The following is a 57,671-nucleotide window of genomic DNA, read 5'->3' as shown; positions in this document are numbered from 1 at the left end:
TAGATAAATACACTTCAGCTAACACAGTTTGGGCTGCTCCTTTTGAAGCTCGCCCAAGTGCAGGAACAGCATTGGCTAACGGCAAGTTGTCTGCGGCAAACTTCAAATCAGTTACAATCTGGTTGTACACATCGGTTTCAGATGAGCGTAAGGTTGTGTAAGCATCAGTAGCAGAAATTACTTTAGTTACTAGTGGAACGCCGCCCCATAACTGTACCATGTTATAGTAATACAAACCGCGCAAAAACATCATTTCACCTTTCACCCGGTTGGTGTAAGCCGCATCAAGACCAGCAACCTGTATTTGATCAATGATGTTATTAATTGTGAACATAGCCTTATAATAGTCCTGCCAGTACTGATAAATCAAAGTATTACTTGCACTGATGGTATAATCTCTGATGGCCCATTTATCAGCCTGTGCACCGGCTACCGCATACAGTGTAGCATTATCTGACATAATTTCGGTGTAAGAAGCAGCTTCTTCCGGCGCATAAATAGTGTAGAGTGTAGCGTAAGCGGAGTTAATAGCCACATCAAAATCTGCTCTGGTTTTATAAAAATTATTTGCATTAGCATTTGAAATAGGTGCCAAGTCAAGAAATGACTTCTTGCAGCTACATACCATAATACAGATAACTGTAATGGTGATAATTCTTTGTATACTTTTCATTTTGTCAATCTTGAACGTGTTAAAAATCAACTTTTGCTCCGAAGGTAATAATGCGTGGCAACGGGTAAGATCCGTAATCAACGCCGAAAAAGGCTCCTGACGGATTGCCGGTAGATGCTGGCGTGGTTGGCGGATAAGTGGTATTTTCCGGATCGAAATTCCTGTACTTGCTCCATAAGTGTACGTTTTCAGCATTTACGTAAACCCGTATATTCTTGGCTGGCGTGTGCTTAACCCAACGCTGCGGAACGGTGTAGCCAAAGCGGATATTTTTCAATCTTACCCAGGTAGCACTTTCTACCCAGTAGCTGGAAAAGCTTTGTTCAATAGCTGTTGGGTTGATGGAGGGCTTGAAATGAATACCATCACCAGGGTTACTCTCCGAACGCCAGTAGTTGGCAACATCTGCATAAGCATTCCGTCCGCCGTTCCATATACCTAAGTACCGGGTAAGCTGGTTAGTAATCTGTCCGCCAAATGATCCCTGAACCAGAAAGCCCAAATCAAAGCCTTTGTAAGTGAAAGTATTTGTAATACCCGATGCAAAATTAGCTTGTGCATTGCCCAAACGGGTTTGGTCGTTCGCATCAATTTTTCCATCACCGTTTACATCACGTACAATAGGTTCGCCCGGTACTGTACCGGCAATATGCGGCGTAGCATTAATCTGTGCCTGATTGTTGTACACCCCATCAAACACATAGCCGTAAAAGTTAGATATTGGTTGACCGACTTCTGTTTTTACCTGAACTGCATAATCGGTAAATAGCAGAGGTGCATTGCCTGGCCCAAGTTGTAAAACCTTGTTACGATTGAAGGAAAGATTAAAGTCGGTGGTCCATTTGAATTGCCCTACCATATTTTTACTCGATAAGTTGAACTCAAACCCTCTGTTCCGGACTTTACCAACGTTCGATAGCTGTGTTGAAAAACCAGTTATATCAGGAATAGGAACATTTAACAACAGGTTTTTTGTGATTGAGTTGTAAAACTCTGCTGTTACATTTAATCTGTTTTTTAGCAATCCTATATCAAGACCTATATTGAACTGGTTAGTTTTTTCCCACTGCAGGTTGGGGTTTGAAATATTAGCTACGTTAAGCCCGCTGGCTAATGTATTGCCTGCTACATAATTAGTTTTATTCAATAAACTCACCGGCCCATAGTTGGGTATTTGGTTGTTACCTGCAACGCCATAGCTGGTGCGTAATTTCAAATTGCTGATTACAGGCAGGTTTTTCATGAAATCCTCTTCAGAAATTAACCAGCCGGCTGATGCAGATGGGAAATAACCATATTTAGAATCCTCTCCAAACCGAGAGCTTCCGTCACGCCTGATAGTTCCTGTTAAGAAGTATTTGTTTTTATAGTTATAGTTTATTCTGGCTAAATACGATACCAATGCCCATTCTGATGCAAATGATGTAGCAGAAGTTACCGTTCCGGCATTTAAAGTATGTACCAAATCATTAGGGAAATTTGATGCGGATGTTGTACTTGACTCATCGCGCTGATGCTGGGTCGTGAAACCCAACAGCGCGTTGATTGTATGCGCACCCCATTGCTTATCGTAAGTTAAAGTATTTTCACTTAGCCAGTTCAGCGAGTAATTAGACCGGATATTAGCGGTTGCCGGCAAAACGGCCGAATAGCCATATCCCTGATTGGCATTGGCATAAGAATCAAAAGAATTATTGTACAGATTACCGCTAATAGAGGTTCGTGCTTTTAAGCCGTCAATAATTTTATATTCAAGAAATCCGGTAGCCAGCGTGTTAAAAGATTTATTATGCTCAGATATTTGCCGGGTTAACGAATACGGATGCCATTCGATTAAATCACTATAAGGCAGAAAACGATACCATACGGAGTTTGGATCACGAAAGCCCAAGCTACCTGTTTCGGTATAAACAGGAAAAATGGGATCACTCTGTACGCCTAAACTTACCACATCACTTTTACCGGCTATCCCATCAGTACGGTCGAAAATGCCGGTAAAAGCGATATTACTACCAATAGTAAAATGGTCTGATATTTTGTGCCGGATATTGCTCCGTAAAGAAAGACGCTTATAATAGTTTGCATCCAGCACCGCGTTCTGGTTCAGGAAACCGCCCGAAAATAAAAATTGTGTTTTTTCGGTACCTCCTGATACAGAAAGCTGAGCGTTTTGCAACGGAGCTACCCTGAACATTACACTTTGCCAATCGGTACCGCTACCAAACTGCCCTGGGTTGTTCAGAAAATCTTCAGGAATTTTGAAGGCTGATGAGCGTACGCTGTTCGGATCTGATGCGGAACGACCACTGCCCGATGCAGCCCAGGCATTATTATGCGCATCTATATAGTATTGTACAAACTGCTGTGCATCCATCATTTTTATTCGGCGCCTTACATCCTGTGTACCGTATTCAATGGTAGCATTTACATTAGTTTGCCCAGGTTTACCTATTTTGGTTGTAACAATAACCACCCCATTGGCGCCTCGCGAGCCATAAATTGCTGTTGAGGAGGCATCTTTCAGCACATCTACTGATTCAATATCCTGCGGATTGATGTTGTTGAGGTTGAAATTTTCCAAAGCCACCCCATCAACTACATAAAGTGGGTTGGTACCGGCAGTAATAGAGCTCACACCCCGAATGCGAATGGAAGGCGATTGCCCCGGCGCTCCTTGCGATTGCGTGATGCTTACGCCCGGAAGTTCTCCGGCCAATGATTGCAGCACGTTGGTGTTGGTTCTGTCTTTAAAGTTGTCGTATTTCACAGAAGCAATAGAGCCGGTTACAGCCCTTTTACTTTGTGTACCATAACCTACTACCACAATATCGTTCAACTGCTTACCGCCAACATTCATTTTTAAAGTAATATTGATGGTTTGAGCTTCAGCGGTACCGGAAACATCAACTGTTTGGCTAATGTAACCTATAAAAGAGAAAGTTAACCGAGCTCCAGTTTGTACGTTAAGCTGATAATCACCGTTTACATCGGTAACCGTACCCGAATTTGTACCTTCCACTCTAACAGAAACACCCGGCAACGGCTCCCCTGTATCGCTGGTAACTTTACCTTTTACCCTTGAATCGGCCAGAGTTGTTGTACCCGGCGTTATAACTACCAAGCCATTGTCAAGTACACGACTTTGCAGTGCAGTACCTTTTAAAATTTCTTTCAACACATCGGTTAGCAGCATCTCTTTTGCATGCAGCGTCACCATTGTATTTCCGGAAAGGTTTTCTTCACTGTATAACAGCCTAACCTTGTTCTTTTTTTCCAAAAGGTTGAAGACCTGTTTAAGAACCATCTTATCAACATCGAGCGTTACACGTACATTCTGCGAGTAAGATGCCGCTGATACACGAATACAAAAGAGCAAAGTAAGGGAAAAAACACATTTCAACATCAAGAGAAACTTTCGGTATTTAGAAATACACAAACAATTACTATGAAGTATATTTTTTTTCATAGCTTTAAAGGTTTAAATTTTAAACAATCTGTTAATTAGGGGCATATGCCCCGGCCAAGAAGTTTGCAGATTTTTCGGCGGGAGATGCTGGTACCATCTCCCGCTTACTTTTGCAGGTTTAGTTAATAGTTATCTCGTCATACTTTAATTCATATTTAAAAGGTTTTATCAATTGCATGGCTTTCAATGCCTGATCTATTGTTTCGCTCTGGAAAATACCAGTGAAATGGTATTTATTTACAGTTGCGTTTTGAACGTTGATCGTAACATTATACCAGCGTTCTAACCGGGGTTTAAGCTGCGCGAAAGATTCATTTTTGAATACCAGTTTATTATCCATCCATGAGGTTTCTTCAATGTATTGTTTACTTCTTATTTCAATAGGCTTTATACTTTGAATAGCCAGTCTCATGGTTTTACTACCGTGTACATGAGCACTTGATTCGGGCGAGTTATCCGCAAGGGTAAGTTTCTCGTTTGGTTTCAATAATATTTTTTGCTGCTGAGAGCCGGATGTGGTTAACTCTATCGATCCTCTGATAAGTGCAGCTTCACTAACCGCATCATCAGGGTAGGCTTTAATATTAAAAGCAGTTCCTAACACCTGAACTGAAAATTTTTTGGTGGTGATTACAAAGGGTCGGTGCTTGTTTTTAGTAACATCAAAGTAAGCTTCACCTACCAGTTGCACCCGCCTTACGGCATCCGTATTTAGCTGATTACTGAAATTAATTTTACTGTTACAGTTCAACCATACTCGTGTACCATCGGGCAAAACCACCTTTTTATGTATGCCTTTATCTGCAAAAATTTCGGTGGTACCGCTGGCTGTACTGTTGCTTTGATAAATATAGATTACACTTACAACTATAATAGCCAGCATGAGCAAAGCCGACACCAGCATTTTCTGCCTGCTCCAGCCAGCATGCTTTGTGGGATCGGATTGCATAATCTCCGGATGTTTCAGCGTATGCAACAAATAAGCTGCATCTGTATCATCTTTTGCTGACTTGTTCATCCAAAGCTGCCTGATAAGCTCTTCATAATACAGCCCATCAGGATACTGCTTAAGTAAATTTTCTAATTCACTTAATTCAGTTATAGTTGCTTCACCAGCCATTTTACGGGCAAGCAATTCTAATATCCTGTTTTCAGACATGTAATATTAAAAGTAGAGCCGGTAAGCTCAGGTTATAATTGGGTTCTTATATTACAGGACAACTAGTAATAGAATACTCCCTATAAGAAAAATGAAAATTTTCAAGAAAGTTTAACGAGTAAGATTATACTCTCGCTTCACAACGGCACCAATCCTTTTAATAGCAGTTACTAATTGTGCATCAACGGTTTTCACAGATATATCCAACAGTTCGGCTACTTCTTTGTAGCTTAATCCATCTTCTTTAATAAACCGGAAAATCAGTTTGCATTTGGGCGGTAGCGCATTCACTACCTGTTCAATATTTCGCTTTAACTCCTCTGTAATTAAAATCTGCTCTGGGGTAAGGTCATGGAAAGAGATGTTGACATCCATTTCATCTACATAGTTTATAAAACTTCTGGCATCTCTCTTTAGTAAATTGAGTGCTTTGTTTTTAGCAATTACATAAGCATAAACTTTAATGTTAGCTATACCAGGCAGTTGCGCACGATTGCACCATAAAGTAAACATGGTATCGCACGCTACTTCTTCAGCCAATTCATTTGATTTAAGAATAGAAGCAGCAAAACACTTTAATCTGTTATAAAGCAGATCAAACAAGCGCCGATACGCTTGTTCATCATTGTGCAAAGCAATACAACTCACAATTGAATTTAAATCAGATTCTGGCTGGTGCATAGCCGGTTATAATTGGTAATGCAATGTAAACAAGTTTTTTAATTAACAAAACATTCCCATGTTTTAAGCTTTGCTGTTTGCAGCTTATATATTATATCAAGTACAGCAGTAAACCTCACGAGTATTGCACTATCTTATGTATAGTTATACTAATAATATTGAAAATGAACTAGCGTGTAAGCCACTTTAAGATTCTGAGACCCTGTACAGTTATTACTATATTTACTATTAAAAACTGAAGCCAATTACAGTAAAATACAAGATAAGGAGTACACTATCTCACACAATCAATGGTAATATCGTACAATATCATGAAAAACCATTATTATAAATACTCAATGTTAACCTATAGCTTTGAAAAATACAGCTTGTTTACTTTCGAGCTATTACCAATTATAATACGATTTTAATATAAAATGAAAGAACAGATTAGTTTGGGCGTCATTATTGGCAACCGCGATTTTTTTCCTGACCGCCTGGTTGCTGAAGCACGTGCCGACATATTAGCTTTGTTTGAAGAGTTAAACCTGCGTCCTATTATGCTGGACGAGTATGAAACCAAACTGGGCGGTGTAGAAACCTTCCAGGAGGCACAACGCTGCGCTGAACTTTTCCGCAGGCACCACGATGAGATTATGGGCGTGCTGGTTGTATTACCTAATTTCGGTGACGAACGTGGCATAGCTGAAACTTTAAAAATGGCAGGTTTGAACGTACCTGTACTACTACAAGCTTATCCTGATGATTTAGATAAACTGGATGTTGCCCGCAGACGCGATGCATGGTGCGGTAAGATATCGGCCTGTAATAACCTATATCAGTTTGGTATAAAATATACGATTACGCAGCAACATGTAATTCACCCGTTAAATACTGCGTTTAAACAAGAACTGCTGGATTTTGCAGCCGTATGCCGTGTAGTAAAGGGTTTACGTAAACTGCGTATAGGTGCTGTAGGTGCTCGCCCTGGCAGCTTTAATACAGTTCGTTATAGTGAAAAGCTATTGCAACGTAGCGGCATATCCGTAGTTACAGTTGATTTATCGGCCATTTTAGGTACGGCTAACAAGCTTACCAAAGATGACCAGGTTGTAAAAAACCGTTTAGATGCGATATTAGCCTATACGCCCAAAGGTCGTACGCCAGATGAAGCATTGATACAAATTGCCAAACTGGATGTAGCCCTGCATAACTTTATGGAAGAAAATGCGCTTGATGCTACGGCTATTCAGTGCTGGACTTCGTTACAGCAAAATTATGGATGTAATGTGTGTACCAGCATGAGCATCATGAGCGAAAACATGCTGCCTAGCGCCTGCGAGGTAGATGTAACCGGCACCTTAAGCATGTACGCCATGCAACTGGCGTCCGGTTCGCCAAGCGCGTTGGTTGACTGGAACAACAACTACGCTGATGATGACAACAAATGCGTACTATTTCACTGTGGCAATTGGGCTAAATCGTTCCTGCCTGATATCCAGATCAGCACTGCTCCTATTCTGGGTACTACTGTGGGTGAAGAAAACACCTTTGGCGCACTGGATGGCCGTACACCAGCCTCACCGCTCACGTTTGGCCGTATCAGCACCGATGATTGTAAAGGCATTATTAAAGCTTACATTGGTGAAGGCGAATTGACCGATGACCCGTTGAACACCTTCGGCAATCGTGCAGTAGCTAAAATCAACAACATGCAGGGATTGATGCAGTATGTATGCCGCAATGGTTTTGAACACCATGTAGTCATGAATGCCTCAAAAACGGCAAACATCCTGAAAGAAGCATTAGAAAACTATATGGGTTGGGAAGTACACCAACATTTGAGCTAAGTATTAAAAAACTCTCGCTATGAACGAAAAAGAATTAGCGCAAAAGTCGGTTGAATACCGCAAAAAAATATTAAAATATATTGTAGGAGCCAAAGCCGGCCATACTGGCGGTAGCCTTTCTTGTGTTGATGTATTGAATGTACTATATAATAATGTATTGAATGTTAGTCCGGAAACGTTTGGTTCACCCGACCGTGACCGGTATATTCAAAGCAAAGGACACTGTGTAGAAGCTTTGTTTGTAGTACTGGCTGATCAGGGCTTTTTCCCAGAATCGGATTTAGAAACGCTTTGTAAATACAAATCACACTACATTGGCCATCCCACCCGCAAGGTGAAAGGTGTAGAACAGAACACCGGCGCTTTAGGTCATGGTCTGCCGATAGCTGTGGGTACCGCCATAGCTGCTAAAATGGATAAGAAAGATTTTCGCGTATTTACCCTATTGGGTGATGGTGAGTTACCCGAAGGTTCCAATTGGGAAGCAGCGTTAACAGCCGCACATTACAAATTGGATAACTTGGTGGCTATTCTGGATAAAAATGAGCTACAAATTACCGGCCCCACCAACACCGTTTGCAATACCGACCCTGTAGATGAAAAATTTGAAAGCTTTGGCTGGGCGGTACACCATGTAAACGGGCATGACTTTAAGCAATTAAACGAAACCTTTGCCAGCCTGCCTTTTACAGCAGGCAAACCCAATCTGGTAATTGCGCATACTATAAAAGGTAAGGGTATCAGCTTTATGGAAAACCAAGGTAAATGGCACCATGGTGTACCTAATCCAGAACAATACGCACAAGCCATTGAAGAATTAGATAACGCTTTAACTTTAGTATAAACTATGGGAGCAGTAATTGAGAGTACCGTAGCTACCGGCAAACCCAATCAAGATGTTTTCGCAGGTATATTACAAGAACTAGCTACTGAAGATCGTGATATTGTAGCGGTAACCAGCGATTCACGCGGATCAGGTAAATTAGTTACATTCGGTCAGCAGTTACCAGAACAAATTGTTGAAATTGGTATTGCTGAGCAAAACCTGGTAGGTGTGGCTGCTGGCCTAGCCTCGGCTGGTAAAAAAGCTTATGCTGTATCACCAGCATGCTTTTTAACGGCTCGTGCCCTAGAGCAAATTAAAAACGATGTAGCCTACTCAGATAATCATGTGCGGCTAATAGGCATTAGCGCTGGTGTAAGTTATGGTGCATTGGGTACTACACACCACAGCTTACACGATTTTGCCGTATTGCGGGCTATCAATAATATTACCATTGTGGTACCTGCTGATAATTTTGAGACTGAACAAGCCGTGAAATTATCAGCGCAACTGGATCAACCGATATACCTGCGTTTCGGCAAAAAACCGATGCCGTTGTTGAATCCTGATGAAACCAGCTTTGAATTTGGCAAAGGCCGTGTAATAAAAAAGGGGGCTGACATTGCCATAATTGCTAATGGTGAAACGGTGTACCCTGCCCTGCTAGCTGCACAAAAGTTGGAAAAAGAACATGGTCTACAAGCTACCGTAGTGAGCATGCACACAGTTAAACCTTTGGATACCGAATTGCTGGCTGAATTAGCGGAGAGTACCCAAGCTATGTTAACGGTAGAAGAGCACATGGTGAACGGCGGCTTAGGTGAAGCCTGCGCCTCGTACCTGCTTCAACAGAGCTACCATAAACCATTTAAAATTATGGGTATTCCGGACGAATATACTGTAACCGGCTCTCAGATGGAAATTCTGAACCATTACGGCATATCAGAAAACGGCATTACCGAAGCAGCATTGAAACTGCTGAAAAAATAAGCTACTCACGTTATTGCGATAAGTAATTAACGAATTGCAATAACGTACTTGAATCCGGCAGTATTATACTGCTGAAATCCTAAATTAAGCGCCCAAAGCTTAATTACCAATAACCAATTATAACGCACGAATACCAAAATGAGAAGATTGCAAGTATTCTTGTTTTTTTTACTAGCCTTGGCAAGCTGTAAGCGTCATATTGACGCCGGCCAGCCGAAGAAGATAGCCGTTGTTGTATCTACGTTGAACAACCCCTGGTTTGTATTTTTGGCGCAAACGGCCGCAGCAAAAGCACAAAGCTTGGGTTATGAAACCAAGATATTCGATTCGCAGAATAATACGGCACTGGAAACCGACAACTTTGAAAATGCTATTGCCTCAGGCTATAAAGCAATTCTATTCAATCCAACAGATGCCAATGGGTCTGTAGTTAACGTCAATAAAGCCAAAGCTGCTGGTGTGCCGGTATTTTGCATGGATCGAGAGGTGAACACCGTGAATGGTGCTACCTCACAAATACTATCTGATAGTTACTCAGGCTGTGTAGATTTAGGCAAGTACTTTGTACAAACCATGCACAAAAAAGGTAAGTACGTAGAACTGCTAGGCCTGGTAGCTGACAACAACACCTGGAACCGTAGTAAAGGCTTTCACAGTGTGGTGGATAACTACCCCGGTTTGAAAATGGTAGCCCAGCAAAGTGCCGACTTTGACCGTAACAAGGCCATGGATGTATTAGAATCTATCCTGCAAGCGCATCCTGATATTGATGCTGTATTTTGCGGTAATGATGCAATGGCTATGGGCGCTTATCAAGCTTTAGCAGCTGCAGGTAAGGCCGATAAAGTAAAGGTATTAGGTTTCGACGGAGCTGAAGATGCTGTTCAGTCTATTAAAGATGGAAAACTGCTGGCTACAGAAATGCAATTTCCGAAAGTAATGGCTCAAACCGCAGCAACGTATGCCGACCAGTACTTTAAAGGCAAACGCGATTTTCCAAAAAAGATTCCGGTAGGTGTTGAGCTGGTTACCCGCAACGATGCAAACGATTATATCGCTTATGGTAAAAAAGATTAACTCATGAAAAAAGCAGTTAAATATATTGTCTGGCTGGTTATTATTGCTTTTGTAGTTTATAACTCGGTTTACTTCCGCAAACTAAGTGAAGTAAAAGCTGCAGGTAAAAGTTTTGATGCAGCCAGCTATGCTCATAATTACCTGAACAAAGTCTTACCATCAGCCATGACCAAAGCCACAGCCGTAGACAATTTGTTTATGCAGTTACATTCGGCACCTGCACAGGCTTTTCAACAACACTCGCACGCATTAGCTATTGGCAGCACCCGCTTTTTCCTGGTAAAAGGTACAGGTCAAATTAATAACATTGATGAAAACAGCATTGGCATAGTTACCGATACCGGTAAACTCGCCTTGAAAATAGCCACCGAATACGTGTATGGTAATGCGGTGCGCGATGCATCAGGGCTAGTGGATATTAATGCATTTACCAATACAGCCGACCTCAACAATGTATCGGCTGAGATAAATAAAAGCATCCGGCAGCAGGTGATCCCTTCTTTTAAGGCGCAAGCAAAAAAAGGAGATCATGTGCAGTTTACTGGAGCTCTGGAGCTTAACCAAGCTCACCTCAACTTAGATGATGCTGAAATTATACCGGTTACTATAAAACGAATTCCTTAAATACGTACGGCAATGATGTTAGTAGCAGAAAACATTACTAAAAGATTTTCGGGTGTAACAGCGCTGGAGAACGTAAATCTGGAATTACATCCGGGTAAGGTAAATGCTTTGCTGGGCGAGAACGGTGCGGGAAAATCTACATTGATGAAGATTTTATCAGGTGTGTACCCCGATTATGAAGGCCGTATTTTATTGAATGGTGAACATGTCATGTTCGCTAACCCTCGCGAAGCCCAGCATGCCGGTATTGCTATTATTCATCAGGAGTTGAATTTAGTACCGCACCTGAGTATCACGGAAAATATTTTCTTAGGCCGCGAGCTAACTACTAATTGGGGTACATTGAACCGTAAAGCCATGCGCCAGCGTACACAGGAACTGCTCGACCGGCTCAAACTGCGGGTTAGCCCCGACACACTAATTGCTGATTTGAAAGTAGGACAACAGCAGGTGGTAGAAATTGCCAAAGCACTACTGACGGATTGTGCCGTAATTATTATGGATGAACCCACATCGGCCATCACCGAAAGTGAGGTAGCTGTACTGTTTAATATTATTGAAGCATTGCGAAAAGAAAATAAAGCCATTGCCTACATCTCACACAAACTGGACGAACTATTCAAAATAGCCGATCGCTACATTGTGTTGCGCGATGGCCGCACCATCGAATCGGGTGATATGCAGGGTATAACGAACGATCAGCTCATTCATAAAATGGTAGGTCGTGAAATTAAAATAATTAAAAAAGAAGGTTATCAGTCAGGTGCTACTCCACTCCTTTCGGCCCGCAATATCAACTTAAAGCATCCTGAGAATGCACAGCGTATGTTACTCAGTAATATATCATTCAATTTATACAAGGGTGAAATACTAGGTATATTTGGCTTGATGGGTGCCGGACGTACCGAACTGATGGAAACCATATTCGGCTTACATCAAAAAACTGTATCCGGTCAGCTGTTATTGAATAATCAGCTTATCAGATTTAAATCACCTGAAGATGCCATGAAAGCTGGTATTGCCTTGGTACCTGAAGACCGGAAAAAGGATGGTTTAGTGCTGGGATTGGATGTGAAAACCAATATCTGCCTAACTACATTGAATGATTTACAAACTGGCGGCTTGCTGAACGACCGCAAAGAACAAGCATTAGCTCAAAAATACATTGAAGCGCTAAAGATCAAAACATCATCGTCTGCACAAGCGGCTAAAAATTTGAGCGGTGGTAACCAGCAAAAAATTGTACTGGCCAAATGCCTGGCTATCTCACCTAAAGTATTAATGCTGGATGAACCTACCCGTGGCATCGACATTAATGCTAAAAATGAAATTTATAAGTTGATTATAGATCTGGCTGCATCAGGCTTGGGCATCATTGTAGTATCATCCGAATTACCTGAAATTCTTGCTATATCTGACCGCGTGCTTGTAATGGCCGAGGGTCAAATTACTGCCGAATTTATAGCGGATGAAGCATCAGAAGATAAAATATTGAAAGCCGCTATACCTACACATTTAAAAGTAGCCTCATAAACATGGGATTGAACCAATACCGACCTTATTTAATTAAATTTCAGTCTTTAATTGCGCTGATTATACTATGCATAGCGCTCAGCTTTTTGTCAGATAAGTTTCTAACCATTGATAACGGCTGGAATGTAATGCGGCAAATATCCGTTAACATCTGTATTGCTGTAGGCATGACATTGGTAGTACTCACTTCAGGTATTGACCTTTCTGTAGGTTCGGTGCTCGCATTGTGTGGCGCTATTACGGCAGGGCTGCTTAAAAATGGGATTGAAATACCATCAAGCAATTTATTCATTGGCTTCACCTTATTAGGCGCTATTGTAGCTGGTATTCTATCCGGCGGACTAATTGGTTGCTTCAATGGCTGGACCATTACCCGTTTTAAAGTGCCGCCCTTTGTAGCTACGCTGGCTATGCTAACCATTGCACGAGGGCTCACCTTTTTGTGGACTAAAGGATTTCCTATTTCAGTACTGGGCGACAACTTTGCTTATATAGGTACGGGCTGGTTTTTAGGCATTCCGGTTCCGGTTTGGATATCGGCTATCGTGATAATTGCCGCTGTTGTCATCACAGGCAAGACCCCATTGGGCCGCTACATTTATGCTATTGGTGGTAACGAGAATGCAGCCAAGCTTTCGGGCATCAATATCAATAAAGTTAAAATTATTGTTTACAGCTTTGCCGGTGCGTTGGCTGCAATTGGCGGATTGATCGTAACCTCACGTCTCGATTCGGCACAACCTAACGCTGGAAACAGCTACGAGCTGGATGCAATTGCTGCTGTAGTTATTGGCGGTACCTCCCTATCAGGTGGTCGCGGTAGTATATGGGGCACTGTGCTGGGTGCCATTATTATTGGTGTACTAAACAATGGGCTGGTCTTGCTCAACGTGTCCCCATTCTGGCAGCAGGTAGTTAAAGGATTTGTTATCCTGTTGGCAGTGATTATTGATAAAGCTAATTCAAAAGCAGAATAAACGTATTTACATGAAAAACGCTTGTATACTAGCCATTGACCAAGGAACCAGCAGCACCAAAACAATTGTATTTGATCAGCAAGGCCAAGTTTTGGCTAAAGCTACTGTACCATTAAAAACCCATTATCTGGATGGTGGATTTGTAGAACAGCAACCCGAAGATATTTACCAGAATGTACTGGATTCAGTTCGCGAGTGCTTGGATACCTTTACTAGTACAGGAGGAGACTTGTCGCAAATTAAAACATGTGGTATATCTAATCAACGTGAAACCTTTGTGGTGTGGGATGAAAAAGGTGAACCATTATATAATGCTGTGGTATGGCAATGTAAGCGTTCGGTAGATGTTTGTCAGCGTTTGTTAGCTATCGATAGTTTACAAGATCAAATTACCGCAAGTACTGGCCTCATTATCGACCCTTATTTTTCCGGCACCAAGCTAATCTGGTTATACGAGAACAATGCAAAAGTTAAAACCGCAGTAGATGAAGGCAGGGCTTACTTCGGCACTGTTGATACCTGGCTTTTATATAAACTAACCCAAGGCAGAAAATATTTAACCGACCATACTAACGCTTCACGTACACTATTCTTTAATCTGCATACCCTGCAATGGGACAAGGAACTGCTGGAACGTTTCGGTTTATCAAAGTTGAACTTGCCTGAAATATGTCCGTCTGCTTCAACATTCGGCGAATCAGATTTTGCAGGTTTATTTGCTACGCCTCTCCACATTGATAGCATGATTGGCGATTCGCATTCGGCTGCATTTGGCGAAGGCTGCTTTGAGCCAGGTACAGCCAAAGCTACTTTAGGTACAGGCTGCTCTATCTTGATGAATATAGGCCAGGAAGCTAAACCATCTAACTATGGCATGATGACCACTATTTGCTGGAGTACAGAGAACCGTGTAGATTATGCTTTGGAAGGCGTGATTGTATCATGTGGTGCTACCATTGAGTGGCTAAAAAATGAAATGAATTTATTTGGAGACAGCCGCCAAACGGAAGCTATGGCCATCAGCGTACCGGATAATAATGGTGTGTACCTGATACCGGCGTTCAGTGGATTAGGGGCTCCGCATTGGGACATGAGCCGCAAAGCTGAAATAAGCGGACTCACGTTTGACTGCAATAAAAACCACATTGTTCGTGCAGCGCTAGAATCTATTCCTTACCAGATTAAAGATGTGATTACCGCTATGGAAGCCGATACTGGTCTCAGCTTACACGAACTGATGGTAAATGGCGGTATTACCAGCAACCGTTTTGTACTACAGATGATTGCCGACTTATTAGGTTCAAACCTGGTAAACCGTGGCCAGCCAGACGTTTCGGCCCTTGGTACAGCCTATTTAGCAGGCCTACAGGCAGATTTGTTTGAAAGCATAGAAGCCATAAAAAAGCTGAACGCTCAACAAGTAAATAGCCTACCACCTAATGTTGGAACACGTATTGAACAAGATTATCAAGGCTGGAAAGCTGCCATAGGTAGAAATTAATTTGTTACTAAACAGTTAACGCACTGTTGTTTGTAACACCTACTTATTGAATGAATAAGGGCTAACTTGGTAGAATATGCGAAAACAGTAAAGAATATAGCGCTGGTGACTTTTTTACCACACGGCATAACGTTGCTAATATAATAGCATAAATATTCCAGCTTATCCGATTCACTTCTATATTAAAACAAGATATTTGCCTAATGAATTCTACGGGTAACATAGTGATTATAGGAGGTGGTTTAAGCGGACTTACTTTAGCTTATTTATTATTCCAAAAAGGCATCGAGGCTACGGTTTTAGAAGCGTCATCTCGTTTAGGCGGACGAATACAAACGATAAAAGGTACGCAGGGAACTCCTTTAGAGTTGGGAGCTACTTGGCTTTCAGACCTCCACACCAATTTGTTGGAATTAACCAACGAACTGGGTTTGACTAAATATCCGCAGTACTCCGGAGGCATCAGTCTTTTTCAAACCAAGTCATTTGAACCACCTCAGAAATTCTTTGTTCCAGAAGCAGAAAATCCATCTTACCGGATAGCTGGAGGAACACAAATGCTAATTGACAGGCTAGCTGAAGAGTTGAATAAAGATCACATTCACCTTAACAAGAAAGTTTCGGCCATCAAGCAAATGGATAATGATAGCCTGATAGTTGAAGTAACTGGCGGTACAATTTTTCGTGCGGATCAGGTCATGATTTGCATTCCACCGCAACTAGCAGCAGCTCATATCACGTTTACCCCTGAATTACCTGAAACTGTTACCCAAATACTTCCGGCGGTACAAACCTGGATGGCCGGTGCACTTAAGTTTACCATTGAATATAGTGAACCATTTTGGAGAAAAGAAGGCTATTCAGGCATGCTGTATAGTCATGCCGGGATGATTGTAGAAATGTATGATCACACCAATTTTGAAGAAGATAAGTTTGGATTTATCGGATTTCTAAACAGTGGCGCAGCAGGCTACAATTACGAGGTTAGGAAAGAATTTGTATTACGCCAGTTGGTTGATCTGTTTGGTAAAGAAGCGGCCATGCCGCTAGATTATCAAGATAAATTTTGGAATGATGAGTTGCTGATCGCCGGCAATCCTACTATCCAACGGCCTCACCAGTTTAATGGACATCCGCTACTACAAGAGGTTTATATGAATGGCAAACTGTATTTCTGTGGCACCGAAACATCACTCGTATATGGCGGTTATATGGAAGGGGCAGTAACTTCAGCAAAAAGGATTGCAGAAAGGGTTATTCAGACTAAGCTAGTTCCTAACGAAACAATCGGATAAATAACTCTGTCTTCATCCAAAGACAACGACAAGCTGTTACTACTGAATTTAGTCGTAGCAATTTGTCATTGTTAAATTTTAAATGTGAATACCCCTCGTGTAAACAAGATTTTTTTTACAAGCCCACTCAGATCCGAGTGTTAAAACTAAATAGCCGTTAGATTTATATAATGAGTAAATTAACATGAATAAACCTCTTCCACTACATTAAATTGATCTAAATTATAGTAACCTTTGAACAGTCAACCCGATGTAAATAATCCTTCGTCTCCGACAACGTTTGGGCAGGTATGTTAATTTTGCCCACTCATGACAGACGAACGCCAACATCGAATCCCCACAATCCTTGCCTTTTCTTTACTGCCCCTCTCTGGTTTTGCTACTGATATTTATATCCCTTCATTACCCAGTATGGGAATGGCTTTGCACATCAGCAATGTACAGGTTCAGCTTACGTTAACTTTGTTTTTGATCAGCTACGGCGTTTCACAGCTATTTATTGGCAGTGTACTAGATAGCTTTGGCAGGTTTAAACTTGGTCTTATCGCATTGCTTGTTTTTGCCATTGCAAGTTTAGTAATTGCGGTAAGCCATAACATCTATTTGATTTGTTTAATGCGTATTATACACGGCATTACCGTAGCCATTATTGTAGTGGCTAAGCGCGCCTATTTTGTGGATGTATATGAGGGAGATCGCCTAAAGCATTACCTCAGTATGTTTACCATTATTTGGTCGGCAGGGCCTATAGTAGCACCTTTTATCGGAGGCTATCTGGAGCACTTATTCGGGTGGCAATCTAACTTTTATTTTCTAGCCGTATTATCGGCAGGAATCGGGCTATTGGATTGGCTTTACAGCCGTGAAACGCTTAAAAAGCCTGTTGCCTTCCATTTACGTACTATTGCAGATATTTATGCTAATATGATAGGTACCGCCAGTTTTACCCTTGGTATAGCTATGCTTGGCTTGGCATATACTATGGTTATGGTTTACAATATGACTGGCCCATTTATTATAGAGCATCAGTTGAAACTTACTCCTGTAATTGCCGGCTATTGCTCACTCCTACTCGGGATAGCTTGGATGTGTGGCGGCTTTATAGGCAGAGCCACAATCAAGCGACCTTTCTTTAGAAAGCTAGTGTTTAATCTTTCGTTGCAGATATTATTCGCAGTAACCATGATTGGTAGTTTATTTTTCGTGAGCAACTTGTTTACATTGCTTTTGTTTGCGTTTCTCATTCATGCTTGTGCCGGGTTCACTTACAACAACTATTTCACTTATTGCCTTAGTAAGTTTCCACAGTATGCCGGCATATCAGGTGGCATGACAGGAGGAGTTGTATACATCTTGGTTTCCATAATCAGTTATGGTATAGTTTCGGTATTACCACCTAAAGATGAAGGACATTTAAGTTATAGCTATCTCATTTTAGGTTTACTTTCTGCACTTGTTATGATAGCCGTATTTTTAACTAATAGAAAGCAAACATCTACATTAAGAACTGCCTAACATATATACCTTTAAATACATAAACTATGGTACAAGGCAGTGCAACATCTACAAGAAAGCCCTTATACCATATGCTTTGGATATTGCTGCTTCAATTTTGGAACTTGTTCACAATCACCAAAAAATATCGTAATATAGGTACATACTGTATTATGGGTAAGATATTGATCCTTGATAAAAGTTTAATATTTTAAGTTATAGCAGAATCATTAATATAGGTAATTGTATGGGAAACTTTACTATACTACTGGTGCTAATTAGTATTATGGCGTTACTTAATGCATTGGCAGATCGCTTTAAGCTATCATCGCCCATAGTATTGATTATAGCTGGTATTGCTATGGGATTTATTCCTTTTATACCAACAATAGAGATTGATCCAGGAGTTGTATTCTTACTATTTCTTCCTCCATTGCTATATGATGCTGCTTTCAATTTGCATTTCAAAGATTTTAGAGAAAATCTGAATACGATAAGTTCAATGGCATTTGGATTGGTGTTCTTAACAACAGTTGGCATTGCCGTAATTGCTCATTACATTATTCCGGGCATGAGTTGGCCGCTTGCTTTTGTGCTTGGTGCAATTCTTTCTTCAACAGATGCCGTTGCTGCTCTTAGTATAACTAAAGGACTTGGATTATCGCCACTTACCATAACGATACTAGAAGGCGAAAGCCTGCTCAATGATGCATCTGCATTGGTAGCTTACCGTTACGCTACAGCAGCAGTAACCGGAGCAGCCTTTATATGGTGGAAAGCTTCATTTACCTTCCTTATCCTAATAGGTGGAGGCATTGTAATTGGTTTGGTGATAGCCAAAATACTGGCAACTGTTTTACGCCTGATACGCAATCAAATATTGGCTGTACTAAGTTATACATTGCTTGCACCATTTATCACTTATTTGCTAGCCGAAGAACTCCATTGTTCTGCCGTTATTGCGGTGGTTGCACTTGGACTTAGTATATCGAAGTTAAGTGAAGCTCGCTTTCCAGAAGAATTAAAAAGACAATCGGCAAGCATTTGGGAATTGCTTGTATTTCTACTAAACGGGTTAATTTTTGTACTCATCGGCCTTGAACTTCCTGTTGTTGTTAAATCTATTTCTTACGATGATTTGTGGAAAGATGCAGCTTATGCATTACTCATTACAGTAACAGCATTAATTATACGTATGGTACGTGTATTTTCGAAAAAAGAAGGATTACAACGTGGCTTTAATCATCCTAATATTAAAAACAGTAAACAGGCTATATCCGCATTTACCCTACTTGGCTTACAGGAAAGTTTGGTAATCAGTTGGTCGGGCATGCGAGGTATTGTTTCGTTGGCTGTAGCTATAGGTTTACCAAAAACACTGGTCCATGGTCAGCCCTTTCCAATGCGGGGAACTATCATTTACATTACCACAGTTGTTGTATTAATTACGATAGTTGGTCAGGGTTTATTGTTACCTATACTCATGAAAAAAATAAACGCTCAACAAAGTTGTACCAAATCGTAAGCAAAGCACTTTTCTTTCTACAATAAAAAGGTTAAGATGCTACTATGTTGTTCGTGTGTCCGAATAAGCATGTTACTGCTTACTTGTTTTAACACCCTTAGATATTATTAAGCCTGCTATAACCATTATTGTTCCGCATATTGCATACCAGGTAATATGTTCATGGAGCAAAACATAACCATATATATAACCTAAGCCAGGAACCAGGTAAAGCCAGTTTGCCGCTTTTACCGTATCTAAGTTAATTAAGTATAACCACAATTGGTTAGCAATAAACGAAAGCACTACAATCAACCAGGCTAAAGATCCCCATAGGTAAAAGTCCCAATGTGTAACATGGCTTTGATGAAAGAATAAAGACAAAGGACTTAGTATTATACCACCCACAAATACCTGCCATACATTAAACACCTCTCTAGATAAAGATAATTTTAAGCCCGAAAAGTAAATACTGCTTAACGCATAGGCAAAAACATAAATCATCAATAGAATAATACCCATAGGCTTAATCTGTGCTTTTGGCAGATCAAGAACAGCAGCAAGCATTAAGCCCGAAAATGCCAGCAGCATACCGGCTACTTCTGTGCACTTAAGCTTCCTTTCCAAAAAGATAGAGCTTAACAGTGCAATCACTAAGGGAGTAATAGCAATAAACAGCATACTAATACCAGCGGATGCATATCGTTGTGCAGCTGAAAACGATCCTAGTGTTAACGTAGTATTTAAAAGTCCATAAATAGCAATGGCTTTCCACTCTACCAAGTTAGGTCGAAAACGGTACTTCTTATTAATCAGAAAGTAATGACCGAACAAAATGCCCGTACCCACAAAGCGCATAGTAGCCAATATCAACGGATCGGCCGACCGAAGTCCCAATTTAAAAGCTACAGATCCAGTTGCCCAAAGTATAGCAAATAATAATCCTAAAAGAATGCTTTTGTTATTCAGCATAAATTACAACGTTCGCTAATTTTTATTACAAATGATATTATTTAACAATTAACTGGCAGCAACTCTGGCGAACTTACCCAGTTAAGTACTGTAGCTCGCAAATGAAATGATAAATATTACCTTTAACCCCCATTCCTGAAACAGACTGCTTATTAAATGCGAAGTCTGGGCAGAACCCTAACCGGTAAGGCTATCATGGCAAATACCCGTCAGATCATTTTCCGATATTGACAACCATCAGCTTCAAATAACGGTTTACAACAGATTTTAACTAATTAACACATAAAAAAGCTCATAAGTATAGTATTCACTTACAAGCTTTTTTATAACAAAATATGTTGTTTGTTTACACGCAAAAAGAAGGCTTGCATCAGAAATTTACTAAATTCTTTTTTGAAGTTGATCGTGTGCAATAGGTAAGGTAAAGTAAAAAGTAGTACCTACACCAAATTCACTGTTTAACCATAAACGGCCACCGTTAAGCTCTATAAACTCTTTACAAAGTACTAAACCTAAACCAGTACCCTTTTCAGCTGCGGTACCGTTGGTAGAGTGCCTGTTACCAATGCTTAATAGTTGCTCCTGATTTTCCTTCTCTATACCTACGCCCATATCCGCAACCGAAAACATCATATCACTTCCATTCTGGTCAGCCCTCAGCACAATACTGCTTTCGGGATAACTAAATTTTACGGCGTTAGAAATCAAATTTCGGAGTACAGTATTAATCATGTGCTTGTCAGCAAACACGTTTATAGCACTGCTGCCAATAATTACAATATCAACATTTTTTGCCTGAGCCACAGAAGATGAGAAAGACTTTGCTTCATTCAATAACTCTTGGGAATTTAAAAGCTGTAAGTTAGGCTTAAGCATTCCGGTTTGTACCCTCGACCAGTTCAGTAAATTCTCTAGTAATGCATAAGCCTGCTTGGCTGAATCATTCATGCGTAAAGCCATTTGTTCAATTTTTTCTTTACGCAGCTTATCTGCATTTTTATAGATCAGCTCACTGAATGATAGTAAAGAGGTAAATGGGTTTCTTAAATCATGAGCTATAATAGAAAATAGCTTATCTTTGGTAGCATTTAGCTCTTTCAATTGCTGTTCTGCAAGCTTTAAAAGAGTAACATCTTGACATATAATCAAATATGTAGGCTCATCTGTTTCGGTATGCTGTTCCGGAATAGCCTGAACAGCATAATGCATTATAGCTTCATTCTGCTGAACAGAAATATATGACTCTTGCGTTTGTACGGTAGTTTTTGCTTTTTGTAATAAATGGCTCAACTCCATCTCTAAAGATAAAGTCATCTGCATTTCAGGAGAATCTGCGATAGATAAGCTTTGTTGTCCATTGTGCAACCATTGATTTGCTCTACTATTATTATAAATGCAATTTAGGTTATGGTCAAACCGCATAATAAGTCCTGGCATACTTTCTGCCAGTGTGCGGTATTTCTCCTCGTTATCCTTTAGGTTTCTAAAAATTAAATCAGTAGGTTTTAAGAAGCCGGTTTCAACGTCGGCTTTATAAAGCAGGAAAAAAGAAATCAATTTTGCATAATGCCCTAACTCGGCGGCAAAACTGCTGTTTGTTGCATAAAGCGTAAAGCAAAACTCACTTAATATAGTAAATACCAATGAGTAAAATATCAACTGGTAAACCAATGGAGTAAAAGACGTTTTTTTTTGAACTAAAAGGTAAGCTGCAATAAAAAGAATGGCTATAATAGCATATTCGGCATAAATTTTAAAATCAGTAAGCCCATATCCATCAATATAGCAAACAGGAAAATTTTTCCAGTACAGAATTGATAAACTTATAAGCGTACTTGCCACTAAATAGATCAGGAAAACCAAATCGGCATTCAGTTTCCTTTTCGTATTTAAAAATGCAAAGCCAGTCAGTAATGTAATAGCTTCCAGAAAACGAGTCGCTACCCAGAATTGGTTAGTATAGTAAATAGGACTAACAATCAGATTCATTCCCCTAAAAGTTAGGGTATGCAGCAAATCTAAAGCACCTATAAAAATGTAAGCAATACCCACAAATTGCAGATAGTTGTTATCCATCATACGGCGCGCATTCCAAGTGACAATAAAAACTGCAAAAGCAACTACAATAGAAAATAATTCAACAACGGTATGAAAGAATACATAACTATGCTGAAGACTTAAATAAAATACAATAACCAGCAAGCTAATTGAAAATAGCGTCCGATAGTTGCTTTTCAATAATTGAAATACTGATACCAATGCAGTAAAATTAATTCTCTTTAAATTATTAGGATTCAAAGATAAGCAATTACCATAATGCACTTTGCAGGCACACCAATTACAAAATACTAAAGGTCTTATTACTCCTTTGAAAGTTAATGTTGCTTCTTACGTAAATCTGCTATGCTTTGATTGTTATTTCCTAAAATCAGGAAAAACCACTTGGTTTAAAAATAATCTTTCCAATAACAATCAACTAAATACAATAGGTTATCACACTATAGAGCTTGTTTGCTGTTATAGCTTACAATTGTTAATAAAAATATTTTAGAAGGTTTTGAATGGATATCAATAATGAGCTCAATATTGTTTTAAAGTTACTGATTGCTTTTATTCTAGGTGGAGCTATCGGATACGATAGAGAACGGGATGGTAAAAGTGCCGGAATCCGTACCTATGCTGCCGTTTGTCTTGGAGCTTCACTATTTACCGACATTGGCGAAAACCTGCATGACCTATCTTCTACATCACGCATCATTGCATATATTATATCAGGCATTGGCTTTTTGGGTGGAGGCATCATTTTCAAAGATAGCAGTAACAACCGTTCACAAGGCTTAACCACTGCTGCTACCATTTGGTGTACAGCTGGCGTTGGGGTAGCGGTAGGAATGAATATGTTTATAACGGCTGTTGTATCAGCTGCTGCCGTTTATTTCCTTTTGGCGTTACATAAACAAGCCTGGTACATCAGGTGGAAAAATAAAATTAGAGAAAACAGATATGTAGATGATAATGATGATTGATAAAAAACATAACATTTATAACTAGCGCTCAAGCAATATCGCCTAAATAGTTATCACAATAATTGTTAGTAGCATATACTTACCAGCAATATAGGTAAACTCATGCAGGTATCAACTATCACCCAATATTTAACCAATCAAAACCATAACTATGCAAACATCAGAATACCCTTATTTATCAAAAATTCGCAATATTCTGCTTATTACAGTTTTAGGAACCTGCATTCTTTACTTTGCTAAATCGCTGCTGGTTCCAATGGTATTTGGATTAGTGTTGGCCATGTTGCTTATCCCTTTAAGCAAAAAACTGGAAGCTAAAGGCATGAACAGAGCATTAGCAGCTGTAATATGCATTTTGCTGATGGTGTTGGCTTTTGCATTAATCATTGGGTTGTTATCCTGGCAAATGTCAAATTTAGTTAGTGACATGGGGCAAATCAAGCAACGTTTGTCCGAGATAAGCAGCCAGGTGCAAGATTTTGTTGCTTCACATTTAGGTATAGCAGAAGCCAAACAAAAAGAGATTGTTAAAAAAGCTAATACCGGTAATTCCATTACCATACTGGCTCGCGTAACCGGTAATCTACTGGGCATCCTTGTTAATATCATTCTGGTACTGGTTTATGTTTTCTTGTTCATGTATTTTCGCCGGCACTTAATGGACTTCGTTCTGAAAGCAAGCCCTGATAACCAGCGTCAAAATATCTCTAAACTTGTTCCTGAGGCCAGTCAGGTTTCACAACAATACTTAGGCGGCTTAGCACTCATGATTGTTACTTTGTGGGTAATGTATGGCATAGGCTTTTCGCTTGTTGGTGTACACTATGCCATCTTTTTTGCTTTATTATGTGGTACTTTAGAAATTATTCCATTTATAGGCAATATTACTGGCACCACTTTAACAGTACTAATGGGATTAATTCAGGGCGGCGATACTAAACTCATTTTGGGTATTTTAATTACTTACGGGCTTGTTCAATTTATTCAATCTTACATATTGCAACCTTTAATTGTAGGTAAAGAAGTTAATTTAAATCCGTTTTTTACCATAGTAAGTATCCTGATCGGTGATGCAATTTGGGAAGTACCAGGAATGATTTTAGCCGTACCAATATTTGGAATGATTAAAATTACCTGCGATCATTTTGATTCGCTTAAACCATATGGCTTTCTGCTGGGTGGTGATGAAAAACAGGATGAACCTTCCGGAATCTTCAATCGAATTAAACAAATGTTTAAGTAATCTATTATGGCAGTGGTGGCTGCTTGAATGTTACGCCAAGTAAGTATTCAAAACCACTTTTGAGAATACGGAAGCACAAACATTTTCTAATTATACTTCTTCTACCAAGTAAAACCTCTGATTAGCAAAGTGTGGTTATTCTTTTTTACATGGCTACACTTTGTTGTAATTAATAGCTACATTATTTATGGATCCGAAAGATACGAATAACGCATACCTGCCCATTGAAGATTATGGAATTGTTGGCGACTTGAACACAGTGGCACTCATTGGACTAACGGGTTCAATTGATTTTATGTGCTTCCCTGACTTTGATTCGCCTACTCTGTTTGCCGCTTTGCTGGATAATGAAAAAGGAGGACGTTTTCAACTGCATCCTAAAGATGCACAAATAAGGTATAAACAACTGTACTTGCCTGATACCAATATCCTCTTGACTCGTTTTCTGTCAGATAATGGTATAGGTGAACTTACTGATTTCATGCCGGTACAAGCAGTAAACCGTGGAAATGAGCTCATCAGGCGAGTAACTACTTTGCAGGGTGAGATTACTTACAGCTTATCTTGCACACCGCGCTTTAACTATGCTACGTCTGCCCATGTTGCTCAACCAATAAGTGATAAAGAACTGATATTTCAATGTGATGAATTAAACGTTCAGATAAGATTAAAAAGTTCTGTACCGCTAACCATTCAGGACAATGATGTTAGTGCTGAATTTACATTAGCTGCCGGCGAAACAGCTGATTTTATTTTATCGTATGTAGATAAAGCAAGTCCGGAGTTAAAAGACCTACAGCAATTTGTATCTGATAGTTTAATGGAGAACATTAACTATTGGCAAAACTGGACTGAGAAAAGCAATTATCATGGCAGATGGCGTGAAATAGTTAACCGTTCTGCTTTGATTTTAAAGCTAATGACTTCTTATAAATATGGTTCGTTGGTAGCTGCCCCTACCTTTGGACTACCAGAAGAAATAGGTGGTGAGCGGAACTGGGATTATCGTTATACCTGGATACGCGACGCATCGTTTACTATATATTGCTTACTGCAACTCGGCTATACAAAAGAAGCCGGCGACTTCATTAACTGGGTGGCTACCCAATGTTTTGACGTACATCATAAGCAAAACCTGCAACTGATGTATAAAATTGATGGTAGCCGGGGATTGACAGAAAAGATACTCGACAACCTTTCAGGTTATTGTGATTCCAAACCTGTCAGAATTGGTAATGGGGCTTATCAACAATTGCAACTGGATATTTACGGAGAGCTGATGGACGCTGTTTATCAGTATGATAAAGATGGTGAACCTATCTCATATGAACTCTGGACAAAACTTTCTAGCCAGATTGATTGGTTAAGTAAAAACTGGACCCGTAAGGATGAAGGTATATGGGAAGTACGTGGTGGTGAAAAAGAATTTTTATATTCAAAAATAATGTGCTGGGTAGCGTTTGACCGGGCTATCAAGATTGGGATAAATCGTTCCTACCCTTTCCCGGAAACTTGGATGGAACAGCGTAATCAAATATTTAATACCATACACCAGGATTATTACAGCACCAAGCTCAACTCCTTTGTTCAATATAAAAATGCGGAAACGGTTGATGCAGCTGCATTACTGATGCCAATAATTGGCTTTATTAGCCCCAAAGATCCTAAATGGCTGAGTACACTGGAGTGTATTGAAGAAAAGCTGGTGGCCGACTTTTTAGTGTACCGTTACCGCAATCAGGAAAACCTGGATGGCTTACATGGTGGTGAGGGTACCTTCTCAATGTGCACGTTTTGGTATGTGCAGTGTTTAGGCTTGTCTGGCCAAACTGATAAAGCCCGCTTGTATTTTGAAAAAATGTTAGGTTATGCCAACCATTTAGGTTTGTTTGCAGAACAGCTAGGCTCTAATGGTCAGCATTTAGGTAACTATCCACAGGCATTTACCCACTTAGGATTAATCAGTGCTGCTTTAAGCCTTAGTCAGCAACTTGAAAGTAAATTGAACAAATAAACTCAATGATATTCTTCATCAAAAATATGCTTGCCTGTTTTGCAAATTTATCTATTGCAGAACAGGTAAATTACTAATTGTACATTATAACAGTAATGCCTTTTATATACAATAGTTAGTTTGGAGCTATTTAGCAGTAGCTGGTTGCAGCCTTTTAGCTACTTTACCAATGGTAAGTCCTTGCACTAAGATGGAAAAAACTACAATTACATAGGTAATTAACAAAAATTCATCATGATACATGTTTGCAGGTAATGATAATGCCATAGCAACAGATAGGCCTCCTCTTAGCCCTCCCCAAGTCAGTATAGCTACTGCATGCTGTTCAAACTTTATTTTAAAGCGTAATAAAGATACCGGTAAAGCAACAGACACAAGCCTTGATAACAACACCAGAAAAATGGCTATAACCCCTATACACAACAGGGTAATATTTAATTTAATAATCAGCATTTCCAAACCAATTAATAGGAACAGAATAGCATTTAATAATTCATCGATCAACTCCCAAAATTTGCCTAAGTAATCTCGAGTAATATCTGACATCACTTCATTTTTCACTTTGTTGCCGGTGATGATACCTGCTATTACCATAGCCAGCGGACCAGAAACATGCAAGCGATCGGCAAGCAAATAGCCACCAGCTACCAAGGCCAGCGTAATAAGCACCTCTACCTTATAATCATCAATAGAGCGTAATGCCCAATAACCTATATAACCTAATACACCGCCGAAAAACAATCCGCCAACGGCTTCGCGCAAAAAGAGTTTACCTGTATCCAATATATCAATGTGAGCTCCACCTGATTTAGCTATTTCGGTGATAGTAATAAAAATTACTACAGCAACTCCATCGTTAAATAAAGACTCTCCAGAAATCTTAAGTTCTAATGAGGACGGAATTTTGGCTTCTTTCAAAATACCTAATACAGCAATAGGATCTGTAGGAGAAATAAGAGAGCCAAACAGCACGCAATAAATAAGGGGTATATTCAGGCTGAATAATTTAAACAGATAAAACATCAATCCCCCAACCAAGCAAGTGGAAATTAATGTACCCATAGTTGCCAGCAGCAATACAGGCCAGCGTTCCTGTTTAAGCTTATTGGCATCCACATGAATAGCACCTGCAAATAGTAGGAAGCTAAGCATAAAATTCATGAGTACATCTTCAAAATCTATAGCCCCTACTAACTGTCTGACCTTTTCGGCAACCCATGAACCTGAACTACCCAAAATAACTACCAGAATAGAAAATAGCAGCGATAAAACCATAATGCCAATGGTAGGAGGCCATTTAATCAGCCGGTGATTGATGTAGGCAAACACTGCCGTTAAAACAATAGTTATGGTTATTATCTCGTTAACACTCATTAATAGGGCAAAATAGTTCAGATTAAGCAATCATAAACGCTTTACTCAAAAGCGTTAATTTTATACAATATGAGAACACCGATAGGCAATCAGTTTATTATTGATGTTTATTATTAAGGCAAACAGTCATTAAGCTGATTTTTTGACGGTAGCTAATAAAATAGCCCCACCAATAATAAGGATTCCTCCAGCATAAGGTGGCCAGTTCACCGACTTTTCTTTATCGGCAGAAACCTGAATTGGACCAGCATCTATAATTTTTTCTCGCTTAGTATATGTAAATCCTGTCCAAACCAGCATGGCAATGCCAACCACAATTAAGATAATACCGAAGGGTCTGTTCATATTATTAGAAGTTATATAATTAAAGACAAGACATATTCCAATAAAATGTTTGCATAAATTAGCTTACCTTAACACCAGCTATTTAGCCCAGGCTATTTTCTATACCTTGATTCAGCGCCTTGATAAAGGCGTTTTTCAGCACACCTAAAAACGTTTTCCAACCATTGGTCTTCACATCTTGAACGTTACCGCTAATGGGTATTTTAGTTGCAATTTTCTTAGTTTTATGATTTTCAACGGCTTTAGTAAACAATCCTATTACTGCTTCTTTTGCAGCTTGCAATATCCCACCTTTTTTCTTTACATCCTTTTTCCAGTTTAATACTTTGATGTTTTTAATAAAAGGTTTGATATAACCATCAAAATGACCGTTCATGAGTTTTAGCTCGCTATACATAGTTAGGCTACCTCTTTCCACATCAAATTTACCGTATGCCTTAATGAAATTATTCAGGCTTGTAAGATTTACACCGGTTAATTGCATGTTCATGTTGAAATCAGGTATTTCTTTTAGAGCATTTACCCGCATATCACTTCTCAAACTGCCCCCGCCGATAGATGTTCCTGTAAGCCTTACTGTGGAAGGCAAACGTTCACCTGATTTTTCAACGTTGGCTAAGTTTAATGCAGTAAGCTGCATATTGTCAATATGCAAGTCCACATCAGGCTTTCTAGAAAAATCCAGGTAAGCAAATCTTCCATTATTAACTTGCAGTCTGTTGATGGTCATTGGCATCAGGTCTTTCAATGTTTGCGTCCAATGTTCCTTAGATGGCTCTGCTCCAGGATCTGGAACAGTAGCTTGTATATTAATAACAGGATGATCCATTTCAACTTCGCCTACTAACCGACCTTTGAATATTGCTTTCCACTGCACAGAAAGATCAATATCTGCAATCTGTAAGAATGGATGCTTGCTCTTATCCGTAGTTTTTCTTAGTTCCAGACCATGAATAGAGTAAGCTCCCCTGATTAAATGAATATCAATATCGTCTACATGCCCGGTGTATCCTGGCAAGTTATTCAACTTTTTATTAACGTAACTTTTAACAAGTCCGGGCAGCATAAGCCTGAACACAAATAACAAAACAACAACAGCAATAATTATTTTGTATGAGGTTTTCAGCGGTTTTATCATAGCAATAATATTCACACGTACTAAGTTTTACAACTTTTAAGTAAATGCCTATTTTATCTTATTAAATAATAATTAATCGTATTTTGTTTAAGCCTATAATTTTGAGTGTGTCCCTTTTACTGATAATCAATCAATTTAACTGGTTAACTGTTTAGCAGTACATACAGATAAAAGCGATTCTCATTATGAAAAAACCACATGTAATCTGCCATATGATGTCTACCGTAGATGGCAAAATTTTATCAGCTAACTGGGGCGATCAGGAACTGATAAAAACTTATTCTGGTTTCTTTGAAAAATACCATGAAACATTTGAGAGTGAAGCATGGATGTGCGGTCGAATTACTATGGAAAAAGATTTTTCGGGAGGCGAAAAGCTTGAGCTTACTCAGACAGAACATCCTATTGCCCGACAACCGTTCATTGGTAATAAAGAGGCAACATCTTTTGCCATAGCTGTTGATGCGCATGGAAAATTAGGCTGGAAAAGCAATGAAACAGGTGGAGACCACATTATTGAAGTACTCAGTGAACAAGTAAGTGATGAATACCTGAATTATCTTCAGCAAAAAGGCATTTCTTACATTTTTGCAGGTGAAAAGGAAGTTGATTTTAAATCGGCATTAAGCCAACTGGCCGATTTATTTCCTATTAATACACTCATGCTGGAAGGTGGCGGTCATTTAAATGGCTCATTATTGAATGATGGCTTGATTGATGAACTGAGTATATTGATACTGCCTATTGCTGATGGCACGCCAAAATCGGCCACAACTTTTGAAGTAAGTGAATACTTGCAGAAACGACCTGCCAGCCTATTGCAACTTACAGAAGTGAAGCAATTAGAAAATGATGTTATTTGGTTGAAATACAAATTTAACAACCAATAATAAAGCTAATTAGTTATTCAACATTATGAGATTACAACCACTTCCCCTCGATCAGCTTTCAGGAACACAGCGCACCTTGCATGAAAACATACAAACAGGCGTTCAGAAATACTTAAAAGGCTTTATTTCTCAACGGGCAGATGGTGCGCTAATTGGTCCTTTTATACCGATACTGCACTTTCCACAATTTGGTGGGCCTGCTTGGGATTACACCATGGCATTGGCTGAAAACACCACCTTGCCTAAACCAGTGCATGAGGTAGCCATTTTGGTAACTGGTGCACATTTTCATTCTCGTTATGAAATTTATGCACATGAGCACGTAGCTGAAAAGATTGGTTTGTCTGTGTCGAAAATTGCTACCATTACAGCTGGCGAACGTCCATCTGATTTATCCGATGAAGAAGGCATAGCCTATGATGTAGCTTCCGTACTAAGTAAAGGCGGGCAATTATCGGAGTACACCTATCAGGCTGCCCTAAAGGCCTTTGGTGAACAAGGCATGGCTGAACTGGTTTACTTAATCGGCGGATACTGTTTGGTATCGGTAATGCTAAATGCTTATGATATATCTGTACCTGGCCGTGAAGAAGGTATTGGATAGTACAAAGTAATTAATTATCACCGCCGTATATCTTTCAAGGTTTTACGGCGGTGATAGTTAATTATTTTGTTAATTTTACTTCTACACGTCTGTTTAATTCGCGGCCTTCTTCTGTAGTGTTAGGTGCTAAAGGCTTGCTTTCGCCATAACCTTTTACATTCAGGTTATCGCCATTAATGCCGGCATTTACCAAGTATGATTTTACCGAGTTAGCACGATCTACTGATAACGACATGTTATGTTCAACAGTACCTTCCGCAGATGAATTTCCATTAAGAACAAACCTGGCTGCTTGATCTTTTTTCATCTCAGCAGCTATTTTGTCTAAAATCTGGTAGGAACTAGTTTTTAATACAGCCGAATTAAATTCAAACTGAATATTACTGAAGTTAAAATCTGGCTTTGCTGGAGCAGGTGCTGGCTCTGGTTGGGCAGGCGGTGCTGGCTCTGGTTGCTTTTCAGGAGCTGGTGCCGTAGTTGCAGCTGGTGTGGTTGCTGGGGCTGGTTTTGTTACTGCTTTTTTTGCTTTACAACTTTGCATGGTAGCAGCCGAAAGTGCCATAGCAGTTAGTAGATAGCTAATCTTGGAAATCTTCATAAGTAAAGTTTAGTTGTTTAACGAGCACAAACATATAAAATCCTGCTTCTGTACACAGGAGATTATAGCATAATTTGCATTTTAAACGAATACTAAGCAAGTTTTCATATCCCAACTCGTAAGTTTTTTGGTCAACAAAAGTTTTATTAAACCTCATAACTTAATCAAGTGTATCTCAAAAGTACTTACTTTACAATGTATGAAAATTTACCAGCAGGCCTTACAGCTTCGGGCACGTACTCGAGGGTTTCACTTAATTACAACAGAAATTGTACAAGCGATACCACAAATAACTGAAATCAAGACAGGACTATGTCAGGTGTTTATACAGCATACTTCAGCTTCACTAACTATTAATGAAAATGCTGACCCAACGGTAAGAAAAGATTTTGAAACTTACTTTAACAAAGCAGTTCCTGAAAATGACTCGGATTACTTGCATAATGATGAAGGCTCAGATGATATGCCAGCCCATTTGAAAGCGGCAATGTTAGGCACTTCGGTAACTTTACCCATACGCAATGGCAGACTAGCACTGGGTACTTGGCAGGGAATTTATTTGTGTGAACACCGTAACTACGGCGGACAAAGAAACTTGATAATCACTGCTTGGGGCGAATAGGTTTATTTTGGGCTTGTATAAACTTGTGTGGCTCTAAAACGTATCATATAATAATCAAACCTGTAAGTTTACCGACTACTTAAATTTATATGTTATCCATAAAATATCGTTTATTAACGCTAATATTCTTTTTATTTACGGCTTATGCCTACAGTCAACCACAGGTAACTGCCTGGGGCAATGTAACAGGTATACGCAAAAAGGGTCAGTTATTTTCGTTTGAAACTAGCTTACAGTATATTCAAAACGATGGTAAACAAATACTAACTACAGGACGCGAAAAGCAAAGACCTAGATACACCCGAAATAATAATGCACAAACTATTACTACAAACTTAGATAGTCTATTTTTTCTAGAAACGATTACTGATAATGGTAATGGAAAAGCGCAAATAGACGTAAAACTAACCTCGCATATTGATACAAATATAACCGGAGCTTACTTTGTTATCAGGTTGCCCCATCCAGATTTTAGTCAAAGCCGTTTAATGTTTAATAACAATAAGCAGCCGCTTGATTGGAAAGTACTAAGCAGTAATTCCTTAAAAAATATGCCAGCTACTAGCTCGGGTAGCTTTATTTATACTTCACCAGCAACGCAGTTAAGAGTTAAAACTGAAAACAAAGATTCTATTCTTGTAAGAAAAGATGCGCAAACTGGTGACGTGTATATCTACTACCCTATTTTACTAAATCATATAACTAAGGGCCAAATTGTAAATAAATCCTTTACTATCGAAGTTTCAGGTCTTGTTGATAAATCGTCTATTAATCTGGTACTCAATGCCACGCAGCAAGGCCGTAGTTTTGCGGGCTTAGGTGGTAATTTCCGGTTACAAAACCCAACTACCGACCCTCAGGTAATTGATTATAGCTTGGAAAACCTGCGTGTGGCTTGGGGGCGTGTAGAAATGCCCTGGCGATTTTGGCATCCTGATTTACATATCGATCCTATTCAAAATGCTAAAGCTGGTAAGCTACCTACCCAAGTGAGCAAAGCGATGGAGATGGCGCAACGCTTAGGTAAAATGGGCATTCCCTTTGTATTATCAGCATGGTCGGCACCAAATTGGGCTATTGAAGGTACCTTTCATAATGAGCCTGTAAACGGAATTTGGGGTAACCCGCTTGATGCAGAACACATGCAGAAAATTTATGTATCGATAGCTGATTACATTATTTACCTGAAAGATAACTATGGTGTTGAACCTAAGCTATTTTCCTTCAATGAATCAGATTTAGGTATTAATATAAGGCTTACGGCACAACAACATGATGATTTCATTAAAGGCTTAGGTGCATATTTTCAATCAAGAGGCATACAAACCAAAATGCTCTTAGGTGATAACTCAGATGCGAACAGCTATACATTTATCTATCCGGCATTAAATGATGCCCAAGCCCGCAAATATATTGGTGCTATATCTTTCCACTCATGGCGGGGCTGGGAAACATCAACCTTGCAAAAATGGGCTGATGCCGCCAGTAAAATCAATGTTCCTTTGCTGGTAGCCGAAGGTAGTATTGATGCTGCTGCCTGGCAGTACCCTGCTATATTCCAGGAACCTGATTATGCACGCGAAGAAATTAATTTATACATGCGCTTGCTCTCTATCTGCCAACCAGCATCTATTCTGCAATGGCAACTTACAGCTGATTACTCGCCTCTAGCTGGCGGCGGTATTTTTGGTGATAATTTGCCACTGCGCCCTACCCAACGGTTCTGGAACTTAAAACAACTGTCTTCAACACCTGCTGGTTTGTCGGCTATGCCGCTACAGTGCAATAAAGCAGACGTATCAGGAGCTGCTTTAGGTAATACTGCCACCGGAACTTACGCTATCCATTTGGTTAATAATGGTTCTACACGCGAAGTAGCACTAACAGGATTACCTAATAACGCTACTTCGTTTAATGTGTATATTACTGATAAGGAAAATGCCTTTAAACTGTTGGGCAACAAAAAAGTAAGTAATGGCCAGATAAGATTTAAGACCCCTGCGGAAAGTTACATATCTTTATTTAGTAGCAAATAATACTATTGAAAACTAAGGTATGTTTTTTACTTTTCTCTTTAAATTGCAATCGATTGTTATAGTTTTGCTAAAACCAATTTAGTAAACCTATAACATACTGGTTATGAAAAAAAAACTTAAGCTATTGCTGTTCGGTATAGCCCTATTAACAATATGTGCTTCTTATGTTCCTATCAAGCCCAAAAGCAATTACCTATATAGGTTTCAGAATCCAGCTCTTACTATCGAGCAACGGGTTAATGATTTGGTATCCCGGTTAACCTTGCAGGAAAAGGTAGCGCAAATGCTAAACAGCGCCCCTGCTGTTGAACGCTTAGGCATACCAGCATACAACTGGTGGAACGAAAGCTTGCATGGTATTGCACGCACGCCCTTTAAAGTAACAGTTTACCCGCAAGCTATTGGCATGGCAGCCACTTTTGATGTGAACTCTTTGCACCAGATGGCTGAATATACAGCAGACGAAGGACGCGCTATTTACAATGAAAGCATTAAAAAGAATCAAAGAGGCATTTATCTAGGCCTCACCTACTGGACTCCCAACATCAATATATTTCGTGATCCGCGCTGGGGACGCGGGCAGGAAACCTATGGCGAAGATCCATTTCTGACCGCATCTATGGGCAAAGCCTTTGTAACTGGTTTACAAGGCACCGATCCGGTATATTTAAAAGCAGCAGCTTGCGCCAAACATTATGCTGTACATAGCGGCCCAGAACCTTTACGCCACGAGTTTAACATTGATGTAAATGATTATGATTTGTGGGACACCTATCTTCCGGCTTTTCGTGAGTTGGTTGTGAATGCTAAAGTTGCCGGTGTAATGTGTGCCTATAATGCTTTCAGAGGTCAGCCATGCTGCGGCAGCGATATTTTGCTCACTGATATTCTACGTAACCAGTGGAAGTTTACGGGGTATATGACTTCGGATTGTGGCGCTATTGATGACTTCTATCAAAAACATAAAACGCACACCGATGCCGAAAAAGCCTCAGTTGATGCAGTACTGCACGGTACCGATGTAGAATGCGGCAATGTATCTTACCTATCACTATACAAAGCGGTTCAAGATCATTTAATCACCGAGCAGCAAATTGATGTTTCGCTAAAAAGATTGTTTACCATACGTTTCCGCTTAGGCTTGTTTGATCCTATAGGTAGTAACAAGTATGATAAGATTACTACAGCTGCATTGGAAGCACCAGAACATAAAGCACATGCTTTGAAAATGGCTCGCCAATCTATTGTACTGCTCAAAAATCAAAACAACACTTTACCACTCAGTAAAATTTTAAAAAAGATAGCTGTAATAGGTCCAAATGCAGATAACGCTAACAGCGTACTAGGTAACTATAACGGTTTTCCATCTGAAATCAGCACCCCCTATAAAGCAATAAAAGCGAAGCTGAGTAACAATGCAGATGTATTCTGCGACCAAGCTATCAATTATACGAGCGCTAGCTATACCCGCAACATTGATTTGGGTGAAGTGGGTCGTGTTGATGGACACAAAGGTTTTAAAGCAGAGTATTACCAGAACGGTGATTTAAGTGGAACGCCGGCAGCTACACGTATAGAATCTGCTATAAATTACATTTGGCGTGAAGGCACTTTCGTGACTGGCAATGTTAGTCAAAAAAACTTTTCAGCTAGTTGGACAACCAACTATACGGCTCCCAGTACTGATGAAATTACTTTTGAGCTAAGCGGCAACAAGCCATACAAATTAGTTATTGATGGGCAGGAACGTACCTTAAGCGGTGAGCCAGATGGTATGGGTGTAAAAAGTTATGTACTGAGTACTGTTCAGGGTAAAACTTATCACATTAAATTAGAATATAGACAAACTGAAGGTCGGGCAACATTTAACTTTAAAGCTGGAGTAGCCATAAAAGCAGATCTGAATGTTATAGCGCAGCGGGTAAAAGATGCTGATGCTATTGTTTTTGTTGGCGGTATATCTCCTCAATTAGAAGGTGAAGAAATGCGCGTGAACTATGAAGGCTTTTCAGGTGGCGACCGCACTTCTATTCAATTACCTAAAGTGCAAACCGACTTATTAAAAGCATTGAAGCAAACCGGTAAACCAGTAATATTTGTAATAATGACTGGAAGTGCTATTGCCATACCTTGGGAAGCCGAAAATACATCGGCCATTCTCAATGCATGGTATGGAGGCCAATCAGGAGGTACGGCCATTGCCGATGTGCTGTTCGGCGATTATAATCCAGCTGGCCGTTTACCTGTAACTTTTTACAAAAGCGATGATGACTTGAGCAAGTTTGATGATTACTCCATGAACAATCGTACTTACCGCTATTTTACCGATAAACCTTTATATGGCTTCGGGTATGGCCTAAGTTATACCACTTTTAAATACAGTCAATTAACTTTACCAAGTGCAGTAGATGGCAACAAGGCAGTTCCGGTAACTTTTAAAGTTACCAATAACGGCAGCAGAGATGGTGAAGAAGTAGTGGAATTGTACGTTTCTCATCCTAATAGCCCAATGAAAACCGCAATTAGAGCATTAAAAGGGTTTAAGCGTATTTACTTAAAGGCAGGTGAAAGCAGATCATTAACTTTTAACTTATCACCACAAGACTTATCTATAACCAGCAAAGATGGCATAACTAAAGAGCTACCTGGCAAAATTATGGTGAGCGTGGGCGGTTCGCAACCAGATACACAAACGAGGTTAACTCAAAAAACTATTGAACGATCTTTTACAATAAAAAGCTAATGGGCATGATCAGGCACAAGAACAGTAGATTACTTTTTTTGTACCTGATTAAACATGATGTATGTAAACAGACAAATTAAAAAACCTAAATGTTTGTTGTTTGTACTATCAACAAACTACACTCAGATGAAAAAGCAAGTTTACTATTTATTCATACTTCTTTTAATTTTTACTACATCAGGCTGTTCACTCATTGGTGATGCCTTTAAAGGCGGGATTTTTATAGGTCTGCTTATTGCCTTGATAATTGGTATACTTATTTGGGTACTACGTTCCTTTAGTAGCAGTATAAGCAAATAAAAAAAGCCGGCTAATGAATAATCATTAGCCGGCTTTTTTTATTTGCTTATGTTGTAAGGTTCTGAAATAAGTTGACACAATAAGTGTTAACAAATGCAAGAACAAGAAGTTAAGAGTTATCAAAGGAAGACTCAAAAAGATTACAGTTTAGCTTTTAAACTGGAGATCGTAGATGCGGTAGAAAAAGGCGAGCTTACTTACAAACAGGCCCAACTGCGTTATGGCATCCAAGGAAGAAGTACCGTTTTGGTTTGGTTGCGAAAACATGGTAGATTAGATTGGAAAGAATCGGAAACCATGAAAAGAGATACGCCCAGTAAAAAGATCAGGGAACTGGAGAAGAAGCTAAAGCGCCTGGAGCAAGAGAAAGAAATACTGAACCGGGCGATCGATATAGCCGATAGTCAGTTGCATACAGATATCAGAAAAAAGTATTTGAGCCTGTTGTCAGAAGCTACAGAACAGGCTCAAAGCAAGAACGGCGAACCGTTGGATCAGTAGCTAAAGTTTTAGGATACAGCCGACAGTATTTCTATAAACACTGTAAAGAGCAGGCACACAGAGCAGCGCATGAATTACAGGTAAAACAACTTGTCGATAAAGAGCGCAAGGTCTTATCCCGCTTAGGCGGCAGAAAGCTTCACCACCAGATCAGAGATAGTCTACAGGCACAGCAGATCAAGTTCGGTCGGGACAAACTGTTTGCATTGCTGCGAAAGCACAGTATGCTTATTCTGCCCAAGCGTCGGTATGTACAGACAACGATGTCAAAGCATTGGTTAAGAAAATACCCTAACCTGATCAAAGGCATTGTTGCCGGACGACCTGACGAAGTTTGGGTAAGTGATATCACCTATCTTAAAACTGACGAGGGGAACTGTTACCTGAATATGGTTACCGATGCCTACAGCAGGAAGATAATGGGCTATGCTATAGCTGACAATATGGAAGCAGCCCAAATGAAGCAGGCTTTTCAGATGGCTGTTAAGAACAGACAAAATAAACAATATCCGTTGATTCATCATTCAGACCGGGGCCTGCAATATTGCAGCGCAGAATATGTAAGTATAGCTGATCAGCACGAAATAAAAATGAGTATGACAGAGAATGGTGACCCTTATGAAAATGCATTAGCGGAACGAATGAACAGGACCTTGAAAGAAGAGTTTGGCCTTGGTAATGTTATGAGATCAAAACTACATGCAAAATTATTGACTGAAAAGGCCATTGATCTATACAATAATCGAAGGCCACACTTATCTTTGATAATGAAAACACCGCAAAGTGTTTATAAACAAAAATCCCAGCTACTCTCGTAACTGGGACTATCGTAAAATCTGTCAACCTATTTCAGGACGATTCAGATACTGATTACTTTTGCGGATCGCTGCCTTCCAGCTTCACAATTTTATTGTATAAACCTAGCAGCAAAAATGGAGCTGCCCACTGGCCTACAAATAAAGCTGTTTTGTCCTTACCCATAAACTTTAAAGTTAAAGAAGCCCCCATTGAAGCTAATGAAGCCCACAGGAAAATGTCTGATGGTAATTTTGCCGTTTGTTGTTCAATAGCTTTAGCTACTGGGCCTTCGCTATGTTGCGGATTGGTGTTTGTTGCCATGATTTGAGTTTTAGTGTTGTTAATTATTTATACTCTAACACTAGTTGTTGTTTATTGTTAACATTTAATTGATAATATATTGTTAAAATGTAATTTTTACTTAGCAACAGGATCAGTCATCATCGTTTTAGTATCAAAATACCTAACCACCATACGATTGTCTGTATTTTTACTAAAGTAATTAATTAACCAGGTAAAAAACACAATCAGCTTATTGCTAAATCCAGCTAATGACATAATATGAACAAACAACCACAAAATCCAAGCAAAAAAGCCTTGAAACTTAAATTTACCTAAATCAGCTACAGCACGGTTGCGTCCTATAGTAGCCAATGAACCCTTATCATGATATTTGAAAGGTTCCGTATCTTCGCCCTTTATAAGGTGTACTATGTTTTTAGCTAAATGTGCGCCTTGCTGTATGGCAACAGGAGCTACTCCGGGGTGACCATTTGGCGTATCTGAAGTAATTACAGCAGCCACATCACCTATAGCAAAAATGTTAGAATAGCCTTTCACCCGGTTTACTTCGTCGGTTTGCAGGCGGGTACCCTTGGTAATTGCTTCAGGCGGTAAGCCATCCGGTACTTCACCACGTACGCCGGCTGTCCAGAATACATTACGGGTGTTTAAAGTAACACCATTATCAATTTTCAACACCAAGCCATCATAACTTTGCACATGTACCCCATTGTAAATGGTTACCCCCATGTCAGTTAAAAACTCCTTAGATTTAACCGATGCCTGCTCAGACATGGCTGCTATCAGCTTAGGTTTACCTTCGGCCAGATAGATTTTCATTTCATTAACGTCGAATCCTGGAAAATCTTTACGCAACATATTCTGCCGCATTTCTGCAAAAGCACCTGAAAGCTCAACACCTGTTGGGCCTCCGCCAGCTACCACAAAAGTAAGCAAGGCTTCTCTTTCAGCGGGATCAGAAGTTACCATTGCCTGCTCCAGGTTTTGTAAAACCAAGCTGCGTATATTCAGTGCTTCCGGTATGCTTTTCATGGGCATAGTAAAATGCTCCATCTCTTTGTTGCCAAAAAAGTTTGTGTTGGAACCAGTAGCAATAACCAAGTAATCGTACGGTACATCACCTATTGAGGTACTTATGGTGTTAGCTTCTGGGTTAATCTTTTGCACTTCAGCCATGTGAAAGGCAAAATTTTTCTGTCCGGAAAATATACGGCGTAGCGGAAAACCAACAGCATCGCTTTCAATAGCACCAATAGCTACCTGGTAAAGTAAAGGCTGAAAGGTGTGGTAATTATGCTTATCTAGCATAATGATTTCTACATCCTGATCTTTAAGTTGTCGACCTAAGTTTATACCGGCAAAACCGCCACCAACAATGACTATGCGCTTTTTATTTGATTTTTGAGACTGCGAAGGAGTTTGTGTTAAACCCATAATAAATTGTAACTAGCAAATTCAGTTGATAGAACTGCAAAATGATGGGTTATGTTTGGATTAGCTGCTAATTCTCCTACCCTTTAAAAAACTCCACTTCTTGTATTATGCATGTATTTTCGAAAGTGCAGAAATTTTCTTACTGTTATGAAAAAGAAATGTATTTGTTCCAGCTATCATCAAAGTATATTTCAATCTGTGTAGTTTATTCCGTTGATATTTCAGTATAATAGCCGCTACATCTCTTTTTTGTAAGTACATCTGTGATATGAAACCATTATACGTTATCAAAATTGGCGGCAACGTTATTGACAATTCTGAAAACCTCTACTATTTTTTGAAAGATTTTACGGCTATTGAAGGCTATAAAATACTGGTACATGGTGGTGGCAAAATAGCTACTCAAATAGGTGAAAGTATGGGTATAGAGAGTAAACTGGTAGATGGCCGCCGCATAACTGATATTGAAACCTTGCGCGTGGTAACAATGGTTTATGCTGGATTGATTAATAAAAACATTGTAGCCCAGTTACAACGCTTCGGCAGTAATGCTATAGGGCTTACCGGTGCTGATGGTGACTTTATACGTGCTAAAAAACGTCCGGTAAAAACTATCGATTACGGCTTTGTGGGCGATTTGGATGAAGGTTCAGTAAATGCAGGTAATATTAGCAGGTTGGTTGAGGCAGATTTTATTCCAGCTTTTTGTGCTTTGACACATGATGGCGATGGACAAATGCTGAACACCAATGCAGATACCATAGCTTCGGCCCTAGCGGTAGCACTTTCACAATATTATGAAACCACACTGGTTTACTGTTTTGAGAAAAAAGGCGTGTTGCAGGATATAAATGATGATGATTCACTAATCCATGACATCAATCCTAAACGGTACGACGAATTAAAAAAACACGAGATTATTCATAGTGGTATGCTACCAAAGATGGATAATGCTTTTGCAGCCATTGCCAATGGCGTACGTGCAGTTATTATCGGTAAGTCAGATGAAATTAATAAACTCAAACAGCAGCAACCATTTGGTACACGTTTAACTCAATAAAAAAGTATGCAAGCAAAACATATAGCCATTTTAGGCAGCGGTAACATTGGCCTTTCCTTAGCTAAAGGATTGGTTAAAGCCCAACAATATCAGCCTCAACAAATTACGTTAACCCGCCGCAACGTAGCAGCCTTAAATGATTTAGCCAATCAAGGGTATCAAACTACTGCCGACAATGCAGCCGCAGTGGCACAAGCAGACATCATTGTTTTAGCTGTGCTTCCGCAGCAACTAAATAAATTATTAGATGAGATCAAACCTAATATTCAGACTGAAAAACAACTATTCATATCGGTTATATCAGGTGTAAGCTGTGAAGATATCCGTCAGTATTTAGGTATGGATGTACAGGTAATCAGGGCTATGCCTAACACGGCCATTGCCATCGGCCACTCTATGACCTGCATTGCTGCCGACCGAGCTGACGCCGAAAACCTGCAATTGGTAAAATCCATGTTTGATACGGTAGGTATCAGCATACAGATTAATGAAGAACTCATGACCTCTGCCACTGCCCTGTGTGCTTGTGGCGTAGCCTTCTTTTTACGTTCCATCCGCGCCGCATCACAAGGTGGTACCGAAATTGGTTTTCACGCCCATGATGCTTTGAAAATGGCTGCACAAACCGCTAAAGGCGCTGCTGACTTGCTACTGCAACTGGCTTCACACCCTGAACAAGAAATTGATAAAGTAACTTCACCTAAAGGTTGTACTATTGCTGGCTTAAATGAAATGGAGCACAATGGCTTTAGTTCAGCCATGATTAAAGGTATTAAACTCTCAGCAGATAAAGCTGGAGTTTTGTACAAGAAAGAAGGTTGATCTGCAAAGTTAAACTGTGGCTATGTTCTGGTGTTTATTTTTTGATGACTTGAACGTACATGAATACCAAAAATACCTTGTTTTGGGTTTAAATATTTGCTGCAAACACCGCTAAAATGGTGTTGTACCTAATACAAATCAGGCTAACTATGAGCAAATTTATTGGTATTCCTATAAGTTCAAAGCTCTAGCTTTATACACTCAACTATAAGCTATGAACTATCAACTAAACACAATAAATTTGCAGCTTTTATAAAAATATATTTCTATATAATGTTAACTGTAGAAAAAATTGGCGGCACCTCTATGAGTGCACTTGCCGATGTAATTGAAAATATAATTCTGTACAAACGTTCTGGTTCTGAGTTGTACAACCGCATTTTTGTAGTGTCGGCTTTTTCTGGTGTAACCAACCTGTTGCTTGAAAATAAAAAGACCGGCGAACCTGGCGTTTATCACTTGATAGTACGGCAACAAGATTTTAAAGGCACGCTGGATAACCTTATTGTTCAGTTAAAACAACTGAATAAAAAATATGAGCCGTTGGGATTGGATTTAGCCACTGCTGATGATTTTATTGAAAAGCACGTGCGACATGCACAACGGTTTCTGGAAAATTTATCGGGCATATTGGCCTCAGGCTATGTAAGCACTGAAGGTATTTTGCAGGCTGCCCGCGAAATCTTAGCGTCTATTGGCGAAACGCACTCAGCATTTGTATTTACCAATATTCTGCAAAACATGGGTATTCATGCTACATTGGTTGATTTAAGTGGCTTTCATGACCACGAGCCTTATACTATTGACCAGCGTATTAAGCACGCCTTTAAGGACATTGATTTTGCTTCTACCATTTGCATTGTTACAGGTTATACTAAAGGTACAGAAGGTATTATGCGCGAGTTTGACCGCGGCTATTCTGAAGTGACTTTCAGTAAAATTGCGGTAGCCTTAAAACCTGGTGAAGTCATTATCCACAAAGAGTATCATCTATGCTCTGCCGATCCTGTAATGGTAGGTATTAATAACTGCATTCCTGTTGGTTTTACAAACTATGATGTAGCCGATCAGTTAGCTGATGTGGGTATGGAAGCCATTCACCCGAAAGCATCTAAACCACTCGAAATTAACAATATTAATTTGCGCATCAAAAACACCTTCGAACCTGAACATCCAGGCACGCTGATTACGCGCGAATATGTATCATCCACCAAGCATGTAGAGGTTATTACCGGCACCAACAAGTTGGTGATAGTGGATATTTACGATCCTTTAATGGTAGGCAATGTAGGTACTGATTTGCAGATTATGCAGATTTTCGCCAAGTATAATGTAAGCTACAACTTCAAAGCTACTAGTGCGAACAGTATCTCTATCGTAATTTGGGAAAAGGATTTAAAAGATGAGTTAATCAAGCAACTGGAAGCTAATTTTGAAAGAATTACGGTTGATAAAGTTGCTATGGTTTGCCTGATTGGTTCCAATATGGACCGTACCGGCTTACTAGCTACTTCAGCACAAGCTTTGGCGGATGCCGGTATTAACATTATTAGTGCAGGTTTTGCTTTACGTAAAGTAAACATCCAGTTTATTGTAGCACGTGAGCATTTCGATCAGGCCGTAATTGCTTTAAATAAAAGCATGAAATAAAAATACCATTAACAATACAGCATAAAGCACCAGAATATATGTCTAATCACTATATTCTGGTGCTTTTTTATTGTAAGCTCTGCATTAGTGCACTGCATTTTTGAATTTATTCATTGTAACTTTTTCATCACCAACCTTTTATCCCACCATTTTTTATACATTTTTAATTAATTAATCAAAACCTCAACTACAAATGCATAAAATTTTACTACTAAGTTTGTTTTCTGCTGCCGGATTTGGTGCTTTCGCCCAAAACAGCAGTAAAAAGCCGCTTGATCATTCCGTTTACGATAGTTGGCAAAGTGTAACCAACGATCGTATTAGTAACGATGGTAAATGGGTGTTGTACGCTGTTAAGCCACAACAAGGTAATGCCAGCTTGGTTATTACAAGCGCTAAAAACACCAATAAACTAACTATACCTCGTGCAGATACAGCCCGTTTTACCAACGACTCAAAATATGCTTTGTTCTTAATACGTCCCTATTATGCGGCTACCCGTATGGCACGCATCAAAAAAAAGCGTCCTGATCAGTTTCCAAAAGACACCTTGGGCTTGATGGTATTAGGCAATACCGCCATCACTAAAATACCTGGCGTTCGTTCATTTAAAGTTGCAGATAAAGCTTCTGTAATTGCCTACTTGGCTCCTTCTGATACTGTAGCTCGCCCAGCTGCTAATGATACTTCACGTCGGGCAATTGCTACCACTATAGCACCACCTACACGCGAAGGAGCTAACCTAACTGTAAGGCAGTTGCTTAACGATAAAGAACGTACTTTCAAATATGTAACCGAATACCAGCTAAGCAAAAATGGTAAAATGCTAGCCTACTCGGTTGTTGCTCCTCGCCGGAGTCGCGATAATGTAAAATCTGGTGTGTATTTGTATGACATTGAAAAAGATGTTATAAAACCAGTAAGCACCGGTCGTGGAACCTACCGCAACATAACTTTCGATGACGCCGGTGTACAGTTAGCTTTCGCTGCTGAAAAGAACCCAGAGAAAGCCTTGATTAAACCTTTCAAGCTATATTACTACAATACTGCAAAAGATAGTGCTATAGTAATTTCAGCAGCTGGTGCACCAGGCATGACAAATAATTGGGCTGTAAGCGGTGATGGCCGTATATACTTCAGCAAAAGCGGCAAAAACCTTTTTTTCGGAACCGCTCCTATCCCTAAAGCGGTGGATACTACCTTAGTTGATTTTGAAACAGCCAAACTTGACATTTGGAACTATAAAGACGATTACCTACAACCGCAACAGTTAAACAATTTGCAACGGGAGTTACGCCGTAGCTACCTGGCTGTAATTCATCCTAATGAGGCTAATCATAAATTGATACAATGCTGATAAAGGCATACAAGAAGTACAACTGGCTGATGGTAGCGATAGCCGCTATGGTTTGGGCGTAACCGATACCGGCGCGCGTATACAAGCTAGTTGGGGCAGCAGCTTACAAGAAGCTTATTTAATTGATACGCGCACAGGTGAACGTCACCGAATTAATGCACGCATGAAAGCGCGTTACAACTTATCGCCAGGGGGCAACTATGTGGTTTGGTTTGATTCAAAAGATCAAAACTGGCACAGCTATGCTATCACTACGGGTAAAACGGTTAATCTGACAGCTTCTACCGGCGTGAAAATGGGTGAAGAAGATAATGATGTACCTGAAGACCCGAACCCTTATGGTATATCAGGCTGGACAGCAGGCGATAAAAGCGTTTTGATATATGATCGTTTTGATCTTTGGAGCATTGACCCAGCTACAGGCATAGCTACCAACTTCACCAATGGTGTCGGGCGTAAACAACATCTTGTTTTCCGCTACCCTATGCCGGGTGGCCGTATGTTCGGTGCAGCTGCCAACCTGGATGATGAAGATCGATATATTTCTACTAAAAAGCCACTGTGGTTACTTACCCAAAATGATGAAACCAAACAGTGGGGCTATTATAAAAAAGCTTTAGGCAGCAGTGCTGCACCACAGCAAATAGTATTATTGCCTTACCGTTATGGTAATCTGCAAAAAGCCAAGCTGGCTGATGTGTACATCTACACAAAAGAAAGTTATCAGCAATCGCCTAACCTGTATGTTTCTTCAGACTTGAAAAAAGAAATGCAGCTTAGCAACATTAACGCGCAACAAGCACAATACAATTGGGGTACTGCAGAACTGGTGCACTGGACGACTCCAGTAGGGCATAATTCTACAGGTATTCTTTATAAACCAGAAAATTTTGATCCAACCAAAAAGTATCCAATGCTGGTATATTTTTACGAGAAGGTTAGCGAAACCTTATACAGCTACGTACCACCAGCACCTACCCCATCACGTTTGCCTATCTCTTTTTTTGTAAGCAATGGTTATTTGGTATTCACGCCTGATATCAGCTATACTACTGGTCATCCTGGGGCATCGGCTGTAGAATATGTTAATTCTGGCGTACAAGCTTTAGAGAAAAACCCTTGGGTAGATAGCAAGCACGTGGGCATTCAGGGACAAAGCTGGGGCGGCTATCAGGTAGCTTACCTGATTACACAAACCGATATGTATGCAGCCGCTTGGGCTGGTGCTCCGGTAGCTAACATGACCTCAGCCTATGGCGGTATTCGCTGGGAAAGCGGTATTACCCGTGAAGGCCAGTATGAACGCGGTCAAAGCCGCATTGGCGTTAACTTGTGGGACAATCCTAACCTGTACATTGAAAATTCACCTTTATTTTATTTACCTAATGTACATACGCCGGTAGTTATTATGTCGAATGATAAAGATGGAGCTGTGCCATGGTACCAGGGTATTGAAATGTTTTCGGCCTTGCGCCGCTTAGGCAAACCAGTATGGTTGCTACAGTACAATGATGAAGCACATAACTTGGTTCAGCGTCGTAACCGTAAGGATATTAGCATACGTGAACAGCAATACTTTGATCATTTCCTGAAAGGTGCTCCTATGCCAGTATGGATGGACAAAGGCGTTCCGGCTGTTGACAAAGGCCGAGACTGGGGCTTAGCATTAAGTACTGAAGACCAGTAAGAGCTAAGATATTTTATACATTAAAAAGCCCGTAAGATACTGAGGTGAATACTTCATCAAAGTCTTACGGACTTTTACTTTTTACACTGACTCACAACTTAACTATCTTTCAATTTAATCCAGATAGTAATGCCTGATTTGGTTTAAGCGATCATCCAATTCATACACCCAAGGAGTCCCGGTGGGTATATCCAGTTGAGTTACCTGCTCATCCGTCAGGTTGTCAATATACTGTATCAAGGCGCGCAAACTATTGCCATGCGCACAAATAATCACCTTTTGATTTTGCCGTAAGGCTGGTATAATACTTTCGTGCCAGAAAGGTAGTGCCCTATTCATGGTTTCACTTAAATTTTCAGTTAAAGGCAACTCGCGATAGGTTAAATCATTGTACCGCAAGTAGTGACCAGGAAAACGTTCATCATCTTCAGCTATTGCTGGTGGATGTTCATGCGGATCTCGCCGCCATTTGTGTACTTGTTCTTCGCCATACTTGGCAATAGTTTCTTCTTTGTTTAAGCCTTGTAAAGCTCCATAAAAACGTTCGTTTAACCGCCACGATTTTTGTACTGGTATCCACAACATGTCCATCACATCTAAAACTGTGTGCAAAGTTTTAATAGAACGTTTAAGTACCGAGGTAAATCCAACATCAAAAGTATAACCGTGTTTTTTCAACAACTGCCCGGCATGTTCAGCCTGTTTGCAGCCTTCTGCCGATAAGTCAACATCCGTCCAACCGGTAAAGCGGTTTTCCAAATTCCATACACTTTCGCCATGGCGCAATAAAACTAGTTTTTGCATATACAAAATATAACCAATAAGCCTTAAATGAGTTTGTTGTAAATTGGATATTGAGCAACGAATTGATTATATTGGCTGCTTAACCCAATTAAAACCTTCTTGTTATGATTCCAACAACTCCTGTTGTGGTGAAGGATGGCATTGCCAACCCTGCACCACTTGGCCTGTGTGCCTTTGGTTTAACAACCGTATTACTCAACATTCACAATGCCGGCTTTACCGAACTAAGTTCCATGATATTAGCTATGGGTATTTTTTATGGCGGCCTAGCGCAAGTTATTGCTGGTATCATAGAAGTGCGTAAAAACAATACCTTTGGCCTTACCGCTTTTGTTTCTTATGGATTTTTCTGGTTATCGTTAGTTGGATTGATTGTTATGCCTAAGCTAGGCTGGATAGCTGCCCCTAGTGATGCCAGTATGGCGGCTTATTTAGCTATGTGGGGCCTATTTACCTTATGCTTGTTTTTCGGCACCCTACGGCTTAGCCGAGCTTTACAATTCATTTTTGCTACGTTAACCATTCTTTTTTTCTTGCTTGCTATGGGACATACTACCAGCAATAAGGGCATTGAACATTTTGCCGGCTATGAAGGCATTGTATGCGGCGCATCAGCCATATACACAGGTATAGCTAATGTACTTAATGAAGTATATAATAAAACCGTATTGCCGATTGGCACCGTAGTAAAGCACGAAGTATAGTATTTATTTACGTAAATTGCGGAGGTGAAAGATTATAAAAAATATTATATAGTTCCGGCTATGCCTGAGGAAATCTATCCGGCGCTAACCAATCCATTTACCATAGAACTGTGGACCGGTGAGCCGGCAGAAATGTCGACCACACCTGATACAGAATTCTCGATGTGGGATGGCAGTATTATAGGCAAAAACCTGGAGTTTGAGCAGGATAAAAAAATTGTACAACAATGGTACTTTGACGGGCAGAATGAACCATCTATAGTTACTATTAAGTTGCACCCCGATAAACAGGGTTCATCATCAGTGGAATTACGACACATCAATATTCCGGATGAAGCTTACCAGGATATGGTTGAAGGCTGGAACGATAGTTACTTTGGTGGATTAATCAGCTTTTTTGAAGGTATATAGGGCGAATTTATTCGCTGCATCAACTTTAATCAACACATTTCATATCAAATAAAATAAGAGGCTGTCTGAAAAGGGCAGCCTCTTATTGTTTTAAGGAGATTTTTGTATCTTAAAGACATGGGAGGCAAGATAGTCTTTAAGGAATATGATCCAGACCAGTTAACGTTTTTACCGTACAAACTGGAGGAACTGGTACCGACAGGTCATCCGGTCCGTATCGTTAAACAGGTCGTGGACACGGTAGATGTCAAACCGATCAACCGGAAGTACAAAGGCGGCGGGGCGTCAAGTTTCCATCCCCGGCTGATGCTGAAGCTGCTGGTTTACGGCTATCTGACCAATACTTATTCCTCACGCAAACTGGAAGAACAGGCCGCGCAGAACGTACACTTCATGTGGCTTTTAGGGATGAAAAAGCCCGACCACAACACCATCAACCGTTTTCGCAGCGAGAAGTTGTCAGGCGTCTTAAAGCAGATCTTCTCACAAATCGTGTTGCTGCTCGAGCAGGAAGGTATCGTATCCTTGAAAGAAGCCGTTTTTACTGATGGTACCAAGATCGAATCAGCGGCGAACAAGTACACCTTCGTATGGGGCAAAAACATCAAGGCGAATAAAGATAAGATGAAAGCCCAGCTTGATGAACTGTGGGGTTATGCGCAAAGCATTGCCGCCGAAGAACTAAAAGATACAGCGCCCTTGGAATATAGTGAGATCAACCCGGAGAAAGTAAAGGAAACCATCTCAAAGATCAATGCAGCCTTAGATGATAAAGAAGACGTAGACAAAAAAGTAAAGCAAAAGCTGAACTACGCAAAGAAGCACTGGCCGGAGAGCCTGGCACGGTATGACGAGCAGGAAAAGTTATTAGCCGGCCGTAACAGCATGTCAAAGACCGACCCGGATGCCACCTTCATGCGGATGAAGGAAGACCATATGCTGAACGGACAACTTAAGCCGGCCTATAACCTGCAGATATCCACCCAGGAGCAATTCATCCTTAATTATACCCTGCATCAAACCTCAACCGATTACCAAACCTTGTCTTCCCATATTGAACAATACCAAGCCTTATATAAAGACCTGCCCAAAGCCATTGTTGCCGACACCGGCTACGGATCGGATGAGAACTACGGTGTGTTAGCGCGAAAAGGCATTGAGGCTTACATCAAATACAATACGTTCGATAAGGAACAAAAGGACGGTATCAAAGCGTTCAGTAACGACAGCCTGCATTATAACGAAGCGGAGAATTACCTTGTTTGTCCGATAGGTCAATGGATGGCGCATATCGGTAACGGTCAGCGAGTCACTTCATCTGGTTTTGTACAACTGATCAGCCGTTACCGTGCCCAGAACTGTGAAGGTTGCCCGATGCGTGGTGTTTGCCATACTACACAGGGTAACCGGGTCGTTGAGATCAACCACAGCCTAAGACAACATAAACAGGCAGCCAAAGAACGGTTGAATACAGAACAGGGTATCAACCTCAGGAAACGAAGGCCGGCCGATGTGGAACCGGTATTCGCCCAATTAAAGCATAACCATGGCTTCAGACGATTCCTGCTGAAAGGGATGTCCAAGGCCGAGGTCGAAATCGGCTTATTATCCATCGCACATAACCTAAGAAAATGGAAAACCTGAAAACAAGCTTTTTATAGACTTTTAGAACCTGTTAGAATCAATCCCCCGGTTCTTAAACGGCTGCTGACATCTTTCACTCAACCTTCCAACCAAAAATCATAACTAAATAAAAAACCGCCTCATATTTGACTTATGAGACGGCCTCTTCTATTAATCACAAATTATTATCGTTAAAACAGGGTGAACTCAACACGACGGTTTTGTTGACGACCTGCCGCAGTTTTGTTTGATGCAATAGGTTGGGTTTGGCCATAGCCAGTTGCTTCGATACGTGATGGATTAGCGCCTTTGCTTACTAAGTAAGATTTCACAGATTCAGCACGATCTTTTGATAAACGCAAGTTCAATTCAGCAGAACCAGTGTTATCAGTATGGCCAGCTAATTTCAAGCTAAAATTTTTGTTTACTAACAATTCAGCTACGCGGTCTAAGCTTTCAAAAGAATGCTCACGAATAGTAGCTTTACCCAAGTCGAACTCTAAGTTTCTGATAGCTTCTTTAACTACTTTGCGGTCTTCTTCAGTAACATATACCCTTACCGGAGCTACTGGAGTAGGCAGTGCACAACCAGAACCATCAACTTTAGTACCAGCTGGTGTGTTAGGGCACTTATCTGCAATATCCAATACACCGTCACCATCGCTATCTGTAGTTAAGCGAGCTAAGTTAGCGTTGGTAGTGTTCAGATCGTTACGTAATTGATCGTTTTGTCCTTTTTGTTGTTCTAATTGCATTTGCAAAGCACGCTCAGACATTAAGTACTCAGTACGCATTGAAGATACCGGGTTATGACGAGCTAATTGTGGTTTTGAACGTTTGCCTAAAGCGAACTCTAAACCAGCGTGAGCGTAAGCAAATTTATCATTGCTGTTACCGTAAGTGTAACCATCTACGTTATCACTTTGTACAAAGTTAACTTGATAACCTAAATCTAAGTTGATACCTGGAGCCAAACCTACTTTTAAACCAGCACCCACTGGAATGTAGAATTGGTGGTAATCATTGCTACGTGCATTTGGGTTTTGTGATGAAGATACACTATTGTACAATGATGTGCTATAAGCCATTGAACCACCACCTACAGTAACATATGGTTGTAACAAGCTCTTGTTATGTAACCAGTTGATGTTTGCAATAGTAATGTTTGCACTAATGTCAACCGCATATTTAATTTTAGTTTCAAACTTGTTGTACGCATAAGTTGCATCAGCAGGTGTAGTGCCTTGTACGTGACCTCTAAAGAAATCGGCTTGTAAGCCTAATGAGTGTAAAATTTGTTTTTTGATGTAACCACCGTAACCCCATCTTTCATTTGGTGTTCTGTAGTCGTTCTCTTTACCGCGCAGGATTGTATAAGGTGTAAGAATACCACCATTTAAACCGATTGACCATGTACGGAAGTTATCGCTGCCAGAGAATGGCTGCACATAACTTTTTGACATGGCAGTAGTATCAGGAGTTTGTGCAAATAGTTTGCTGCTGATTACCACTCCTGTGAGTAACATGGCAGATTTTTTTAAATTCATTTTCATATTGTACAAATTTTTGTTCTTGCTGTACCTGTATTAACAACTTACAGCATGCGCTCCATTAGTCAACATTAATGCCATTAATCAAACGATTAACTAAAATAATGTTTGTGAAAAACTGAGAGAACAAAAAATTGCACCTCCACTAAACTGTTAACAAATTATTAATAATGAGCAGTTTACGAAACAGTTAGAATACAGCTATACCGTTATTGTAATCGGTTTAAATAATTTAAATTTTGAACGTATATAAAGCTTTTGGCACCTGTTCAAAATTCTATACAGTTAGTTTTACAATTGTAAGTTGTGTATCTACTAAGCAACACTACTGTATTCAATACATACACAACTTAATTTTTTTACACAGCGCTTTTCTCAAGTGCTTGTGTAATATCAGCAATAATATCTTCAACCTTTTCTAATCCAGCTGATATACGGATAAGCCCCGGGGTAATGCCTACGGCAGCACGTTGTTTATCTGTTAGTTTAGAATGTGTAGTGCTGGCAGGATGCGAAGCGATACTGCGGCTATCGCCCAAGTTGGCGGTAACAGAAAGCATATCTAAAGCATCCAGAAACTTACGACCTGCTTCCAAGCCGCCCTTTATTTCGAAACACAATATACCGCCGCCTGAAGTCATTTGCTTTTTAGCAATTTCATATTGTGGGTGGCTGGGCAGAAATGGATATTTTACCCAAGCCACTTGCGGATGATCTTGTAAAGTTTCGGCTATTTTCAAAGCGTTTTCACAATGACGTTGCAAGCGCACATCTAAAGTTTCTAAACTTTTACTAAGTACCCAAGCATTAAAAGGTGCTAAAGATGGTCCCGTATTGCGGCAGAACAAATAAATTTCTTTTACCAGATCGGCACGACCTATAATAATTCCGCCCATTACACGGCCTTGCCCATCAATCCACTTTGTGGCCGAATGAACAATGATATCAGCGCCATATTCAGCTGGCTTTTGCAATAAAGGTGTCGCAAAGCAATTATCTACGTTTAAAATTAAATTATGCTTTTTAGAGAAAGCACCCGCCCAAGCTAAATCAATTACTTCTAATTGAGGGTTGGTTGGCGTTTCCAAGTACACCATTTTAGTGTTAGGCTGTACGGCAGCTTCCCAGGCAGCTTCATCATTAGCCGGAACCAATGTACAGGTAATACCATAACGAGGCAGATACTTGGTAACCACAGTAAAGGTGCTCCCGAATACAGAACTACAGCATAATAAATGGTCGCCTTGCTGAAGCAAAGCCAGCATAGATGAGAATACGGCACTCATACCTGTTGAGGTAGCAAAACCATCATCTACTCCTTCCAGCATACACATTTTCGTAATAAATTCATCCACATTAGGATTACTGAACCGACTGTATATATTATCATCCGATTCATCAGCAAAGGCAGCTCGCATACTTTCGGCTTCATCAAAAGTGAAGCTGCTGGTTAAGTACAACGGCGTTGAATGTTCGTGTTGTTGTGTTCGTGGTGTTTGTATGCGTATAGCTTTACTTATAGGGTGTAAATCTGACATAAATAAATTTTAAAGTTTAATTATTTTGCAGGATGTACAAACACCTGCCAGTTAATAGTAGCGCCGGCTTTTTCAAGAGTGGTCGATACTGAGCAATATTTATTGAATGATAATTCTGCAGCACGTTTAGCTTTTTCTTCATCAACGTTGCCTTCCAAATGTATCTCGATGGTGATATTTTTCCATAATGAAGGTTCAATACCAGCTTCACGATCACCTTTAATTTGCATTCGATAGCCGGTTATCTCCTGCCGTTGCTTTTTCAATATGCTCACCACATCAATTGCAGAGCATCCTCCTAAACCCATCAGCAACATCTGCATGGGGCGTACACCAAAATTCTGGCCGCCCATTTCAGGGTTACTATCCATACGTACAGTATGGCCATTTTCATCATAGGCTTCAAAGCCATAATCTCCGTTTACACGGCTTAGTTCAATTACAGACATTGTATAGTTCTTGTATGCGGCTAATTTAGAATTTTGAGCCTGAATGTTTGTTCAATTTGCGTAAATTGATAGGTTTAGCCACAAATATATTACACGTGCCGACTTTAAACCTCTGCTAAATTCAACGTAACTTAGTTCAGCCCGAGGTTAATCTATAAATTTTAGCAGTAATACTTTTTTAATGAAAAGGACAGATCATTCTATACAGTTACTGATAAAAACAGATCAGCTTACATTAAATTTGCACAGCACTTTTGCCCTTCACCAATATTTAATAATACTACATGGCCTTAAATTATATTTGGGTAGCCTTATTCCTGATTGCGTTTGTAATTACTTTAGGTAAGCTTATATTTTTAGGTGATGTAGATGCGTTTCAAAAACTGGTGGAAGGTTTGTTTGATTCTTCCAAGTCGTCAGTGATGGATATTGCACTACCACTTATTGGCAATATGGCTCTTTGGCTAGGTATACTGAATATCGGTGAAAAGGCAGGTGCTATACGTTTTTTGTCACGGCTGGTAGGTCCATTTTTTAATCGTTTGTTTCCGGAAGTACCTAAAAACCATCCAGCTACCGGACAAATGATGATGAACTTTTCGGCTAACCTGCTGGGTCTGGATAATGCCGCTACCCCTTTAGGGCTGAAAGCAATGAGCAGCTTACAGGAACTAAACCCTAATCCGGAAACAGCTTCCAATGCACAAATTATGTTTTTGGTACTGCATACCTCTGGCCTTACCCTGCTGCCAATTGGTATTATTGCCCAACGGGCCATATTAGGTGCGCATGACCCGACTGACATTTTTATTCCGTGCATTATTGCCACCTACGTAGCTACTGTAGTTGGCTTGCTGGCAGTTGCTGTTAAACAACGTATCAATTTACTGGATAGTGTTGTACTAGCCTGGTTGGTAGGCTTAACAGCTTTTATTGGCTTAGTGGTATGGTACTTTACCGTTTATTTAAGCCATGACCAAATTAGTTTGATATCAAAAGTTACCAGCAACCTACTGCTGTTTATTATTCCGATCATTTTTATTACTGGTGGGCTTTATAAAAAAGTAAACGTGTTTGAGGCTTTTGTAGAAGGAGCCAAAGGCGGCTTTGAAACGTCGGTACGCATCATCCCCTACCTGGTGGCTATGCTGGCTGCCATCAGTGTATTTCGTACATCAGGCGCTTTGGGATATTTTGTAGATGGCTTTAAATGGCTGTTCAGTTTTTTGCAGGTAGATACCCGTTTTACCGACGCATTACCAGTTGCCCTCATGAAACCATTAAGCGGCTCGGGTGCCCGGGCCATGATGCTGGATACCATGAAAACATTTAAGCCTGACAGTTTTATTGGCCGCATGGCTTGCGTATTTAATGGTTCAGCTGATACTACATTTTATATAGTGGCTTTGTACTTTGGCTCGGTAGGTATCAAAAAAACACGTTATGCTGTGCCTGCGGGCTTAATTGCCGACTTGGCAGGCGTAATTGCCGCCATACTGGTTACTTATTTATTTTTCGGATAAATCAGTAATTTATACTCATATACTCCTTACACTATTCGCAATATTATTTCCGATTTAACACAACGTTTTTAGTTTCAATTAACCTTCTTAAAGCAAAACAATACTTTTCTGCAATATAGCTATAACCGATATTCAGCTTAAGCCGTATAACCATGCAGTGAATATTTGTCGATTCCCCCTAGTTGCTTTTTGAATGAATAAAATTTCTACAAAAACTATTTCCGGTTTTTTCACGGCCTTTTTAGTGTGTTTTTTAGGATTTGCTGCAACTGCACAAACCGTAAACATACGTACAGTGGATGCAGGGCCTTATGCGCCCGGCTCAACCATAACTGCACTAATTACGGTTAACGACGATGGCGGAAACATCTCGGTACGTAATAATTCGTTTGATTTATACCTATCAGATGCAAACGGCAGCTTTACTAACGAAACCAAAATTGGTTCGTACAGTGGCTTTTATGCCACCTTTGTAAATGGTATATTACCTAGTGGACTTGCACCAGGTACCAATTACCAGCTACGCATAAAAACAACCCAACCCGTTACTACCAGCTCACCTTCAAGTGCTTTTACAATAAATGCTGGTATAGGTGTACAGGCCGGAACCACTTCACCTGCTGTAATTAACCAATCTTATCCGGAAATATTTGGTACTTGTTTTCCGCAAGATAATTACAAGTTTAGCTTTACCAATGCATCCAGCACTGGTGCAACAGCAACAGCTACATTTTATGATGATTTAAACCAAACAGCTACGAGCGCCAACAACATTCCCTTAAGCAATATCGGGTATGATTTCACAGCTCGTAACAGCAACTATACCATTTATGTTAAAGCCATTAACAACAACATTGTTGGTACAAAGGCTTATTTGTTGATAAACAACAACATCAGTAATAGCTTTCAAACACAGAATTCATCAACCATTTGTTTGCAGGGTAACCAGAATGCTACAGTAAGTTATAGCGCAAATTTAGCTGGTAATGGGGGCTTACAAACTAACTTCCCAGGAACGCTGTATACCATTGACTGGGGTGATGAATCAAAAACTGATTTAACTTTTTACCAAATTAAAGCTAACAATGGTGTATTAACACACAGCTATGGTGTGTCTTCATGCGGTTCTAAAAACGCACAAGGTCAGATTACTAATAAGTTCACTATTTCATTTACAGTATCACCACCTTACTGTCCTGACCAGTCTAAAACACTAAGTGGAGATCAGGCTGTATTATCACCACCTAAAAATATTATTAGTGGTCCGAACAGGGCTTGTACAGGTGTACCCGTAACATTCTTTAACACTTCATATGCCGGTCAGATTACAAATCCGGCTACTGGCGCTACTTCTTGCGAAAACGTAAGTGCTACTTACCAATGGTATGTAGATGGAGTGGCTGTAGGCCCATCAAACGTTCCTGTAGGTGCACCATTTACCTACACATTCCCGAGAGCAGGTAACTATAATGTATCTTTACGTTTAACTAGTACGCAAAGTGCCTGTACTGCGGCTGATGCATCAAAAGCAGTTTGCGTTACTGATGCACCCAAACCTGATTTTACCATACCTGCCAATGTTTGTCTTGAACAGGGTGTAGTAACCCCAGTTGACAAATCCGTTATCATGACAAACTGCCCGGACATGCCCATAAAGTATACCTGGACGGTAACACCTTCAGATGGAGTACTTTTTGCTAATGGCACCAATGCCAACAGTACTACACCGCAGTTTCAGTTTACAACACCAGGCGTTTACAATGTGGTATTACAGATTGATAATAGTACCTGCGATCCGGCAAACAGTGCACCACAAACTATTAAGGTAAGTAATGCGCCTGTGGCAGTTTTATCAGCAGACTTTTCTTTATGCGGCACGGGTCGTACATTAAAGTTTGATGATGATGCAAATAACCAAACTTACAC

46 protein-coding genes and 1 pseudogene (2 of these 47 cut by a window edge) are annotated in these 57,671 nt (G+C 40.1%); 31 read left to right on the top strand and 16 right to left on the bottom strand.

From position 1 onward, the window contains the following. From HH214_RS19615 to HH214_RS19600, 4 genes are all read right to left on the bottom strand, one after another. On the bottom strand, nt 1–673 hold the start of the coding sequence (locus tag HH214_RS19615; RefSeq protein ID WP_169610536.1) for a RagB/SusD family nutrient uptake outer membrane protein. The gene continues 749 nt to the left of window position 1, outside the view; 673 of the gene's 1,422 nt are visible here — the first part of the coding sequence; its start codon is at nt 671–673; the stop codon falls past the left edge of the window. A 19-nt stretch (nt 674–692) separates the two neighbouring features. Continuing rightward, entirely contained in the window at nt 693–3,950 is a 3,258-nt protein-coding gene (locus tag HH214_RS19610) for a TonB-dependent receptor (RefSeq protein WP_248282152.1), read from the bottom strand. 307 nt (nt 3,951–4,257) lie between these two features. Beyond that, nucleotides 4,258–5,298, bottom strand: coding sequence for a FecR family protein (locus HH214_RS19605; RefSeq protein WP_169610534.1), 1,041 nt, complete (start codon nt 5,296–5,298; stop codon nt 4,258–4,260). A 111-nt stretch (nt 5,299–5,409) separates the two neighbouring features. Continuing rightward, complete coding sequence (locus tag HH214_RS19600; RefSeq protein ID WP_169610532.1) at nt 5,410–5,979, bottom strand: sigma-70 family RNA polymerase sigma factor; 570 nt, start codon at nt 5,977–5,979, stop codon at nt 5,410–5,412. A gap of 416 nt (nt 5,980–6,395) precedes the next feature. Here HH214_RS19600 and HH214_RS19595 point away from each other — a divergent pair, with 416 nt between their 5' ends. The 11 genes from HH214_RS19595 to HH214_RS19545 all read left to right on the top strand — a co-directional run bounded on the left by HH214_RS19595 (nt 6,396) and on the right by HH214_RS19545 (nt 19,647). Then, entirely contained in the window at nt 6,396–7,808 is a 1,413-nt protein-coding gene (locus tag HH214_RS19595; RefSeq protein WP_169610530.1) for an L-fucose/L-arabinose isomerase family protein, read from the top strand. A 19-nt stretch (nt 7,809–7,827) separates the two neighbouring features. Continuing rightward, nucleotides 7,828–8,652 carry a transketolase gene (locus HH214_RS19590; protein ID WP_169610529.1) on the top strand — a complete coding sequence of 275 codons (825 nt, stop codon included), beginning with the start codon at nt 7,828–7,830 and terminating at the stop codon, nt 8,650–8,652. 3 nt (nt 8,653–8,655) lie between these two features. Further along, nucleotides 8,656–9,621, top strand: coding sequence for a transketolase family protein (locus HH214_RS19585; protein WP_169610527.1), 966 nt, complete (start codon nt 8,656–8,658; stop codon nt 9,619–9,621). A gap of 138 nt (nt 9,622–9,759) precedes the next feature. After that, a complete protein-coding gene (locus HH214_RS19580) occupies nt 9,760–10,698 on the top strand; it encodes a D-ribose ABC transporter substrate-binding protein (protein ID WP_169610525.1) in 939 nt (312 codons plus the stop codon). A gap of 3 nt (nt 10,699–10,701) precedes the next feature. Next, the gene (locus HH214_RS19575; protein WP_169610523.1) at nt 10,702–11,322 is read left to right on the top strand and encodes a DUF2291 domain-containing protein; all 621 of its coding nucleotides are present in this window, start codon (nt 10,702–10,704) and stop codon (nt 11,320–11,322) included. Nucleotides 11,323–11,334: 12 nt separating this feature from the next. Beyond that, on the top strand, nt 11,335–12,855 hold the full coding sequence (locus HH214_RS19570; RefSeq protein ID WP_248282151.1) for a sugar ABC transporter ATP-binding protein: 1,521 nt from the start codon (nt 11,335–11,337) through the stop codon (nt 12,853–12,855). Nucleotides 12,856–12,857: 2 nt separating this feature from the next. Continuing rightward, a complete protein-coding gene (locus tag HH214_RS19565; RefSeq protein ID WP_169610521.1) occupies nt 12,858–13,832 on the top strand; it encodes an ABC transporter permease in 975 nt (324 codons plus the stop codon). A gap of 10 nt (nt 13,833–13,842) precedes the next feature. After that, nucleotides 13,843–15,333, top strand: a complete 1,491-nt coding sequence (locus HH214_RS19560; RefSeq protein WP_169610519.1) for an FGGY family carbohydrate kinase — start codon at nt 13,843–13,845, stop codon at nt 15,331–15,333. Between the two features lie 203 nt (nt 15,334–15,536). Beyond that, complete coding sequence (locus HH214_RS19555; protein ID WP_169610517.1) at nt 15,537–16,628, top strand: flavin monoamine oxidase family protein; 1,092 nt, start codon at nt 15,537–15,539, stop codon at nt 16,626–16,628. Nucleotides 16,629–16,937: 309 nt separating this feature from the next. Beyond that, nucleotides 16,938–18,143: an MFS transporter gene (locus HH214_RS19550; protein ID WP_169610515.1), complete on the top strand. Its 1,206-nt coding sequence runs from the start codon at nt 16,938–16,940 to the stop codon at nt 18,141–18,143. Between the two features lie 226 nt (nt 18,144–18,369). Continuing rightward, a complete protein-coding gene (locus HH214_RS19545) occupies nt 18,370–19,647 on the top strand; it encodes a Na+/H+ antiporter (protein ID WP_169610513.1) in 1,278 nt (425 codons plus the stop codon). 72 nt (nt 19,648–19,719) lie between these two features. Here the strand turns inward: HH214_RS19545 and HH214_RS19540 are convergent, their stop codons facing one another. Together HH214_RS19540 and HH214_RS19535 are read right to left on the bottom strand one after the other, a co-directional pair. Beyond that, on the bottom strand, nt 19,720–20,598 hold the full coding sequence (locus HH214_RS19540; RefSeq protein ID WP_169610511.1) for a DMT family transporter: 879 nt from the start codon (nt 20,596–20,598) through the stop codon (nt 19,720–19,722). A 381-nt stretch (nt 20,599–20,979) separates the two neighbouring features. Then, a complete protein-coding gene (locus tag HH214_RS19535; protein ID WP_169610509.1) occupies nt 20,980–22,857 on the bottom strand; it encodes a sensor histidine kinase in 1,878 nt (625 codons plus the stop codon). A 302-nt stretch (nt 22,858–23,159) separates the two neighbouring features. Here HH214_RS19535 and HH214_RS19530 point away from each other — a divergent pair, with 302 nt between their 5' ends. From HH214_RS19530 to HH214_RS19520, 3 genes are all read left to right on the top strand, one after another. After that, nucleotides 23,160–23,624: an MgtC/SapB family protein gene (locus HH214_RS19530; protein ID WP_169610507.1), complete on the top strand. Its 465-nt coding sequence runs from the start codon at nt 23,160–23,162 to the stop codon at nt 23,622–23,624. A gap of 151 nt (nt 23,625–23,775) precedes the next feature. Next, nucleotides 23,776–24,867, top strand: coding sequence for an AI-2E family transporter (locus HH214_RS19525; protein WP_169610505.1), 1,092 nt, complete (start codon nt 23,776–23,778; stop codon nt 24,865–24,867). A gap of 187 nt (nt 24,868–25,054) precedes the next feature. Continuing rightward, the gene (locus HH214_RS19520; RefSeq protein WP_169610503.1) at nt 25,055–26,881 is read left to right on the top strand and encodes a glycoside hydrolase family 15 protein; all 1,827 of its coding nucleotides are present in this window, start codon (nt 25,055–25,057) and stop codon (nt 26,879–26,881) included. Nucleotides 26,882–27,007: 126 nt separating this feature from the next. Here the strand turns inward: HH214_RS19520 and HH214_RS19515 are convergent, their stop codons facing one another. The 3 genes from HH214_RS19515 to HH214_RS19505 all read right to left on the bottom strand — a co-directional run bounded on the left by HH214_RS19515 (nt 27,008) and on the right by HH214_RS19505 (nt 29,666). After that, nucleotides 27,008–28,255, bottom strand: a complete 1,248-nt coding sequence (locus HH214_RS19515) for a cation:proton antiporter (protein WP_169610501.1) — start codon at nt 28,253–28,255, stop codon at nt 27,008–27,010. Nucleotides 28,256–28,384: 129 nt separating this feature from the next. Then, the gene (locus HH214_RS19510; RefSeq protein WP_169610500.1) at nt 28,385–28,600 is read right to left on the bottom strand and encodes a hypothetical protein; all 216 of its coding nucleotides are present in this window, start codon (nt 28,598–28,600) and stop codon (nt 28,385–28,387) included. Between the two features lie 82 nt (nt 28,601–28,682). Then, nucleotides 28,683–29,666, bottom strand: a complete 984-nt coding sequence (locus tag HH214_RS19505) for a DUF748 domain-containing protein (protein ID WP_169610498.1) — start codon at nt 29,664–29,666, stop codon at nt 28,683–28,685. Nucleotides 29,667–29,923: 257 nt separating this feature from the next. On the opposite strand from HH214_RS19505, the gene HH214_RS19500 reads away from it, so the two are divergent. After that, a complete protein-coding gene (locus tag HH214_RS19500; protein WP_169610496.1) occupies nt 29,924–30,628 on the top strand; it encodes a dihydrofolate reductase family protein in 705 nt (234 codons plus the stop codon). Nucleotides 30,629–30,653: 25 nt separating this feature from the next. Beyond that, nucleotides 30,654–31,232, top strand: a complete 579-nt coding sequence (locus HH214_RS19495; RefSeq protein WP_169610494.1) for a carboxymuconolactone decarboxylase family protein — start codon at nt 30,654–30,656, stop codon at nt 31,230–31,232. Between the two features lie 61 nt (nt 31,233–31,293). Here HH214_RS19495 and HH214_RS19490 read toward each other — a convergent pair whose 3' ends face one another. Further along, nucleotides 31,294–31,830, bottom strand: a complete 537-nt coding sequence (locus tag HH214_RS19490; RefSeq protein WP_169610492.1) for an OmpA family protein — start codon at nt 31,828–31,830, stop codon at nt 31,294–31,296. A 199-nt stretch (nt 31,831–32,029) separates the two neighbouring features. On the opposite strand from HH214_RS19490, the gene HH214_RS19485 reads away from it, so the two are divergent. The 5 genes and pseudogenes from HH214_RS19485 to HH214_RS19465 form a co-directional block, all read left to right on the top strand. Beyond that, nucleotides 32,030–32,452: a secondary thiamine-phosphate synthase enzyme YjbQ gene (locus tag HH214_RS19485; RefSeq protein ID WP_169610491.1), complete on the top strand. Its 423-nt coding sequence runs from the start codon at nt 32,030–32,032 to the stop codon at nt 32,450–32,452. Between the two features lie 89 nt (nt 32,453–32,541). Continuing rightward, nucleotides 32,542–34,488: a glycoside hydrolase gene (locus tag HH214_RS19480; protein WP_169610490.1), complete on the top strand. Its 1,947-nt coding sequence runs from the start codon at nt 32,542–32,544 to the stop codon at nt 34,486–34,488. A 103-nt stretch (nt 34,489–34,591) separates the two neighbouring features. Next, the gene (locus tag HH214_RS19475; RefSeq protein WP_169610488.1) at nt 34,592–37,231 is read left to right on the top strand and encodes a glycoside hydrolase family 3 C-terminal domain-containing protein; all 2,640 of its coding nucleotides are present in this window, start codon (nt 34,592–34,594) and stop codon (nt 37,229–37,231) included. A 393-nt stretch (nt 37,232–37,624) separates the two neighbouring features. Next, the gene (locus tag HH214_RS19470) at nt 37,625–38,032 is read left to right on the top strand and encodes a transposase (RefSeq protein WP_169606075.1); all 408 of its coding nucleotides are present in this window, start codon (nt 37,625–37,627) and stop codon (nt 38,030–38,032) included. A 38-nt stretch (nt 38,033–38,070) separates the two neighbouring features. Next, nucleotides 38,071–38,850, top strand: a pseudogene (locus HH214_RS19465) (IS3 family transposase); the annotation flags it as partial. Nucleotides 38,851–38,902: 52 nt separating this feature from the next. Here the strand turns inward: HH214_RS19465 and HH214_RS19460 are convergent. Together HH214_RS19460 and HH214_RS19455 are read right to left on the bottom strand one after the other, a co-directional pair. Then, the gene (locus HH214_RS19460) at nt 38,903–39,151 is read right to left on the bottom strand and encodes a hypothetical protein (protein ID WP_169610486.1); all 249 of its coding nucleotides are present in this window, start codon (nt 39,149–39,151) and stop codon (nt 38,903–38,905) included. A gap of 96 nt (nt 39,152–39,247) precedes the next feature. After that, nucleotides 39,248–40,567, bottom strand: coding sequence for an NAD(P)/FAD-dependent oxidoreductase (locus HH214_RS19455; protein WP_169610484.1), 1,320 nt, complete (start codon nt 40,565–40,567; stop codon nt 39,248–39,250). Nucleotides 40,568–40,835: 268 nt separating this feature from the next. Between HH214_RS19455 and argB the strand changes: the two genes are divergently transcribed. The 5 genes from argB (at nt 40,836) to HH214_RS22180 (ending at nt 47,143) form a co-directional block, all read left to right on the top strand. After that, nucleotides 40,836–41,627, top strand: coding sequence for an acetylglutamate kinase (gene argB, locus HH214_RS19450; RefSeq protein ID WP_169610482.1), 792 nt, complete (start codon nt 40,836–40,838; stop codon nt 41,625–41,627). A 6-nt stretch (nt 41,628–41,633) separates the two neighbouring features. Beyond that, the gene (proC, locus tag HH214_RS19445) at nt 41,634–42,449 is read left to right on the top strand and encodes a pyrroline-5-carboxylate reductase (RefSeq protein WP_169610480.1); all 816 of its coding nucleotides are present in this window, start codon (nt 41,634–41,636) and stop codon (nt 42,447–42,449) included. Nucleotides 42,450–42,722: 273 nt separating this feature from the next. Then, on the top strand, nt 42,723–44,099 hold the full coding sequence (locus HH214_RS19440) for an aspartate kinase (protein ID WP_169610478.1): 1,377 nt from the start codon (nt 42,723–42,725) through the stop codon (nt 44,097–44,099). Nucleotides 44,100–44,292: 193 nt separating this feature from the next. Then, nucleotides 44,293–45,456: a hypothetical protein gene (locus HH214_RS22185; protein WP_248282150.1), complete on the top strand. Its 1,164-nt coding sequence runs from the start codon at nt 44,293–44,295 to the stop codon at nt 45,454–45,456. A 52-nt stretch (nt 45,457–45,508) separates the two neighbouring features. After that, a complete protein-coding gene (locus tag HH214_RS22180; protein ID WP_248282149.1) occupies nt 45,509–47,143 on the top strand; it encodes an alpha/beta hydrolase family protein in 1,635 nt (544 codons plus the stop codon). Nucleotides 47,144–47,257: 114 nt separating this feature from the next. Here HH214_RS22180 and gpmA read toward each other — a convergent pair whose 3' ends face one another. Next, complete coding sequence (gene gpmA / locus HH214_RS19430) at nt 47,258–47,947, bottom strand: 2,3-diphosphoglycerate-dependent phosphoglycerate mutase (protein ID WP_169610476.1); 690 nt, start codon at nt 47,945–47,947, stop codon at nt 47,258–47,260. A 104-nt stretch (nt 47,948–48,051) separates the two neighbouring features. Between gpmA and HH214_RS19425 the strand changes: the two genes are divergently transcribed. From HH214_RS19425 to HH214_RS19415, 3 genes are all read left to right on the top strand, one after another. Further along, complete coding sequence (locus HH214_RS19425; RefSeq protein ID WP_169610474.1) at nt 48,052–48,651, top strand: acetate uptake transporter; 600 nt, start codon at nt 48,052–48,054, stop codon at nt 48,649–48,651. A gap of 24 nt (nt 48,652–48,675) precedes the next feature. Then, nucleotides 48,676–49,062 (top strand): SRPBCC domain-containing protein, encoded by a 387-nt coding sequence (locus HH214_RS19420; protein WP_169610472.1) that lies wholly within the window; start codon nt 48,676–48,678, stop codon nt 49,060–49,062. 117 nt (nt 49,063–49,179) lie between these two features. Then, nucleotides 49,180–50,706, top strand: coding sequence for an IS1182 family transposase (locus tag HH214_RS19415; protein ID WP_169605910.1), 1,527 nt, complete (start codon nt 49,180–49,182; stop codon nt 50,704–50,706). 170 nt (nt 50,707–50,876) lie between these two features. Here HH214_RS19415 and HH214_RS19410 read toward each other — a convergent pair whose 3' ends face one another. From HH214_RS19410 to HH214_RS19400, 3 genes are all read right to left on the bottom strand, one after another. After that, the gene (locus HH214_RS19410) at nt 50,877–52,211 is read right to left on the bottom strand and encodes an OmpA family protein (protein ID WP_248282148.1); all 1,335 of its coding nucleotides are present in this window, start codon (nt 52,209–52,211) and stop codon (nt 50,877–50,879) included. Nucleotides 52,212–52,594: 383 nt separating this feature from the next. After that, nucleotides 52,595–53,773, bottom strand: coding sequence for a trans-sulfuration enzyme family protein (locus tag HH214_RS19405; protein WP_169610468.1), 1,179 nt, complete (start codon nt 53,771–53,773; stop codon nt 52,595–52,597). Nucleotides 53,774–53,793: 20 nt separating this feature from the next. Beyond that, entirely contained in the window at nt 53,794–54,222 is a 429-nt protein-coding gene (locus HH214_RS19400; protein WP_169610466.1) for an OsmC family protein, read from the bottom strand. Nucleotides 54,223–54,506: 284 nt separating this feature from the next. Here HH214_RS19400 and HH214_RS19395 point away from each other — a divergent pair, with 284 nt between their 5' ends. Together HH214_RS19395 and HH214_RS19390 are read left to right on the top strand one after the other, a co-directional pair. Then, nucleotides 54,507–55,745, top strand: coding sequence for a nucleoside recognition domain-containing protein (locus tag HH214_RS19395; RefSeq protein ID WP_169610464.1), 1,239 nt, complete (start codon nt 54,507–54,509; stop codon nt 55,743–55,745). A gap of 193 nt (nt 55,746–55,938) precedes the next feature. After that, nucleotides 55,939–57,671: the beginning of a PKD domain-containing protein gene (locus HH214_RS19390; RefSeq protein WP_169610462.1), read on the top strand. It continues 3,859 nt past the right edge of the window; 1,733 of the gene's 5,592 nt are visible here — the first part of the coding sequence; it begins with the start codon at nt 55,939–55,941; its stop codon lies beyond the right edge, outside the window.

The sequence above is a fragment of the Mucilaginibacter robiniae genome, from assembly GCF_012849215.1.
Taxonomy (GTDB): domain Bacteria; phylum Bacteroidota; class Bacteroidia; order Sphingobacteriales; family Sphingobacteriaceae; genus Mucilaginibacter; species Mucilaginibacter robiniae.
This window is presented reverse-complemented; position numbering and strand designations above follow the sequence as displayed.

What these genes read in the sequence shown, in the direction of transcription:
- argB (WP_169610482.1), top strand. Translation starts at nt 40,836, where the DNA reads ATGAAACCATTATACGTTATCAAAATTGGCGGCAACGTTATTGACAAT.
- HH214_RS19570 (WP_248282151.1), top strand. Translation starts at nt 11,335, where the DNA reads ATGATGTTAGTAGCAGAAAACATTACTAAAAGATTTTCGGGTGTAACA.
- HH214_RS19490 (WP_169610492.1), bottom strand. Translation starts at nt 31,830, where the DNA reads ATGAAGATTTCCAAGATTAGCTATCTACTAACTGCTATGGCACTTTCG.
- HH214_RS19575 (WP_169610523.1), top strand. Translation starts at nt 10,702, where the DNA reads ATGAAAAAAGCAGTTAAATATATTGTCTGGCTGGTTATTATTGCTTTT.
- HH214_RS19595 (WP_169610530.1), top strand. Translation starts at nt 6,396, where the DNA reads ATGAAAGAACAGATTAGTTTGGGCGTCATTATTGGCAACCGCGATTTT.
- HH214_RS19455 (WP_169610484.1), bottom strand. Translation starts at nt 40,567, where the DNA reads ATGGGTTTAACACAAACTCCTTCGCAGTCTCAAAAATCAAATAAAAAG.
- HH214_RS19580 (WP_169610525.1), top strand. Translation starts at nt 9,760, where the DNA reads ATGAGAAGATTGCAAGTATTCTTGTTTTTTTTACTAGCCTTGGCAAGC.
- HH214_RS19545 (WP_169610513.1), top strand. Translation starts at nt 18,370, where the DNA reads ATGGGAAACTTTACTATACTACTGGTGCTAATTAGTATTATGGCGTTA.
- HH214_RS19605 (WP_169610534.1), bottom strand. Translation starts at nt 5,298, where the DNA reads ATGTCTGAAAACAGGATATTAGAATTGCTTGCCCGTAAAATGGCTGGT.
- HH214_RS19515 (WP_169610501.1), bottom strand. Translation starts at nt 28,255, where the DNA reads ATGAGTGTTAACGAGATAATAACCATAACTATTGTTTTAACGGCAGTG.
- HH214_RS19500 (WP_169610496.1), top strand. Translation starts at nt 29,924, where the DNA reads ATGAAAAAACCACATGTAATCTGCCATATGATGTCTACCGTAGATGGC.
- HH214_RS19485 (WP_169610491.1), top strand. Translation starts at nt 32,030, where the DNA reads ATGAAAATTTACCAGCAGGCCTTACAGCTTCGGGCACGTACTCGAGGG.
- HH214_RS19440 (WP_169610478.1), top strand. Translation starts at nt 42,723, where the DNA reads ATGTTAACTGTAGAAAAAATTGGCGGCACCTCTATGAGTGCACTTGCC.
- HH214_RS19400 (WP_169610466.1), bottom strand. Translation starts at nt 54,222, where the DNA reads ATGTCTGTAATTGAACTAAGCCGTGTAAACGGAGATTATGGCTTTGAA.
- HH214_RS19410 (WP_248282148.1), bottom strand. Translation starts at nt 52,211, where the DNA reads ATGTTACTCACAGGAGTGGTAATCAGCAGCAAACTATTTGCACAAACT.
- HH214_RS19405 (WP_169610468.1), bottom strand. Translation starts at nt 53,773, where the DNA reads ATGTCAGATTTACACCCTATAAGTAAAGCTATACGCATACAAACACCA.
- HH214_RS19480 (WP_169610490.1), top strand. Translation starts at nt 32,542, where the DNA reads ATGTTATCCATAAAATATCGTTTATTAACGCTAATATTCTTTTTATTT.
- HH214_RS19550 (WP_169610515.1), top strand. Translation starts at nt 16,938, where the DNA reads ATGACAGACGAACGCCAACATCGAATCCCCACAATCCTTGCCTTTTCT.
- gpmA (WP_169610476.1), bottom strand. Translation starts at nt 47,947, where the DNA reads ATGCAAAAACTAGTTTTATTGCGCCATGGCGAAAGTGTATGGAATTTG.
- HH214_RS19510 (WP_169610500.1), bottom strand. Translation starts at nt 28,600, where the DNA reads ATGAACAGACCCTTCGGTATTATCTTAATTGTGGTTGGCATTGCCATG.
- proC (WP_169610480.1), top strand. Translation starts at nt 41,634, where the DNA reads ATGCAAGCAAAACATATAGCCATTTTAGGCAGCGGTAACATTGGCCTT.
- HH214_RS19425 (WP_169610474.1), top strand. Translation starts at nt 48,052, where the DNA reads ATGATTCCAACAACTCCTGTTGTGGTGAAGGATGGCATTGCCAACCCT.
- HH214_RS19395 (WP_169610464.1), top strand. Translation starts at nt 54,507, where the DNA reads ATGGCCTTAAATTATATTTGGGTAGCCTTATTCCTGATTGCGTTTGTA.
- HH214_RS19600 (WP_169610532.1), bottom strand. Translation starts at nt 5,979, where the DNA reads ATGCACCAGCCAGAATCTGATTTAAATTCAATTGTGAGTTGTATTGCT.
- HH214_RS19540 (WP_169610511.1), bottom strand. Translation starts at nt 20,598, where the DNA reads ATGCTGAATAACAAAAGCATTCTTTTAGGATTATTATTTGCTATACTT.
- HH214_RS19530 (WP_169610507.1), top strand. Translation starts at nt 23,160, where the DNA reads ATGGATATCAATAATGAGCTCAATATTGTTTTAAAGTTACTGATTGCT.
- HH214_RS19560 (WP_169610519.1), top strand. Translation starts at nt 13,843, where the DNA reads ATGAAAAACGCTTGTATACTAGCCATTGACCAAGGAACCAGCAGCACC.
- HH214_RS22185 (WP_248282150.1), top strand. Translation starts at nt 44,293, where the DNA reads ATGCATAAAATTTTACTACTAAGTTTGTTTTCTGCTGCCGGATTTGGT.
- HH214_RS19520 (WP_169610503.1), top strand. Translation starts at nt 25,055, where the DNA reads ATGGATCCGAAAGATACGAATAACGCATACCTGCCCATTGAAGATTAT.
- HH214_RS19555 (WP_169610517.1), top strand. Translation starts at nt 15,537, where the DNA reads ATGAATTCTACGGGTAACATAGTGATTATAGGAGGTGGTTTAAGCGGA.
- HH214_RS19505 (WP_169610498.1), bottom strand. Translation starts at nt 29,666, where the DNA reads ATGCTGCCCGGACTTGTTAAAAGTTACGTTAATAAAAAGTTGAATAAC.
- HH214_RS19460 (WP_169610486.1), bottom strand. Translation starts at nt 39,151, where the DNA reads ATGGCAACAAACACCAATCCGCAACATAGCGAAGGCCCAGTAGCTAAA.
- HH214_RS19470 (WP_169606075.1), top strand. Translation starts at nt 37,625, where the DNA reads ATGCAAGAACAAGAAGTTAAGAGTTATCAAAGGAAGACTCAAAAAGAT.
- HH214_RS19525 (WP_169610505.1), top strand. Translation starts at nt 23,776, where the DNA reads ATGCAAACATCAGAATACCCTTATTTATCAAAAATTCGCAATATTCTG.
- HH214_RS19590 (WP_169610529.1), top strand. Translation starts at nt 7,828, where the DNA reads ATGAACGAAAAAGAATTAGCGCAAAAGTCGGTTGAATACCGCAAAAAA.
- HH214_RS19565 (WP_169610521.1), top strand. Translation starts at nt 12,858, where the DNA reads ATGGGATTGAACCAATACCGACCTTATTTAATTAAATTTCAGTCTTTA.
- HH214_RS19495 (WP_169610494.1), top strand. Translation starts at nt 30,654, where the DNA reads ATGAGATTACAACCACTTCCCCTCGATCAGCTTTCAGGAACACAGCGC.
- HH214_RS19475 (WP_169610488.1), top strand. Translation starts at nt 34,592, where the DNA reads ATGAAAAAAAAACTTAAGCTATTGCTGTTCGGTATAGCCCTATTAACA.
- HH214_RS19585 (WP_169610527.1), top strand. Translation starts at nt 8,656, where the DNA reads ATGGGAGCAGTAATTGAGAGTACCGTAGCTACCGGCAAACCCAATCAA.
- HH214_RS19415 (WP_169605910.1), top strand. Translation starts at nt 49,180, where the DNA reads ATGGGAGGCAAGATAGTCTTTAAGGAATATGATCCAGACCAGTTAACG.